Below are 57,671 nucleotides of genomic sequence, written 5' to 3' on the forward strand. Positions count from 1 at the left end.
GTCGCGGCGGGCCTCGAGGAAACGGAAAGTAGATTCCTCGGTCGCGCACCGGGTTCTGCGGTCGGGGCAAGGTGCCGGGTGTGCGCTCCCTCGGAATGACAGATCGGGTGTGCGGGAGTGAGTTCCCGGGTTCAGCGGTGCTCCGCGCACCCTGCTGGACGAAGACAAGGCTGTCATTCCGAGGCCCGGCCACGCTGCAATCGGACGCTCGCGCCGCAGGTTGCAGGGCCGAAGAATCTACCGTCGGCCTATGGGAGGCCGGATGCGGCAGCCCGCGTCATACGTGCGGTGGCGCAACAGCCGGACAGGGCCGGTAGGGGGTGTCGCGGCGGGCCTCGAGGAAACGGAAAGTAGATTCCTCGGTCGCGCACCGGGTTCTGCGGTCGGGGCAAGGTGCCGGGTGTGCGCTCCCTCGGAATGACAGATCGGGTGTGCGGGAGTGACTTCCTGGGTTCAGCGCCGCTCCGCGCATCTGGACGCAAACGAGGCTGTCATTCCGAGGCCCGGCCACGCTGCAATCGGACGCTCGCGACACAGGTTGCAGGGCCGAGGAATCTACCGTCGGCCCATGCGAGGCCGGACGCGGCAGCCCCGCGCAATACGTGCGGTGGCGAAACAGCCGGACAGGGCCGGCCCGGGGCGTCGCGGCGGGCTACCAGGAAACGGAAAGTAGATTCCTCGGTCGCGCACCGGCTTTGGGATTGGCCAGGTGCCGGGTGTGCGCTCCCTCGGAATGACAGATTGGGTGGGCGGGAGGTGACTTCCGGTCCACCGGTGCTCCGCGCACCCTGCTGGACGCAAACAAGGCTGTCATTCCGAGGCCCGGCCGCGCTGCAATCGGACGCTCGCCCCGCAGGTTGCAGGGCCGAGGAATCTACCGTCGGCCCATGCGAGGCCGGACGCGGCAGCCCGCGCAATACGTGCGGTGGCGAAACAGCCGGACAGGGCCGGCCCGGGGTGTCGTGGCGGGCCACCCGGAAACGGAAAGTAGATTCCTCGGTCGCGCACCGGCTTTGGGATCGGGGCAAGGTGCCGGGTGTGCGCTCCCTCGGAATGACAGATCGGGTGTGCGGCCAAGGGCTTCCTGTGCAAGCGGCGCGTTGCGCCGCTTGCTGAACCCAACAGCACTGTCATTCCGAGGCCCGGCCACACTGCCATCGGGACGCTCGCTCTGCAGGTTGCAGGGCCGAGGAATCTACCGTCGGCCCATGGGAGGCCGGACGCGGCAGCCCGCGCAATGCGTGCGGTGGCGAAACAGCCGGACAGGGCCGGTCCGGGGCGTCGCGGCGGGCCGCCAGGTGCGGCGCCTCCCCCAGGACGTCAAACGCGGACAGAGGTTTAGCAGGGCAGGGCATGCGTTGCCTCCGGGATTCCCCGGAGGCGGGCCGGACACCCAGGGCTGTACCCATCCATCCCATGACCTTTTCAGCCGAGTCTGCCGGGCTTTCCCGCAGCGAAAAGCAGGCGCTTCTGCGAAAGGTTCTCGCCGAGCGGCTCAACCGCACGCGCACGGCGCCCGCCGCCTTTGCCCAGGAGCGGCTCTGGTTCCTGGACCGGATGGACCCCGGCGGCACCGTCTACAACCTCCCCGCCGCCCTCCGCCTCACGGGCGTGCTGGACGTGGCGGCTCTGGAGCGGGGGCTGGGCGAGATCGTCCGCCGCCACGAGGCCCTGCGCACCACCTTCGCCGAGTCGGACGGCCGCCCGGTGCAGGTGATCGCGCCGTTCGCCGGCTTCGCGCTGCCGGTGGAGGACCTCTCGGGGCGGGAGGATGCGGAGCGCGAGGCGGAGGTGCGGCGGCGCGCGGCGGCGGACGCGGCGCGGCCCTTCGACCTGGCGGCAGGCCCGCTTTTCCGCGCGTCGCTGCTGCGCCTGGCGGACGGCGAGCACGTGCTGCTGCTCTGCATTCACCACGCGGTCAGCGACGGGTGGAGCATGGGCGTGCTCTTTCGCGAGCTGTCGGCGCTGTACGCGGCGTTCCGCGACGGGGCGCCGTCGCCGCTGGCGGAGCCGCCGCTGCAGTACGCGGACTACGCCGCGGGGCAGCGGGAGCGGCTGCGGGGGGACGCGCTGGACCGGCAGCTGGCGTACTGGCGCCGGCGGCTGGCCGGCGCCCCCGCGCTGCTGGAGCTGCCCACGGACCGCCCGCGCCCGGCCGTGCAGTCGTACCGCGGCGCCACGGAGCGCATCGCCCTGGGCGCCGACCTGGCGCAGGCGCTGGAGGCGGTGGCGCGTCGCGAAGGCGCCACGCTGTACATGGTGCTGCTGGCCGCCTTCTCGGTGCTGCTGTCGAAGTACGCGGGGACGGAGGACGTGGTGGTCGGCAGCCCGGCCGCGGGGCGGACGAGCCGCGACGTGGAGGGGTTGATCGGCTTTTTCGTCAACACGCTGGTGATGCGGACGGGCCTGGGCGGCGATCCGTCGTTCCGCGAGCTGCTGGGGCGCGTCCGCGAGGGGACGCTGGGCGCGTTCGAGCACCAGGAGGTGCCCTTCGAGCGGCTGGTGGAGGAGCTTGCGCCCGAGCGCAGCCTGGGCCACGCGCCGCTGGTGCAGGCGATGTTCACACTCAACGAGGCCGCCGGCTTCCGCGGGAGCCTTCCCGGGCTGGAGGTGGCGGATCTCGACATCGACCTGGCGACCACCAAGTTCGACCTGGCGCTGTCGCTGGGCGCGGACGGGGACGGGCTGCGCGGCACGCTGGCGTATGCCACGGACCTCTTCGACCGCGCCACCATCCGGCGCATGGCCGCCCACCTGTCGCGCGTGCTGGGGCAGGCCGCGGCGGAGCCCGGCGTCCGCCTTTCCCATCTCACCCTGCTGGACGAGGCGGAGCGCGCGCAGGTGGTGGATGGATGGAACCGGACGGACGCGGAGTATCCGTCCCGCCGTCCCATCCACCAGCTGTTCCAGGAGCAGGCGGCGCGCACGCCGGACGCCGTCGCGGCCACCTCCGGGGACCGGTCCCTCACCTACGGCGCATTGAACGAGCGGGCCAACCGGCTGGCGCATCACCTGGTCCGCCTGGGCGTCGGTCCGGAGACGCGCGTGGGGCTGTGCGTGGAGCGCGGGCTGGAGATGGTCGTCTCCATCCTCGCCATCTTGAAGGCCGGCGGCGCGTACGTTCCGCTGGATGCGTCGTATCCCGCCGGGCGGCTGGCGCAGATGCTGGCGGACGCGGAGGTGCGCGTGCTGGTGGCGCAGGAATCCACCCGCGCGGCCGTGCCGGTGCCGCAGGGCGTCGCCGTGGCCAGCGTGGACGGCGACGCGCGGCGGATCGCGGACCAGCCGGCGGAGAACCCGGCCGCCGGCGTGGGCGCGCGCGGGCTGGCGTACGTGATGTACACCTCCGGGAGCACGGGCACGCCCAAGGGCGTGGGCGTGGAGCACCGCGGCGTGGTGCGGCTGGTGCGCGGCGCCGACTACGCCGACTTCGGCCCGGACCAGGTGGTGCTGCAGGCGGCGCCGGTCTCGTTCGATGCGTCCACGCTGGAGCTGTGGGCCCCGCTGCTCAACGGCGGCCGGGTGGTGCTGATGCCCGGCGAAACGCCCTCGCTGGAGGAGCTGGGGCGCGCGGTGATGGAGTACGGCGTCACCACGCTCTGGCTGACGGCCGGGCTCTTTCAGGTGATGGTGGAGCAGCGGCTGGATGACCTGCGCGGCGTGCGGCAGCTGCTGGCCGGCGGCGACGTGCTGCCGGTGGAGGCGGTGCGCCGGGTGCGCGAGCGATTCCCGGCGATGCGGATCATCAACGGCTACGGGCCCACGGAAAACACCACCTTCACCTGCTGCCACACGGTCCCGGCCGGGTGGAGCGGCGGGCCGGTCCCCATCGGCCGCCCCGTCTCCGGCACGCGCGTCTACGTGCTCGACGCGGCGCTGCGGCCGGTGCCCGCGGGCGTGCCGGGCGAGCTGTACGCGGGCGGCCACGGCGTGGCGCGCGGCTACCTGGGGCGGCCGGGGATGACGGCGGAGCGCTTCGTCCCCGATCCCTTCGGCGCGGAGCCGGGGGCGCGGCTGTACCGCACGGGCGACCGCGCGCGCTGGCGGCCGGACGGCACGGTGGAGTTCCTGGGCCGCGTGGACACGCAGGTAAAGATCCGCGGCTTCCGCATCGAGCCGGGCGAGATCGAGGCGGCGCTCCGCCGGCATCCCTCCGTCGTGGAGTGCGCCGTCGTGGTGCGCCAGGACGGGGCGCGCGCGGGCGTGCCGGGCGAAAAGCGGCTGGTGGCCTACGTCGTGGGGGGTGCGGACGCGGACGCGCTGCGCGGCCACCTGCGCGCGAGCCTGCCGGACTACATGGTCCCCGCCGCGTACGTCGCGCTGGACGCGCTGCCGCTGAACGCCAACGGCAAGGTGGATCGCCGTGCGCTGCCGGCGCCGGACTTCAGCGCGGCGGACGCGTTCGTGGCGCCGCGCACGCCGGTGGAGGAGGTGCTGGCGGGGATCTGGGCCCAGGTGCTGGGCCGCGAGCGGGTGGGCGCGGCGGACAACTTCTTTGCCATCGGCGGGCACTCGCTGCTGGCCACCCGCGTGGTCTCCCGCGTGCGCGAGGTGTTCGGGGTCGAGGTGCCGCTGCGCGCCGTATTCGAGTGCCCCACCGTGGCCCGGCTGGCGGAGCGGGTGGAGGCGCTGCGCCGCGCCGGCATCCCGCCGCTGCCGCCGGTCGTGCCGGTGAGGCGGACGGACGCGCCGCCGCTCTCGTTCGCGCAGGAGCGGCTCTGGTTCCTGGACCGCCTGCAGCCGGGCAGCGCCAGCTACAACGTCCCCGCGGCGCTGCGGCTGCGCGGGGCGCTGGACGTCCGCGCGCTGGAACGCTCGCTGTCCGCCATCGTCCAGCGGCACGAGACGCTGCGCACGGTCTTCGCGCAGGGGCCGGCGGGTCCCGTGCAGGTGATCGACCGCTTCGGCGTGTTCGCGCTCCCGCTGTCGGACCTGTCGGCCCTGGAGGACGCGGAGCGCGAGGCGGAGGTGCGCCGGCGCGCCGCGGCGGATGCGGCGCGCCCGTTCGACCTCTCCGCCGGCCCGCTGATCCGCGCGTCGCTGCTGCGGCTTGGGGATGACGATCACGTGCTGCTGCTCTGCCTGCACCACGTCGTCAGCGACGGGTGGAGCCTGGGCGTGCTCTTCCGCGAGCTGTCCATCCTGTACGAAACGCATCGGGAGGGCAGGGAATCGCCGCTCCCCGGTCTGCCGGTGCAGTACGCGGACTACGCCGTCTGGCAGCGCGAGCAGCTGCAGGGCGAGGTGCTGGACCGGCAGCTGGCGTACTGGCGGGATCGTCTCGCCGGCGCGCCCGCGCTGCTGGAGCTGCCCACGGACCGTCCGCGCCCCGCCGAGCAGTCGCATCGCGGCGCCGCCGTCCCGGTGCAGCTGCCGCGCGAGCTGGCGGAGCGGCTGGCCGCGCTGGCGCGGCGCGAGGGCGCCACGCTGTACATGGTGCTGCTGTCCGCCTTTTCGGTGCTGCTGTCGAAGTACGCGGGCGCGGACGACGTGGTGGTCGGCGGCACGGTCGCGGGGCGCACCCGGCGCGAGGTGGAGGAGCTGATCGGCTTTTTCGTCAACACGCTGGTGCTGCGGACGGACCTCTCCGGCGATCCCACTTTCCGCGACCTGCTGCGGCGCGTGCGGCAGGGAACGCTGGGCGCGTACGAGAACCAGGAGGTGCCCTTCGAGCGGCTGGTGGAGGCGCTGGCGCCGGAGCGCAGCATGGGCTACTCGCCCCTGTTCCAGGTGATGTTCACGCTCGATGAGGCCTCCGGGCTCCGCGGCGGCTTTCCGGGGGTGGAGGTGGCGGGGGTGGACGTGGAGGTGGCGAGCGCCAAGTTCGACCTCACACTCGGCCTGGCGGCGGACGAGGAGGGCATCCGCGGCACCCTGTCGTACGCCACGGACCTGTTCGACCGCGCCACCATCGAGCGGATGGTGGGCCACCTGTCGCGCGTGCTGCGGCAGGTCGCGGAGGACGCGGAGCTGCGCCTGTCGCGGCTGGATCTGCTGGATGAGGCAGAGCGGCAGCTGCTGGGCACGTGGAGCGGGACGGATGCCCCGTATCCCGCGGACTGTTGCATCCACCAGCTGTTCGAGGCGCAGGCCGCGCGCACGCCGGACGCCGTCGCCGCCCTCCACGAGCACGATTCGCTGACCTACGCGGCGCTGAACGAGCGTGCCAACCGCCTTGCGCACCACCTGCGCGGGCTGGGCGTGGGGCCGGAGGTGCGCGTGGGCATCTGCCTGCGGCGCGGGCTGGACCTGCTGGTGTCGATGCTGGCGGTGCTGAAGGCCGGCGGCGCCTACGTGCCGCTGGATCCCAACTATCCGGTCGAGCGGCTGGAGAACACGCTGGCGGACGCGGAAGCGCCCGTCCTGGTGACGCAGCAGGCGCTGCGCGGCATCCTCCCCGACCAGCCCGGCGTGGCCGTCGTGGTGCTGGAGCGGGACGCGGACGCCATCGCCGGCGCGCCGGCGGAGAATCCGCGGAGCGGGGTGGAGGCGCGGAATCTCGCCTACCTCATCTACACCTCCGGGAGCACGGGGCGTCCCAAGGGCGTCGCCATCCAGCACGAGAGCGTGGTGGTCATGCTCTCGTGGGGGTGGAACACCTATTCGGCGGACGACCTCGCCGGGATGCTGGCGTCGACGTCCATCAGCTTCGACATGTCGGTGTTCGAGATGTTCACGCCGCTGGCCCGCGGCGGCCGCGTGATCATCGTCGAGAACGCGCTGGCCCTGCCGGCGAGTGCCGCCGCGGACCATGTGCGGCTGCTGGACACCGTCCCCTCCGCCGCCGCCGCGCTGCTGAAGACGGACGGGATCCCCGCCTCGGTCCGCACGGTGAACCTGGGCGGCGAGGCACTCTCCGCGGAACTGGTGGATGCGCTGTACGCGCGCGGCGTGGAGCGCGTCTACGATCTCTACGGACCTTCGGAAGACACCACGTTCAGCACCTTCGCCCTGCGGAAGCCGGCCGGGCCGGTGACCATCGGGCGCATCCTGAGCAACTCGCGGGCGTACGTGCTGGACGCGGGGCTGCATCCCGTCCCCGTGGGCGTGCCGGGCGAGCTGTACCTGGGCGGCAGGGGCGTCACGCGCGGCTACCTGGGCCGGCCGTCGCTCACGGCGGAGAAGTACGTCCCGGACCACCTCGGCGGCACTCCCGGCGCGCGGCTGTACCGCACCGGCGACCGCGTCCGCTGGCAGGCGGACGGGACGCTGGAGTACCTGGGCCGGCTGGACCAGCAGGTAAAGATCCGCGGCTTTCGCGTGGAGCCGGGGGAGATCGAGTCCGTGCTCCGCCGCCATCCCGCCGTCGCCGACTGCGCCGTGGTGGCGCGCGCGGACGGCTCCGGCGACCGGCGGCTGGCGGCGTACGTGGTGGGCGACGCGGATGCGGAAGCGCTGCGTGCGCACCTGCGGGAGCGGCTGCCGGAGTACATGGTGCCGGGCGTGTTCGTGCGGATGGAGACGCTTCCGCACACCCCCAGCGGCAAGCTGGACCGCAAGGCGCTCCCCGCGCCCACCGTGGCGCCGGACGCGGAGGCGTACGTAGCGCCGCGGACGCCGGTGGAGGCGGGGCTGGCCGCGATCTGGGCGGACGTGCTGCACGTGGAGCGGGTGGGCGCGCGCGACCACTTCTTTCAGCTGGGCGGGCACTCGCTGCTGGCCACCCGCGTCGTGGCCCGCGTGCGCGACGCGTTCGAGGTGGACCTGCCGCTGCGCGCCCTCTTCGACGCGCCCACCGTGGCCGAGCTGGCGGCGCGCGTGGAAACCATTCGCGGCGCGGGCAGGCGGCCGCTGCCCCCGGTTCGCCGCGCGCCGCGCGCGTCCGCGGCGGTGCGGGTGAAGCACGAGGCGCCGGCCGGGCTCCCGGCGCCGCCGCCGATCGTGCCCGCCGAGCGGACGGGGGCCGTACCGCTTTCCTTTGCGCAGGAGCGGCTCTGGTTCCTGGACCGCCTGCAGCCCGGCAGCGCCATCTACAACGTTCCCTCGGCGCTGCGGCTGCGCGGCGCGCTGGACGTGTCCGCCCTGGAACGCGCGCTCGGCGGCATCGTCCGCCGGCACCAGCCGCTGCGGTCCACGTTCACGGAATCCGCGGGGCGCCCGGTGCAGGTGATCGCGCCGTTCGCCGGCTTCTCGCTGCCCGTCGAAGACCTGTCGGGGCTGGACGACGCGGAGCGCGAGGCGCAGGTGGCGCGGCGGCTGGATGCGGACGTGGCGGCCCCCTTCGACCTGTCGGCGGGTCCGCTTTTCCGCGCGGCGCTGCTGCGGCTGGGGGACGAGGAGCACGTGCTGCTGCTGTGCATGCACCACATCGCCAGCGACGGGTGGAGCCTGGGCGTGCTCTTTCGCGAGCTGTCCGTTCTGTACGATGCGCACCGGCGGGGCGATCCATCGCCCCTCCCCGATCTCCCGGTGCAGTACGCGGACTACGCCGTCTGGCAGCGCGAGCAGCTGCAGGGCGATGCGCTGGACCGGCAGCTGGCGTACTGGCGGGAGCGTCTCGCCGGCGCGCCCGCGCTGCTGGAGCTGCCCACGGACCGTCCCCGCCCGGCCGAGAAGTCGTACCGCGGCGACGGCGTGCCGGTGGAGCTGCCGCCCGAGCTGACGGAGCGGCTGGCCGCGCTGGCGCGGCGCGAGGGCGCCACGCTGTACATGGTGCTGCTGGCCGCCTTTCAGGTGCTGCTGGCGAAGTACGCGGGCACGGACGACGTGTCCGTCGGCAGCCCGGTCGCGGGGCGTACGCGGCGCGAGGTGGAGGGGCTGATCGGCTTCTTCGTCAACACGCTGGTGCTGCGAACGGACCTGTCGGGCGATCCCCCCTTTCGCGACCTGCTGTGGCGCGTGCGGCAGGCGACGCTGGGTGCGTACGAGAACCAGGACGTGCCCTTCGAGCGGCTGGTGGAGGCGCTGGCGCCGGAGCGCAGCATGGGCCACTCGCCGCTGTTCCAGGTGATGTTCACCCTCAACGAGGCGCCCGGGCTCCACGCCGGCCCGCCGGGGCTGCAGGTCGTCCCGCTCGACGTCAACCCGGGCGTGGCCAGGTTCGACCTGATGCTGGCGCTCTCCGCCGGCGCGGAGGGCCTCCGCGGCACCCTGTCGTACGCCACCGACCTGTTCGACCGCGCCACCGTCGAGCGGATGGCGGGCCACCTGTCGCGCGTGCTGCGGCAGGTGGCGGCGGACGGGGAGCTGCCCCTGTCGCGGCTGGAGCTGGCGGGCGGCGAGGAGCGGCGCCTGCTGGCCGCGTGGAACGCGACGGACGCGGCGTATCCGGCCGAGCAGTGCATCCACCACCCCATCGAGGCGCAGGCGGCCCGCACGCCCGACGCGGTGGCCGTCGTCTTCGAGGACCAGACACTCACCTGCGCCGCGTTGAACGCGCGGGCGAACCGGCTGGCGCACCACCTGGTCCGCCTGGGGGTCGGTCCGGAGGTCCGCGTCGGGATCTGCATGGAGCGCGGCCTGGAGATGGTGGTCTCCCTCCTGGCCGTCCTCAAGGCAGGCGGCGCGTACGTGCCGCTGGATCCCGGCCACCCCGCGGAGCGGCTGGCGCGGATGCGGGCGCACGCCGGCGTGCGCGTGGTGCTGGCGCAGCACGCGCTGCGCGGGACCGTCCCCGCGGAGCCCGGCGTGGCGGTGGTGCGCGTGGACGCGGAGTGGGAGCGCATCGCCGCGGAGCCCGCGGACGACCCGCGGCGCACGGCGGGGCCGGGAAGCCTGGCGTACGTCATCTACACCTCCGGCAGCACGGGCACGCCCAAGGGGGTGATGAACGCGCACGGCGGCGTGGTGAACCGCCTGGCCTGGATGCAGGCCCAGTACGGGCTGGCCGCGGGCGACGTGGTCCTGCAGAAGACGCCGTTCTCGTTCGACGTCTCGGTGTGGGAGTTCTTCTGGCCGCTGCGGCAGGGCGCCACGCTGGTGATGGCGCGCCCCGGCGGCCACCGCGATCCCGCGTACCTGCGGGAGGTGATCGAGCGGCGCGGCGTGACCACGCTGCACTTCGTCCCCAGCATGCTGCAGGCGTTCGTGGATGCGGCGGACCCCGCGCGCTGCCGCACCCTGGCCCGCGTCGTCTGCAGCGGCGAGGCGCTCCCCCCGGCGCTGGTGGACCGGTTCCACGCGCGCTTTCCATCATCCACCGCGCTGCACAACCTGTACGGCCCCACCGAAGCGGCCGTGGACGTGAGCTACTGGCCGTGCGCGCGGAGCACGTCCACCCAGGTGGTGCCCATCGGCCGGCCGGTGTGGAACACGCGGCTGCACGTGCTGGATGCCGCGCTGCGCCCGCTGCCGGTGGGCGTGCCGGGCGAGCTGCACATCGCGGGCGTGCAGGTGGCGCGCGGGTACCTGGGCGCCCCCGGCCTCACGGCCGAGCGCTTCATCCCCGATCCCCTGGCCGAGACGCCGGGCGCGCGGATGTACCGCACGGGCGACCGCGCGCGCTGGCGGGCGGACGGCACGCTGGAGTACCTGGGGCGGCTGGACCACCAGGTAAAGCTCCGCGGCTTTCGCATCGAGCTGGGTGAGATCGAATCCGTCCTGCGCCAGCACCCGGGCGTGCGCGAGTGCGCCGTGCTGGTGCGCGAGGACGCGCCGGGCGAACCGCGCATCGCCACCTACGTGGTGGGCGGCGCGGACGCGGAATCCCTGCGCGCGCACCTGCGGACGCGGCTGCCGGAGTACATGGTGCCGGGCGCGTTCGTCTTTCTCGACGGGCTGCCGCTGTCGCCCAACGGCAAGCTGGACCGCGGGGCGCTCCCCGCGCCCGGCGTGGCCCCGGCCGCGGCCGCGTACGAGGCGCCGCGGACGCCCGTGGAGGAAGGGCTGGCGGCGATCTGGGCCGAGGTGCTGCGCCTGGAGCGCGTGGGCATCCACGACCACTTCTTCGAGATGGGCGGCCACTCGCTGCTGGCCACGCGCGTCGCGTCCCGCGTGCGCGACGCGTTCGGGATCGACCTGCCGGTGCGTGCCCTGTTCGACGATCCCACCGTGGCCGCGATGGCGGTGCGCGTGGAGGCGCTTCGCGAAGCCGGGCGCCGCGCGCTCCCCCGCGTTCGCCGCGCCCCGCGCGCGGCCATCCCGGTGCGCTTGGTGGACGGGTCGGAGTCGCGCCTCCCTCATGAAGTCGATCGCGGGGTTTAGCAACACCCTCTCATCCTCTTGTCTTCTCCGTGTCCTCGGTGTGACGCCGAATCCGGGAAAACAACACCTTCATGCGTACAGAGGAACAGAGTCAGACAGAGAAAGCGAGCTGAAATATCGGCTTGGTTCCTCTGTCTGACTCTGTTCCTCTGTACGATCATTCTTTTTCAGGATCTGGATGATGATGAAACGGCCTGTGGAAATGCACAATCGGGCCGAGAATCTGGTATCAGGAACTCAGCGGCCAGGGTGATTCTTGACACCCGCTCAGCGCCTCAGCGTGAGGCCGATCTTTACGCGGATGTCAAAACACTTGTTCTTCTGACCTCGAAAGCAGATCATTCCACCGTGCCCGGCGGTGTGCCGCTTCAGCCATGCCCGGCGTTCTCTTCCCGCCCCAGCCAGCCCCCACCCACCGAACGGCCCTCCCCGCGCGAGCGAACCGCATTCGCTGATCATGCGATGGAACCCTTGATTTGATATGACCTTTGCGTCTCCGGGCGCCGTGCGGGGGATGCGCTCCGCGTTTCCGCCTGCGCAGTTGCTGCTTGCGGGGCTGCTGGCTGCCTGTGCGCAGCCCGTCGCGGCGCCCGCGGGGGTGGACTTCGACGCCCTCTTCCGCCCCGCGACCACGGTCGAGATCCTGGCGGTCGAGGCGGAGTGGCGCGCGCGCGACGTCGCGGCGCGCGGGATCGTCGAAGAAGGCGCGTCCAGCGTCACGGTCCTGGGTGACCTGACCACGGTCCGCGTCTTTTCGCACCTCGTCGGCGAGCATCGGCACTACGGAGCCGTGCTGGTTCCCGCGGGCGCCGCGGCGCGCTCGCTTCCGGTGCTGGTCGTGGCGCACAGCGGCGACGCCGGGACCAGCGTGAGCGAAGTGGCGGCTAGGCTTACGCTGATGGGGCCCCAGGCGCGGGGCTTTGCCGTCGTCGTCCCCTCCTTTCGCTCCGAGTCCATCACCGCGGGCGGCGTTACCTACCGGTCCGGCGGGGAGCCCAGCCTGTGGGACGGCGACGTGGACGACGCGCTCGCGTTCCTGAACGTGGCGCTGCGACGGGTGCCGGAGGCGGACCCGGAGCGCATCGGCGTGCTGGGCACCAGCCGCGGTGCCACGGTCGCGCTGCTGATGGCCATCCGCGACCCGCGCATCGACCTGGTTTCGGAGATGGCGGGACCCACCGACTTCTTCGATCCGTGGGTGCGCGGGCTGATGGAGGAGGCGCTGCGCGAGGGGCCGCGCCCGCTTCTGGGCGTGCGCATGCTGCACGACCGCTTCCTGCGGCCGCTCGCCGACGGCCTCATCACCCCCGCCCGGTTCCGCCGCGAGCTGGTGCGGCGCTCCCCCGTGCTCTGGGCGGCGCGGCTTCCCTCCGTGCAGGTGCATCACGGCTCGCTGGACACCACGGTGCCGCCCGCCCAGGCGCGGGTCCTCGTCGCCGCGCTCCGTCGGCTGGACCGGGCGGCCGCGCGGGACGAATGGCTGGAATATCCCGGGCTGGGGCACAGCACGGCCGCGTTCGACCACGGGCGGACGGTGGCGTTCCTGAACCGGCTGCGGCGGGGCGGGTGAAGGGGTGAAGGGGTGAAGGGGTGAAGGGGTGAAGGGGTGAAGGGGTGAACGGGTGAACGGGTGAACGGGTGAACGGGTGAACGGGTGAACGGGTGAACGGGTGAACGGGTGAACGGGTGAACGGGTGAACGGCGGCGGAAGCGCTTGTCCTGCCGAATCCCGAGGAAAAACCTGTCATTCTGAGGGAGCGCCCACCCCGGAGCTCCGGGAAAACCACATAGCTCGTTGGCGCGACCGAAGAATCTCCCTCCCCTCGCGCGGAGCCCTTTCCCGGGCATCGCCCGGGAACGCTGCGCAGCGGAAAGGTCCTTCCGCCCAGCATGCAGATTCTTCGGCCAGCACCATGGCCTTTTCGTACACGCCGACGAGGAGCGGCCTCGCCCTGCGATTGACTTCCTGAGGGAGGCGCCGCTCCGCGACCTGCGGATACGATGGACTTTGGCGCCGACCGAAGGATCTCGCCAGCAGAACGACGGGGCTGGTCCCGCGGCATGAAGCCGGCCCCGCTTCGCCGGAGAGCAGGTCGTTCGGTTGCGCGCAGGCGGTTGTATGGAATCGGGTTACACGTGGTGCGCTCCCTCAGAGGGTGTTGCCAAACCTCCTGCGTGATTGACTTCCTGAGGGAGGCGCCGCCCCGTACCTCGCTTGTACACTGCACCTTGGCGCCGACCGAAGGACCTCGCCAGCAGAACGACGGGGCTGGTGCCGCGGCATGAAGCCGGCCCCGCCTCGCCGGAGAGCAGGTCCTTCGGTGGCGCGCAGGCGGTTGTGTGGAATCGGGTTACACGTGGTGCGCTCCCTCAGGAAGTCATCGCTTCTTTGTGAGTTTGAGGGTTTAGCAACACCCTCTGAGGGAGGCGTTGCTCCGCAACCTGCGGGGACGATGGACTTTGGCGCCGACCGAAGGACCTCGCTAGCAGAACGATGGGGCTGGTCCCGCGGCATGAAGCCGGCCCCGCTTCGCCGGAGAGTAGGTCCTTCGGTCGCGCGCAACCTGTAGTGTGACTTCTGGTTACACGTGGTGCGCTCCCTCAGAGTGTGTCTAAGAATCTCCCTGCGCTCGCACCAATCTGTCATTTCGAAGGAGGCGCCACACCGCACCATCGGCTCGCACGAAATCCTGCGCGCCGACTGAGAAATCTACTGTCTGCTGCTGGTGCTCCGTCGCACCGCTCGGCACTGGCCCTGTCCGCCCGTGTCGTAGCCGCAAGGTAAGCACGGCTACCGCGTCTGCCCTCCAGCAATCCGACAGTAGATTCCTCGGCCCTGCAGCCTCTGGTGTGAAAGCAAGCTACGGCGCGGCCGGGCCTCGGAATGACAGCGCTGGTGGATCTGCCTGGATGCGCAGCGTCGGATTCTTGAACACCCTCTGAGGGAGGCGCCGCCTCGTACCTCGCGTGTACACTGCACCTTGGCGCCGACCGAAGGACCTCGCCAGCAGAACGACGGGGCTGGTCCCGCGGCATGAAGCCGGCCCCGCTTCGCCGGAGAGCAGGTCCTTCGGTCGCGCGCAATCTGTAGTGTGACTTCTGGTTACACGTGGTGCGCTCCCTCAGGAAGTCATCGCTTCTTTGTGAGTTTGAGGGTTTAGCAACACCCTCTGAGGGAGGCGTTGCTCCGCAACCTGCGGGGACGATGGACTTTGGCGCCGACCGAGGATCTCGCCAGCAGAACGGCGGGGCTGGTTCCGTGCCCTGATCTGGCCCCTGCGCCACCGGGACGAGGTCCTTCGGTCGCGCGCAATCTGTAGTGTGACTTCTGGTTACACGTGGTGCGCTCCCTCATAGTGTGTCTAAGAATCCCCCTGCGCTCGCACCAGTCTGTCATTTCGAAGGAGGCGCCACACCGCACCATCGGCTCGCACGAAATCCTGCGCGCCGACTGAGAAATCTACTGTCTGCTGCTGGTGCCCCGCCGCACCGCTCGGCACTGGCCCTGTCCGCCCGTGTCGTAGCCGCAAGGTAAGCACGGCTACCGCGTCTGCCCTCCAGCAATCCGACAGGGGATTCCTCGGCCCTGCAGCCTCTGGTGTGAAAGCAAGCTACGGCGCGGCCGGGCCTCGGAATGACAGCGCTGGTGGATCTGCCTGGATGCGCAGCGTCGGATTCTTAAAACACGCTCTCAGGAAGTCACCGCTCCGCTGTGAGCTTCAAGGTTTAGCAACACCCTCTCAGGAAGTGGTCACGGGGTGAGGTTTGGCGACACCCTCCGAGGAGTCACGGGCGGGTGACGATTCTTGCGGAGACCCCGCCCGCGGGGGAGATGCCGTTCGCGGTCCTCGGTGACCCGCGGGCGGCATCGCCGTATCTGGCCCCGTCAAGGATCCACGCCACCGCAGCCGGTTGTGAAAGCCATGGCCAACGAAAAGCCGTCCCTGACCCGCGAGCTGTTCCACGGGACCATCGACGATTCCATCCTCTTTCCCTACCCGCGCATCAGCGACCAGGAAGACCGCCTGGTCAGCGAGTTCATCGGCCGGCTGCGCGCGTACTGCGAAGCCAACCTGGACCGCGAGTGGATCGACGAGAACGAGCGCATCCCCGAAGAAGCCATCGAGGAGCTGAAGCGGATGGGGCTGTTCGGCATCTCCATCCCCAAAGAGCACGGGGGGATGGGCCTGTCGCAGAGCGCGTACTGCCGCATCTTCGAGTACGTCACCGGGTTCGATCCCGGGCTGGGGATCATGCTGGGCGTGCACCTGTCCATCGGCATCAAGGGGATCCAGCTGGCCGGAAACGAGGCGCAGAAGGCGCTCTATCTTCCCAAAGCCGCCACGGGGGAGTGGTTCGCGTCGTTCGCGCTTACGGAGCCCGAGGCGGGGAGCGACGCGGCGGGGATCAAGTCGCGCGCGGAGCGGCAGGACGATGGATCGTGGATCCTGAACGGCTCCAAGATCTGGATCGGCAACGGCTCGTTCAGCGAGATCATCGTGGCGTTCGCGCAGACGCCCGTGCAGCGCGACGGCAAGACGGTGGACCGGGTGACGGCCTTCATCCTGCGCCCCGGCATGCCCGGCTTCGAGCGCGGGCCGGCGCTGCGCAAGATGGGCGCGCGGGGCAGCAACCAGGCGGAACTGTACTTCAAGGACGTCCGCGTGCCGGCGGAGAACGTGCTGGGCGAGCCCGGCGAGGGCTTCAAGATCGCCATGCGCGTGCTGAACTCCGGACGGCAGGGGCTGAGCGCCGGCGCGGCGGGCGGGGTAAAGCAGTGCCTGCGCCTGGCCACCGACTGGGCGCGCCGCCGCGAGCAGTTCGGCCAGCCGCTGGTGAGCTACGAGAGCATCCAGGGCAAGCTGGCGGACCTGGCGGCGGACGCGTTCACGGCCGAGAGCGTGGCCTACTTCACCACCGGCCTCAACGACCGAGGCGACGTGGACTACGCGCTGGAAAGCGCTGCCGCGAAGGTGTGGAACAGCGACGCGCTGGACCGCGCCGTGGACGAGGTGGTGCAGATCGCCGGCGGGCGCGGCTTCGTGAAGGGGTATCCGTACGAGCGGATGTACCGCGACGCGCGCATCACCCGCATCTTCGAAGGGACCAACGAGGTGCTGCGGCTGTTCGTGGGATTGTCAGGCCTGCAGGGGCCCGGCGAGGCGCTCAAGGAGGTGGCCGCCGCGCTGCGCGAGCCGGTGAAGCAGATCGGCCTGCTGACGGACTTTGCGGCGGGCCGCGTGCGCCTGGCGCTGGGCGGCGGCGAGCCGGCGCTTGAGGCGGAGCTGAACCCGCGCCTGCAGACGCACTTCGACTACCTGGTGGAGCACACCCGCGACCTGCGCATCGCGGCCGAGCGGGCGCTGCGGCGGCACGGCAAGAAGATCCCCGAGCGGCAGTTCATCGTCACGCGGCTGGGCGACATGGCCATCGAGCTGTACGTGCGCGCCGCCACCCTTTCGCACACGCAGGCGCTGCTGCAGGCGCGCGCCGCGGGCGCCACCGTCGCGCCGCCCTTCACCAGCACCCGCCAGCCGCTGGACGACGATTCCGTGCAGCGCATCCTGCGGCTGTGCGACCTGGCCTGCATGCGCAGCGGCCTGCGCTTTCGCGCCGCGCGCGAGGCCCTGAACGGCTCGCGCGACGACCTGGTGCGCGCCGTCGCCGCCGACGTCATCGCCCAGACCGACGCGCCCACCGACACGCATCCCATGGGCGAGCAGGGCAGGGCCGCCCATCCCACCGCCGCCGGCCCGGCGCGCCCCGGCGAGACGGCGGGCGAGCCGCGGATGGGGATGTAGGCAGCCCGTGGAGCATCGTATCGGCGCATGAAGCGCGGCGGGGGACCGGCATGGTGCCGGTCCCCCGTCGCACATCTACATCCTTCGCCGCGCCTTGGGCGGCTTGCGGCCGGCGGACTACTGCGGACAGACCTGGCCGCAGCTGTCGATCTCCGTGCAGAGGTTGGTGCAGCGGAGCGTGGCGAAGTTCGCGATCAGCGTGCCCTTGTGCGGCTCGGCGGCGCCGGTCGCGAATCCATCGACCCGCAGCTCCTCGACGTTCAGCTTCAGCTTCTTCATGGTAATACTCCATCGTGGGAAGGAAGAATTACATCGCGCACGCACTATGACGTATTGTGTCCTTAAACGCAAGTGCGATGAAGCGGGCACAGATATCCGGCGCGTGGGCCGGTGGCAGAACGCGGCGTCCTCATTCAGGAACCCGATCGCGGTGAGGGATTACTGAAGTTCGGCAGAGCCCAGGGAGCCGGATTTGCGTCCGCCGCAATGCCGTGAGAACTTGCCCGCCGCACCGGATGCTCCCATCGAACCAACGCCCTCGACGCCCGTGAAACGAGTCGAACGCCTGGGTGAAGCCGCCGCGCCGGACGGAACGGTGCTGACGCTGTACCGCCACGACGGCGCGTACAGCATCCGCGCCGGCAGCGAGGAGTTGATGTCCACCCGCCGCCACCACTCCGAAGACGTGCTGGCCGAGCTGGTCTGCGAGCCCCTGCGCGAAGCCGAGGGGGCGCGTGTGCTGATCGGCGGGCTGGGGCTGGGGTTCACGCTGAAGGCGGCGCTGCGCACGCTGGCGGCGGATGCGCAGGTGGTGGTGGCGGAGATCGTGGAGGAGGTGATCCGCTGGAACCAGAACCCCGACTACGCCCTTTCCGCCGAGGCACTGGGCGATCCGCGGGTGGACCTGCGCCACGACGACGTCGCCAACGTCCTGGCCGCGAGCCCCGGCGGCTTTGACGCCATCATGCTGGACGTGGACAATGGCGCCGCCGCCATGACCACGAAGGGCAACGCCGGCCTCTACCGCGCCGAAGGCATCCGCCGCGCCGCCGCCGCGCTGCGCCCCGGCGGCCGGCTGGCGTACTGGTCCGCCGGAGGCGATCCCGCGTTCCAGAAAGCGCTGGAGCGCGCGCGCCTGACGGTGGAGGTGCACCAGGTGCGCGCGCATCCCACGGTGAAGAGCTGGCACACCATCTTCGTCGCCACGCGCACCGAGGCCCGAGTGCGGGCGACCGGGGACTGATACTAGATCCTGAAAAAGAATAGTCGTACAGAGGAACAGAGTCAGACAGAGAAAGCGAGCCGAAAGCTCATCTTGCTTCCTCTGTCTGACTCGGTTCCTCTGTACCCATAAAGGTGTTGTTTCCTGGGATTCGGTATGAGGGGATCACGCGGAGGATGCGGAGGAAAGGTCGAAGACGCGGAAAAGGACATCATCCGCGTCCTCTTTTTGTTCCTGCACGTCCTCCGCGTGATCATAGTCGTCATCTTGAGTGCCGGTTATTATTCGGTATGGATGGCGAGCCTCGGCTGGCTCATCTGCTCTATGGACCCCCGGCCGGACGGCCGATGCATCCGCCCCGTGACCCGCATCCACCTTCCGTGAGCCCCATCGACCAGACGGCGCAGCAGGACGAGTGGCTGTGGGGGTGGGATCCCACGCCCGGCATCGTCTCCGTGTGGGCGGAGGCGGACGGGCGCGCGACCGTGTGGCGCAGGATCGCGGAGACGGGCGCGCTGGTGCGCGAGGACGAGCTGTTCCATCCCTGGATCCTCCTGGACCGCCTGGACGACCTGCGCCACCTGGGCCCGCGCCTGGCGCCGGAGGGCGAGCCCGGCGAGGTCTGGTACCGGGAGCTGCGGGGGGATGGCGCGCTGCGCTTCCTGGTCTCGGCGGAGCACGGCGGGGCGCTGGCGGCGGCGACCCTGCAGGGGGCGTCGTGGCGGCTGGGGCGGCGCGTCCCGCACCTGCGCGAGCTGGGCGCGGAATCCGTGCTGGTGCTGCCGCCCGAGGAGCAGTACCTGGTGGCCACCGGGCGCACCTACTTTCGCGGCCTTGCCTTCGACCAGCTGCGCCGCCTGCAGTTCGACCTGGAGACGACGGGGCTGGATGCCACCCGCGACCGCATCTTCATGGTCGCCGTGCGCCATCCGGACGGCGCGCTGCAGGTGCTGGAGGTGCAGGGCGGGGGAGACGCCGCCGAGGCGGACCTCATCCGCCGGCTGATGGAGGTGATCCAGGCGGCCGACCCCGACGTCATCGAGAACCACAACCTGCACGGCTTCGACATCCCCTTCCTGGCCCAGCGGGCGCGCCGCGTGGGCGTGCCGCTGGTCCTGGGCCGCATCCCGAAGCTGGGGATGCGCGAGCGGGCGGCCATGCGCGGCGTGGCCAGCGAGGGCGACGGGGCCCGGCGGGTGCGGTTCGTGGCGCCGGGGCGCGAGCTGATCGACACCATGGACGCCGTGGCCCGCTACGACTTCGCCACGCGCGAGCTGCCGGGCCACGGCCTCAAGGCCGTCGCGCGGCACCTGGGCGTGGCCGCGCCGGACCGCGAGTACGTCCCCGGCGCGCAGATCTTCACCACCTGGCGCCGCGATCCCGACCGCGTGCGGCGCTACGCCGAGGACGACGTGGAGGAGGTGGCCGCCATCGCCCGGCTGCTGGGGGGCGCGGCGTTCGCGCTGGCGCGCATGGCCCCGCGCCGGTACGAGCGGCTGGCGGACGCCGGGCCGGCCACGGGCGTCATCGACCCGCTGCTGGTGCGGGCGTACCTGCGCGCCGGCGCCGCCCTCCCCGCGCACCAGGCCGGCGACGGCACCCCGCACGCCGGCGCCGCGCTGCACCTGTTCGCCACCGGCGTGGCGTGGCGCGTGGTCAAGGCCGACGTCGCCAGCCTGTACCCGTCGCTCATGCGGGCCTTTCGCATCGGCCCGGCGCGCGACCACCTGGGCGCGCTGCTGGCGCTGGTGGACCGGCTGGTGGTGCAGCGGCTGGCCGCCAAGGCCGCCGGCCGCGAGGCGCCCCCCGGCTCCGCCGAGCGCCACACGCACGAGGCCACGTCCGCCGCCATGAAGCTGCTGGTGAACTCCGCGTACGGCTATCTTGCCGCGGGGGGCGGGCTTACGCGCTTTGCCGACGTGCACGCCGCCAACGAGGTCACGCGCCGCGGCCGCGAGACGCTGGGGCTGATGTGCCGCGAGCTGGCCGCGCGCGGCGTGACGCTGCTTGAGGCGGATACGGACGGCGTGTACTTCGCCGTGCCCGAGGGATGGGACGAGGCCGACGAGCGGCGGGTGGTGGAGGAGGTGAACGGCCTGCTGCCGCCGCTGGTGCAGCTGGAGTTCGAGGGTCGCTACGCGGCCATGCTCTCGCACGAGCCCAAGAACTATGCGCTGCTGGGATACGACGGTGCGCTGATGCTCAAGGGCGTCGCCTTTCGCTCCAGCCGCGCGGAGCCGTTCGGCGAAGCTTTTCTGCGCGCCGCGCTCGTCCGCCTGTTCGCCGCCGACGTCAGCGGCGTCCGCGAGGTCTACCTGGCCACGCTGGATGCGCTGCGCAGCCGCGCGCTCCCCACGTACGACGTGTCGTCGCGCGTGCGCCTCACCAAGTCGCCCGAGAAATACGCCGAGACGCGCGAGTCGCGGCGCGAGCTGGCGTACGAGGCGCTGCTGGCCGGCGGACGCACCGCGTGGCGCGTGGGCGAGCGGGTGCGCGTCTACCGCACGCAGGCCGGCGGCGCCGCCGTGGTCCCCTCGTCCGACGATGACGCCGCCGGCCGCGCCGCCGACCCGCGCGACTACGACGTGGACCACTACGCCCGCGTCCTTCGCGACACCTGCGCCGCGCGCCTGGCCCGCGCGCTCACCCCCGGCGACTTCGCCGCCGTCTTCGCCGACCCCGACCAGCTCTCCCTCTTCGCCCCGTCGACGGCGGCGATGCGGCCCATCCTGGATACGCGCCCCGGCCCGCTGGTGAGCAGCGTCGAGACGATCGGCGACCCCGTCTCCCTCGCCGCGGGGATGCTGGACGACGGAATGGGTGACGCGGACTGAAAGCGTTTGCCGATGTACGTTCTGCCGGTGTTTTCCCAGCTAAGCGTCGGAAGAGCGCTGAACGAAGCTTCGCAGGTGTGCGGTTTACGGCTTTCGCCGGGCGAACACACGCGCAGACGGTGCCCAGGCGAGGTCGCGGACGTGGGCGAACACGGTGCGCTCGCTGATTCGCTCCAGCGCCTCTTCGGTCCAGATGTTTATCGCCCGGTCGCCCCACCAGTACTCGGGGTGCTCGACGACCCGTTCCGGGAGGACGGAACGCCAGAGCAGCTCGTCATTGGGCTCGGCGACGGGTGCCGCAAAGCTCCGCTCCATCCGCTCCGCCCACGCAGAGCTGGCGTAGTAGACCCCGCAGTTCACCGTTGCCCAGTAGTTCGGGATCCGGATGAACTTGGGCGTGCCGGCCGATCGGCAGAACGACCAGAACTCCTGGTCCGGCTCCCGCAGGGCCACGGTATCCCAGTCCACCCACAGGAACTCGCCGAACGTCCGGAGCGCCCACAGGCACATCCAGTGCTTCATCCGGTGTGCGGCGTCGTAGTGGATCTCTGGCGGTGCGTCCGAAAACACACGGTGCACGCGAACGCCCAGTCCGGCAAGCAGTGATGCGGCCTCTTCGTCTCCGGCCAGGAACAGGACCCGGTCGCGGTACCAGGGATTCGTCTCCAGGCTCAGCGGGATTTCGCTGAGCGTTGCCTGCGGGAACTGCCGGACTCCGCCGCGCACGTGGAAGTAGAGCCCGGTGATGATGGGAGCCGGCGGTGCGTCCGTCATTCCGATCCGCTCCGGCGCCGCGCCTCGTCCAGGATTCTCTCGTCCCCTGGGCAAACGCGCAGGTATCGCGCGATCATGTGGTTCTGCTCCGCGCGCGTCTGACCGTCGAAAACCCGCCAGGTCGCCTGCTCCGCCTCCCGTGGAACGCCGAACCCGAGTTCTTCGGCATACCGCCGCAGCCGCTCCAGGGTGGCGAGCGCGTACTTCCAGTTGACGAGCGGTGTCAGCAGCAGCACCTCGCGCCTGCGGATGGATTCGATGGCTTGGGGATGAATGGCGCCCCGCCATCGACCATCCCGATGCTCCACCCCGATCGCGGACAGCGCGAGATCACACCGCTGCAGCCAATCCGCCAGGCCGGCAACCGAGGTGTCGTGAGCAAGCTCCACGAGCTGTCCCGGAAACGTGTAAGAGGTCTGGTACGGAGGATGGTCCTTCAAAAGAAGCGCACCCCGTCGGACGAGCTGCGCCGCCAGCCGCTCGCGGTCCGCGGGCGTTGACGGCCAGAGGTCCAGGTCGCGTGGGGGCCGGCCATGCAGGAGCGACTTGAACGTTCCACCCGCAAGCAGGAAGCACCCTTCCGGGGATTCGCCCAGAACGGGTTCAAGGCACCTTCGCGCAAAGCTGACCAGCGCCGCTTCATCCATCGGCGGGCAGCGTAGACGTGTGGGGCGATTCGGGACGGAGGTGGCATATCGTCATCCCTCGCTCGTCGATCACCTCCAGCCCGCCATCCTCCCGTTCCACTCTCGCCTGCCCATTGTAGAACGGCTCCACCGCCGCAAACCGCCGTGTATACAGCGCGCGGCCATCCTGGTCTACGTGGTGCCACCCGCTCTCGTCGCGTGCCCGCGCAAACCCCTTGTGGAAGACGTCGAGGTCCAGGAAACCGCGCCCGTTCAGCGGGCTCCCGTCGGCAAGAATGTGGACGTGGAAGCCCGTACGCTCCTGCACCACCGCGATCCCGTCGCGAAAATCCCCCGCGTAGGCAAACCGCTCGCGGTAGGCGGGGCAGCCCGTGCGGTCCAGGTGGAAGTATGCGCCCCCCGCCGCCCGTACGGCGCAGCGGCCGCCCTGATAGTTGCCGCACCAGGCGTATCGCTCAGGGCTGAGCTCCGTTCCGTCCGGAAGGATGTGAAACGCGCCGTCGGCGTCTTCCACCGCCGCGCGGCCATCGTAGAAGCCGAAGGTGCGGAAGAACCGCCGCACGTAGGCGGGCATCCCAGAAGGGAGAATGTGGTGGCCGCCGGAACCGTCCCGCGCGGCCGCAAGTCCCGGCGCGTGGAACGACAGCACCTCCATGAACCGGGCCTCGTAGAGGGGAGTCCCGGCGGCGGACAGGTGGTGCGTGCGCGAGGGCGCCACCCGCGTCTCGTCCCAGCGGATCACGACGCGTTCTCCACCGGCTGCCTCATGTTGCAGCCGCGACAGAGCGGGTGGCTGGTATACGTATCCTGCAGCCGCCGGTAGGGCTCTCCGTTCCACACATCGTGGATTCCGACGAAGTTCAGGTCGCCGAACTCGCCGAGGGTGCGCCTCTGTGTGTCGGGCGCGCAGCAGGGATCGAAGCGTCCTTCCGCGCTCACCCACGCCTCCCGTCCCAGAAACGGGCACCGTGCGCCCTGCGCCATGTCGGCGACCGCACCCGGATCGAGGAGGTGGAAGTTTTCCAGCAGCACGCGGCGTCCGTCGGGGAGGGGGTGGTCGTCCGCGGCGCGGCGGGCCTCGTGCACGGCCTGGTTCCAGCGGCCGATGGACTCGGCGCTGCGGCGCATGGACAGCGGGCGGATGGCCTTGAAGTGGGCCCACAGGTGGTGCCCCTTCACCCGGTCCACCCCCAGGCTGCTTGCCAGTCTGACGATGTCGGCAAGCTCGGCCACGTTGGTCTGCAGAAAGGTGAGCTGAAGCGTCACGCGCGCCCGGTGCCCTCCGGCCCTCGCCTGCGCATCACGCTCGCCCACGAACACCCGCAGGTTGTCCAGCACGCGGTCCCAGCGCGTGCCCAGCATGATGGCCTCGTGCGTCTGCCGCGTGGCTCCGTTCCACGAGATCTTTACGTCCGAGAGGATGGGGACCAGACGCCGCGCCCACTCCTGCGCGCCACGGCGCGGAAAGGTGCCGTTGGTGGTCAGGTTCATCAGCAGCCCGTGCTCCGCGCACAGGTCCACCACGTCGTCGAAGTGGCGATAGACCAGGGGCTCGCCCATGGTGGAGGGGATGATCTCGCGGAGGGGTGTGTCGCGAGAGTCCTCCAGCACCCGGCGCAGAAGTTCCAGCGGCATCCTGCGCCGGGGGCGGCCGGCGGCCTCCCTCTCCTGCTGCCGTGTGCTGTGGGGAGAATGCTCTTCGCACATGATGCAGCGCAGGTTGCACTCGTCCGGATTGGTGTCGAAGGTAATGCGCCAGGGACCCGGCCGGGTGGGCGGACGGGCCGTGCGCTTCTCGCGGATCACCCGTGCGTACAGCGCCTCCATCTCGCGGACGTGCTCACGGATGTCGATCACGTCGCCGCTTTCCGACTGCAGGTAGCCCCGGGAGCCCAGCCTGGCGGCGAGTCCCGGCTCGTCCACAAGCCGCTGCATGGCGCTCCGGAGCGACGCCGGGTCGCGGTGCGTAAAGAGCAGCCCGTTCTCCCCGTCCGCTACCAGCTCGCGCATCCCGCCCGCGTCGGCGGTCACCACCGGCACCCGCGCCTGAAGCGCCTCGTGGATCACCAGCGGAGAGTTCTCCATCCACACCGAAGGCACCACGATGGCGTCCACGTGGTTGAAGACCTCGCGGACGATGTCGGCGTTGCGGTATTCCGGCCGCCACTCCACCCGGTCCGCCGCGCCCCCGGGGAGTTCGGCGGCCAGCGCCCTGAGTGCCTCGGTGTCCGCGCCACGCGGCCGTCCCCAGATGCGCAGCCTGGCGGGCCCCTGCACCCCTCCGAACGCTTCGACGAGGTGGTGGATGCCCTTGGCGGGGATGTGCGTGCCGATGTACCCGAACACGAATTCGCGCTCGGGCTGGCGATCGCGTCCCCGCAGCGAGGCCACGTCGAACCCGTAGTCACGGTGGACGATGCGTTCCGCGGGCACTCCGAATTCGTCGCGAAAACGCTCCATCAGTGCCTGTGACGGCGCTACGAAGCGGTCCACGAGCCCCGCGGCGCGACGAACGTGGCTCATGCGGCGGCGCACCCACCCGGTCCAGTGGGCGACGTCTTCCTCACGTTCTTCGGCGGCGCCTGAAAAGTACCGGGCGTAGCACCGCTGCGCGCAGGTGCCGTCGTCCTGCCCGGCGCACACGGCCCACAGATCGGCCGGGTTTTCGGGGTGCATCTGCATGAACTGGCCGCGCGGGCACATCAGCCAGTAGTCGTGGAGGGTGAACACGACGGGAATGCCGCGGGCCGACACCACGTCCAGAAGCGAAGTGGAAAGGTGGTTCAGGTGGCCCACGTGCACCACGTGCGGCTGAAACTCGTCGAGCACCTCTGCCAGGCGCTCATCGACGCCCTCCCGGCGGTAGCGGTCGCGCCCGTCAGGAACGTTCACGAGGTGCAGGAGAATGCGCGGATCGTCGGGGTCGGTTTCGCGGCGGACGTCGAACTCCGGTGAAAACGGGTCTTCCCGGCGCGTAAAGACCTGCACCGTGTGCCGCTCGGCGAGCCCCTGCGCAAGGGCCTGCGTGTAGACCTCTGAACCGGCGTTGAAGCGCATGGGATAACCATGGATGATCTGCAGGATACGCATGAAGGTGGAGTGAAAGAGGGATTGTTGTGCGAAGGCGGACCGGGGGTTCGGCTGGCTCTTCCGCGGATTGCGTGTTCCAGGCGGATGGGGGTGGCTGGAGCCCCCAATCGTGCATTTTTTAGCCCCGTAACGCAAGCTTGATGTTGTCTGCTGATGTTCGCCACGCCTGGCGCTTCTTGCCACGTCACCGGATGTCTCCATGCATCCGGGCCGATGTAACGAGCGATCGTGCGCCGCCAGGGTTTGGTGCGCGTAGAAACGGCGGAGGGGAGAGCGGCGCGCGCTCTCCCCTCCGTTCGCGGTGCCGGTCCGCGGACCGCCGGCGTCAGCGGTCGTCCGGAACGCCGGCCAGGCGCTGGCTTTCGTCCAGCAGGCGCACGAACTCGGCGCGGTAGCCGTGCTCGTCGTGGCCCAGCGCGCCGCGGGCCAGCTCGGCCGCGCCGGCCCAGGTGGCGTTGCCCCGGAACTGCGAGTCGCGCAGCAGCATGCCCCACTGCGCCACCGCGGCCGCAAAGCGGAAGTCGTCGCTGGTGCGGGCCAGCTCCACCCCCCGGTCGCGCACGGGCTGCTCAATCAGCCAGCTGGCCTCGCCCTCGGGCGCCTTGTAGCGCAGCTTTACCGTCAGCAGCTCGTTGGGGGCCGCGCCGGGGCGGGGGCGCACCTCCTGGTAGCGCAGCGGGTCCGTGCCCGACACCGGCGTCCCGGCGCCCGCGGGGACGATCTCGTACAGCGCCGTGACGGAGTGGCCGGCGCCCAGCTCGCCGCCGTCCTTGCGGTCGTCGTTGAACGCCTCGGCGCCCATCACCCGGTTCTCGTAGCCGATCAGCCGGTACGCGCGCACCAGCGCCGGGTTGAACTCCACCTGCACCTTCACGTCCTTGGCGATGGTCACCAGGGTGCCGCCCATCTCCCGCACCAGCACCTTGCGCGCCTCGGCCTCGTCGTCCACGTAGGCGTAGTTGCCGTTGCCGTGGTCGGCCAGCTGCTCCATCCGCGCGTCGGCGTAGTTGCCGGTGCCAAAGCCCAGAACCGTCAGAAAGATCCCCTGCCCGCGCCGCTCCTCGATCAGCCGCACCAGCTCGGCCTCGCTGCTGGCGCCCACGTTGAAGTCGCCGTCGGTGGCCAGGATCACGCGGTTGTTGCCGCCCTCGATCATCGACTGCCGCGCCGTCTCGTACGCCAGCACGATCCCCTGTCCGCCCGCGGTCGATCCGCCCGCCTCAAGCCGCTCGATGGCGTCCATGATGCGGTCGCGCTCGTTCCCCGGCGTGCTGGGCAGCACCAGCCCGGCCGCGCCGGCGTACACCACGATGGAAACGCGGTCCTGCGGGCGCAGCTGGCCCACCAGCAGGCGCAGGCTCTCCTTGACCAGCGGCAGCTTGGCGGGCTGCGCCATGGAGCCCGACACGTCGATCAGGAACACCAGGTTGCCGGGCGGCAGCTCGGTGCGCCGCATCCGCTGGCCCTGCAGCCCCACGTGCACCAGCCGGTGCGCCGGGTTCCACGGCGCCGCCGACACCTCGGTGGTGATGGAGAACGGGTGCTCGCCCGTGGGATCGGCGTAGTCGTAGTCGAAGTAGTTGATCAATTCCTCGATGCGCACGGCGTCGCGCGGCGGCATGCGCCGCTCGCGCAGAAACCGGCGCACGTTGCTGTACGAGGCCGCGTCCACGTCGATGGCAAAGGTGGAGAGCGGGGCCTCGGTGACGATGCGGAACGGGTTCTCCTCGATCAGCCGGTACTCTTCGGTGTTGAAGCGCGCCGTGTCGCCCGGCGCGGCGCGGCCGGCCACCGGCTGCGGCGCCTGGGGCGCCACCATCCCGGCCGGGACCGGTGAGGTCGGGGGCGGCGGCGGTGGCGGGGCAGGGGGTGGAGGCGGCGGCGGCGGAGGGGGAGGCGGCGGCACGGTGGCGCAGGCGTGCAGCACGGCCAGCGTCGCAACGAGGATGAGCCGGGTAAAGGGGCGGCGGGTCCGCATCATGGCGTCTCTGCTCCGGGGTGGGTCCGGTGGCGTCCGGGGGCGGGCGTCGGGCAGGGGATGCCCGACGCTGCACCAGGGCCTGCGAAGGAACTGCTGCAGCGCTGATACGAAGGAGAGCGTAACGCGGCACCGGAGGGGCGTCAACCCGCTCGATAGACGGTGCCGAACGCTGTAAGTCACGCAGAACCGAGTCTCCAAAGAGCGCGGCGCGTGCATCCAGGAGCCCCGCAACCGATAGCGCGGCTCGGCCGGCGCGGCGGCAGACGGGAGCGAATGGACGTTCGCGGATGATGCGCCGCCCCGGATGCGCTGGTCCGGCGGCTTGCCCGCTTCTTGCCTCGCGGCGCGCTTCTGTCGGCTCCATCGCCGCGAGCCGCCGTTCCGCGCCTCCGCCGGCGGGCGGATCAGAACCAGCATCAAGACGGACCGTGGACATCGACCTGATCGGGGTACCGCTGGATTTTGGACAGGGGCGGCGCGGGGTCGACATGGGGCCCAGCGCCATCCGCTACGCCGACCTGCAGCTGGCGCTGGAGGCGCTGGGGCACCACGTGGCGGACCAGGGCAACGTCGCCGTTCCCGTGCGCGAAAGCTGTCCGCCGGGCGACCCGGCGCTCAAGTACCTGGACGCCATCGTCGAGGTGCAGGCGCGCCTGGCGGACCGGGTGGCCGCCAGCGTGGAGCGGGGGCACTTTCCGCTGGTGCTGGGCGGCGACCACAGCCTGGCGGCGGGGTCGGTGATGGGGGCGCTTCGGCACCGCCGGCTGGGGCTCATCTGGCTCGACGCGCACGGCGACTTCAACACGCACGAGACGTCGCTCTCCGGCAACATCCACGGCATGCCGCTGGCGGCGCTCTGCGGGCGCGGCGCCGAGCCGCTGGTCACGCTGGCCGGCCGCGAGGCGCTGGGCCCCAAGATCCAGCCGCGCAACGTGGCCGTGGTGGGCGTGCGGGACCTGGACACCGAGGAGCGCACGCTGATGCGCGCGTCGGGGGTCAACGTGTACTCCATCGAGGCCATCGACCGGCTGGGGATTCGCGAGGTGATGCGGATGGCCATCGAAGCCGCGTGCGAGGGGACGGACGGCATCTACCTGAGCCTCGACCTGGACGTCGTCGATCCCACCTTTGCGCCGGGCGTGGGCACGCCGGTGATGGGCGGGATCACCTACCGCGAGGCGCACCTGGCCGTGGAGCTGGTCGGCGAGACGGGGCGGCTGGCGGGGATGGACCTGGTGGAGGTGAACCCCATCCTGGACCGCGAGAACATGACCGGCAAGCTGGCCGTGGAGCTGGCCGCCTCCGCCCTCGGCAAGCGCATATGGGAGGCGCAGCCCTGACGTCGCTGGCGCCGGTGTGTTGCGGATGATGCCCATTGCGAGCGGATCGGGTCACGTGCCGTCCGCCCGCGGGAGCGAATGAATTCGCCGCTGGAACGTCGCAAAGTCCGCCTGCGCGGACTCGGCGGCCCGGCGATATACGGCGTCCCAAGCACCTGCGCGTCCGCAGCCGCGAGTGACGTCCCGAATCCAGTGGCCCTCCCGCACCTGCTGGATGAAGCACACGCTGTCATTCCGAGGCCCGGCCACGCCGCAATCGGACGACCACGCCGCAGGTTGCAGGGCCGAGGAATCTACTGTCGGCTCGCGCGAGGGCGGACGCGGCAGCCCGCGCCATCGCGGCGGCGGAGAAACGGCCAGTCAGGGCCGGTATGGGGCGTCGCGGCAGGCCACGACGGAACGGAAAGTAGATCCTTCGGTCGCGCGCAGACGATCGTGTGGATTCCGGTTACACGTGTTGCGCTCCCTCAGAGGGTTGTTGCCAAACCTCGCCCCGCGATTGACTTCCTGAGGGAGGCGCTGCTCCGCAACCTGCGGGTACGATGGACTTTGGCGCCGACCGAAGGACCTCGCCAGCAGAACGACGGGGCTGGTTCCGTGCCCTGATCTGGCCCCTGCGCCACCGAGACGAGGTCCTTCGGTCGCGCGCAATCTGTAGTGTGACTTCTGGTTAGGCGTGGTGCGCTCCCTCAGGAAGTCACCGCTTCGTTATGGATGTGAGGTTTAGCAACAGCCTCTGAGGGAGGCGCCGTTCATCGATCTGCAGGTACGAAAACGCCACGGCGGCGGCCGAAGGACCTCGCCGGCAGAACGACGGGGCTGGTTCCGCGGCATGGAGCCGGCCCCGCCTCGCCGGAGAGCAGGTCCTTCGGTCGCGCGCAGGCGGTTGTGTGGAATCGGGTTACGCGTGGTGCGCTCCCTCAGGAAGTCACCGCTTCGTTGCGAGCTTGTTGCGAGCTTGAAGGTTTGGCAACACCCTCTCAGGAAGTCATCGTTTCCTTGTGAGTTTGGGGGGGGCAGCAACCCTCTCAGGAAGTCAGGCTCTCGTGTGACTATCGGTGGTTGGGGGGGCAGGCGCTCTTGCGTGACGTTCAGCGGCTGGCAATATCCTCTCGGGATTATGCCCGCTGCGGATCTGATTCGGTGATCGCCGGGTTGCGGACGCGCAGGTGCTTGGGGCGCCGCATGCAGCCGGGCCGCCGAGTCCGCGAAGGCGGACTTTGCGATTTTCCCGCGGCGAATTCATTCGCTCCAGCGGACGGCACGTTGCCGGGATCGGAATCGCAACGAGCACAATCCCGGCTTTCCACAATCCTCCGACGAACCCTCTCCCGCTCGACTGCCGTGAACCACTCCATCTGCGTCACCTGCGGCACGCAGTTCTCCGCCTCCGACGATCCGCCGGCCGCGTGCCCCATCTGCGAGGACGAGCGGCAGTACGTGCCGGGGGCGCAGCGCTGGACCACGCTGCAGGCCATGCGGCGCACGCACCGCAACGTCGTCCAGCGCATCGAGCCGCACCTGTACGGAATTGGCACGGAGCCGCGCTTCGCCATCGGCCAGCGGGCGCTGCTGGTGCGCACCCCCGGGGGCAACGTGCTGTGGGACTGCATCGCCCTGCTGGACGACGGCACCGCGGACGTGGTGCGCGCGCTGGGCGGCCTGCGCGCCATCGCCATCTCGCACCCCCACTACTACACCACCATGGTGGAGTGGGCGCACGAATTCGGCTGCCCCGTGCTGCTGCACGAGGCGGATCGGGAGTGGGTGATGCGCCCGGACCCGTCCATCCGGTTCTGGAGCGGCGAGACGCGGGGGCTGGACGACGTGGGGATCGATGGGCTTGCGCTGGTGCGCTGCGGCGGGCACTTCGCGGGCGGCACGGTGCTCCACTGGCCGGCGGGCGCGGACGGGCACGGCGCGCTGCTCACGGGCGACATCATCCAGGTGGTCCCGGACCGGCGATACGTGAGCTTCATGCGCAGCTATCCCAACCTGGTTCCGCTGGACGCCGCGTCCGTCACGCGCATCGTCGCCGCCGTGGAGCCGTTGGCGTACGACCGCGTCTACGGCGCCTGGTGGGACCTGCACGTGGAGGAGGATGCAAAGGCCGCCGTGGCGCGTTCCGCCTCGCGCTACCTGGCCGCCATCGCCGGCCCGCCCGCGTGACCGACCGCGACGCGCTGGACCTGCTGCGTGCGGCCGTCCCCGTGGCGGACGCCGAGGTGTGGGCGGACCTGGGGGCGGGGAGCGGCGTCTTTACCCGCGCGTTGGCCACGCTGGTGGGCCCCGCCGGCCACGTCTTCGCGGTGGATGAGGACGATCGCGCGCTCGCCGCCGTCCGCGCGTGGGCCGCGTCGCTCGCCGCGGGGCCGCACATTGACATCCTCCGCGCAGACGTGACCGGTCCGCTCGCCTTGCCGCCGCTGGACGGGATCGTGATGGCCAACGTGCTGCATTTCGTCGCGGATGCGGAGTCCGTGCTGCCGCGCATCGTCTCGCTGCTGCGCCCCGGCGGCCGGTTCGTGCTGATGGAGTACGAGGGGCGACGCCCCGGCCCGTGGACGCCGTATCCCGTCTCCGCCGCGCGCTTCCGCGACCTTGCCGCGTCCGCCGGCCTGGACACGCCCCACGTGGCCGCCGCGCGCCCCTCCCGCTACGGCGGCCAGATCTACGCCGCCGTCGCCACCCGCGCACCGTAGCCCGCCCACATCGGCGCCGAGCCGCCACGGAGCGTTTCCAGCCGTGACCGAGTAGTACGTCGAGCGTCGTGGGTCCTTGAAAGATTGCCGATCGGTTTTGGCGCAGAAAACACCTGGGATGGTGTCGCTCTCTTTGCGCAGTTACATTCTGCCAGGTCCCTCGTGCCACCGGGGGAGGGTGCGCGATGTCGGCATCTCCGGTATACGATCCGGAGCAGGCCGGGGTGATGGGATGTCCTCCCGGCGGTGGTGGCGGAACGGGAAGTGGGGAGGGCGGCGGGGGCGGTGCGGGCACTGGAACCATTGCCCCACCCGCCGCGACGCCTTTCGACGCGGGGCCCTTTCTGTGGGCTGCGTGTGTGCTGGGGATTGTCGGAGGAACGTTCTCCGTAGAGGTCGTCGGCGACAAGTTCGTGGCGTGGTACGACGCCCACCAGGCACTCGTCCCTGCCAGGCGCGCACTGAATGCAACCCTCCAGCTGCGGCGGAGCGGCTACTGGATCAATCCCGATGCGGTTGCACTCCTGGAGCTGCGCGTCGAGATTGCCACGGAGCGACGGGACGATGCGGTCGGCGCAGTGGAGGAGGCGACGGGCGTGAGCATCCTGACTCTGATCGGAGCTGGGCTTGCCTGCGGAGCCGCCGCGGCCGCCCCGACGCCGTGAGAAGCGCGATGACCCGCGGCAATGCCATCCCGCCCACCCGCTTCGGCGCCGCGTACCGCGTACTTCTCATCGTCGGCGGATTGTGCGCCGTCGTCGGGATCGCGGACGCCGGCAGGGCGCTGTTCTGGCTGGTCCTGAACGGAACGACAGGCTCGCCGTCGCCGCTGATGGACGTCGTGAACGTGGGGCTGCGAGCGGCCGCATGGGGCTTCGTGGCGGTCGCCGCCTGCACCGGCTGGCGCCGGGACGCGTTCCCGGCCACGTGGATTCTGGTCGGTATCACCATTCTTGCCTGGGCACTGCTGCTGGCGCAGCGATATACCTGACCCGATTGGAACACCGTGGATTCACCCTTCCGGGAGCGGCGTCCGACGCCGGCCTCCCCTGGCGGAGCACGGTTGCCCGCCCCCGGTTTTCCTCGTCGCTCGTCGCCTTCCTCAGCGCCCCTGCCTCTCATCCCTCCGTGCGTCGCCCTGCGCATCCGTAAAACCAGAACGGCCAAAGTGCGTATCTGGCGGAAAATGCTTCTTGCGAACGAGTTATGGCGGACGCATCGTGTGGCGCTTGGCGAACAACGGCGCCGCGGCGGGGGTAGCATGCGCCCGGACCACCCGGGAAAGCAGGATATGACGATGTCAGGATGGAAGAAGGCCGCGCGGATGCTCGCCGTTCTGCTGGCCTCGGCACCCGCGGCGGCGGGCGCGCAGCAGCACACGGACGCCGACGCCCGGTTCATGCAGGGGATGATCGTCCACCACGCGCAGGCGCTGGAGATGACGGCCCTGGTGCCCGACCGCGCCAGCAGCGAGGGCGTGCGGCTGATGGCCGAGCGCATCAACGTCTCGCAGCAGGACGAGATCGCCCTGATGCGCCGCTGGCTGCGCGCCCGCGGTGCCGACACGGTGGCGCTGGGCGGCCACGACGCGCACCACGGCCACCACGCCCCCGCCGCGGCCGATTCGGCCGGCGCGGGGCACGCGGGGATGCCGGGGATGGCCACGCCGGAGGAGATGGCGCGGCTGGCGTCGCTGGCGGGCGCGGAGTTCGACCGGCTGTTCCTGGAGCTGATGATTCGCCACCACGAGGGCGCGCTGGTGATGGTGGCGGAGCTGTTCGGAACGCAGGGCGCGGGACAGGCGTCGTCGGTCTACCAGATCGCGTCGGAGGTGGACGCCGACCAGCGGATGGAGATCGAACGCATGCGCAGGATGCTCGCGGGATCCCTTTCCGGGCCCGCGTCTCAGTAACGCGCTTTCGCCAATGGAAGCGCGGGCAGGATCACATTCAGCGGAAAACAGGATGAATACGGAAACGAGGGCTGGACGGCCGCGTGACCGATGGACGGCGGGGCGGGGCGTGATCCTTGGCGCGGCGCTGCTGGCCGCGGCGGCGCCGGCGGGCGCGCAGGACGCCCGCGACCCGCGCATCGGGCTGCGGGCGGGGTGGTCCGACGCGGGCGTGGCGGTGCGGGGGATGGAGCTGGTGTCGCACACCGACCGGCCGGAGGGCTTCTTCAACCCGGCGGAGCAGGGCGACTTCGACTTCGCCAACACCGACATGGCGTTCAGCGGCAGCCGCCTGTTCGTGGGGAGCTACAACGGGTTCCAGGTGTGGGACATCAGCAACCCGGCCCGCCCGCGCCTTACCAGCTCGCTGGTGTGCCCCGGCGGCCAGGGCGACGTGTCGGTGCACGGCAACCTGCTGTTCATGTCGGTGGAAGAAACCCGCGGCCGCACCGACTGCGGCACGCAGGGCGTGCGCGACACGGTGAGCTCGGACCGCTTTCGCGGCGTGCGCATCTTCGACATCAGCAACGTGAACCGCCCCCGGCAGGTGGCGGCGGTGCAGACCTGCCGCGGCAGCCACACCCACACGCTGGTCCCCGACGCGCGCGACGCCGGCAAGGTGTACGTGTACGTGCAGGGCACCAGCGGCGTGCGCCCCGCGGCGGAGCTGTCCGGGTGCTCGGCGCGCAACTCCACCGAGGACCCCAACACCTCGTACTTCCGCATCGAGGTCATCGAGGTGCCGCTGGCCCGGCCGCAGGACGCGCGGATCGTGAACACGCCGCGCATCTTCGCCAACGCGCAGACGGGCGCCATCAACGGCCTCAACCAGGGCGGCCGGCAGACCGCGGACGCGCAGCAGACGGCGCAGACCAACCAGTGCCACGACATCACCGCCTACCCCGCCATCGGCCTGGCGGCGGGGGCGTGCGCGGGGAACGGGATCCTGCTCGACATCCGCAACCCGGCCAACCCGGTGCGCGTGGACGAGGTCATGGACCCCAACTTCGCCTACTGGCACTCGGCCACATTCAACAACGACGGCAGCAAGGTGCTGTTCACCGACGAGTGGGGCGGCGGCAGCGCCCCCCGCTGCCGCGCGACCGACCGCCCCACCTGGGGCGCGGACGCCATCTTTACCCTGAGCGGGCACGAGCTGCGGCACGCGGGCTACTTCAAGATGCCGGCGGCGCAGACGGCGCAGGAGAACTGCGTGGCGCACAACGGCACGCTGGTGCCGGTGCCCGGGCGCGACATCATGGTGCAGTCGTGGTACCAGGGCGGCATCTCGGTGTTCGACTTTACCGACCCCGCCAACCCGGTGGAGATCGCCTTCTTCGACCGCGGCCCGTACAGCGCCACGGAGTCGATCCTGGGCGGCTTCTGGTCGTCGTACTGGTACAACGGCCGCATCTACGGCACCGAGATCGGCCGCGGGCTCGACGTGTTCCGCCTGCTGCCCAGCGAGCACCTGTCGCAGAACGAGATCGACGCGGCCAACCTGGTGCGCGTGCGCGAGCTGAACCCGCAGAACCAGCAGCGCATCGTGTGGCCGGCGCACTTCTCGGTGGCCAAGGCGTACGCGGACCAGCTGGCCCGCGGCGGCGGGCTGCCCGGCACGCGCACCGTGCGCCTGCAGCGCGACATCGAGGCGGCCGAGCGCATGCGCGGCGCCGCCCGCCGTGCCGCCCTCACCCGCCTCGCCACGCAGCTGGACGGCGAGGCGGCGGGCGCGCGCGACGGGGCCAGGGTCCGCGCGCTGGCCGGCGTGCTCCGGGATCTCGCCCGCTGACCCTTCCCGGGGCTCGCACGGAGAGCCACTGAAGGGGATTGGCTCACCCAGAGGCCGCAGAGGCCACAGAGGACCGGATTTCCTCTGTGGCCTCTGTCTCCTCTGAGTGAGCCGATCTTTTTTGGGGCGGGGGCAGCGAAATCGGGCGATTTGCATTATCTTACGGGATGATCTCCGTATCCAACCTTTCGAAAGAGTTCGGCGACCGCGTGCTGTTCGCGGATGCCGCCTTCCAGCTGAACCCGGGCGAGCGCTACGGCATCGTGGGCGCCAACGGGTCCGGCAAGACCACCCTGCTCAACATCCTCAGCGGCGACACCGAGCCCTCGAAGGGCGTCGTCTCCATCCCCAAGTCGTTACGGCTGGGGGTGCTGCGCCAGGACCAGTTCCTGTACGAGGAGCAGGAGGTGCTGCAGGTGGCGCTGATGGGCCACGGCGAGCTGTGGGACGCCATGGTGGCCAAGGAGGCGCTGCTGGCCCGCGCCCACGAGCACTTCGACGCCGACCGCTTCAACGTGCTCGAAGAAACGGTGCAGCGGCTGGACGGCTACACCGCCGAGGCCCGCGCCGCCACCATCCTGGAGGGGCTGGGCCTTCCGGCCGAGGTGCACCGGCAGCCGCTGTCGACGCTCTCCGGCGGCTTCAAGCTGCGCGTCCTTCTCGCGCAGGTGCTGGCCGGCGCGCCCGACGTGCTGCTGCTGGACGAGCCGACGAACCACCTGGACATCCTTTCCATCCGCTGGCTCGAGAAGTTTTTGCAGGACTTCGCGGGCCCGGTCGCCGTCGTCTCGCACGACCACCGCTTCCTGGACAACATCTCCACGGGCATCCTGGACGTGGACTACCAGACGGTGACGCTGTACTACGGCAACTACACCGACTTCCTCGAGCAGAAGGTGGAGAACCGCGAGCGCAAGGAAAAGGAGATCGAGGGGCGGCAGAAGGAGATCGCGCACCACCAGAAGTTCGTCGACAAGTTCAAGGCCAAGGCGAGCAAGGCCCGGCAGGCGCAGAGCAAGGTCAAGATGATCGAGCGCAAGGTGGAAGAGATGGAAGAGCTTCCCGGCAGCTCGCGCCGCTACCCCAAGTTCAAGTTTGCCCAGAAGCGCCCCAGCGGTAAGGAGGTGCTCAAGGTCTCCGGCGTCCGCAAGGCGTTCGGCGACAAGGAGGTGCTTCCCGGGGTGACCCTGCAGGTGAACCGCGGGGACCGCCTGGTCATCATGGGGCCCAACGGCATCGGCAAGAGCACGCTGCTCAAGATCCTGGTGGGCGACCTGCCGGCCGACCAGGGCGGGGTGGAGTGGGGATACGAGGCCAAGCCCGGCTACTTTGCGCAGGACCACCACGAGCAGCTGGACGGCAACGACCGCACGGCCGAGCAGTGGCTGTGGGACTTTTGCCCCGGCGCCAACCGCGGCTTCGTGCGCGGGCACCTGGGGATGATGCTGTTCTCCGGCAGCGACGGCGAAAAGCGCCTATCCGCCCTGTCCGGCGGCGAGGCGGCGCGGCTGGTGTTCAGCCGGCTGGCGCTGGAGCAGCCCAACGTGCTGGTGCTCGACGAGCCCACCAACCACCTGGACCTGGAGAGCATCGAGGCGCTGGTGGCCGGGCTGCAGAACTACGACGGCACGCTGATCCTGGTGTCGCACGACCGCTGGTTCGTGGGGCAGCTGGCCACGCGCATCGTGGAGATCAGCCCCGCCGGCATCCGCGACTTCCTTGGCAGCTACGAGGAGTACGTGCACGCCTGCGGCGACGACCACCTCGACGCCGACACCGTGGTCCTCAAGGCCAAGCGCGAAGACAAGAAGCTCCGCAAGAAAGAGCTGGTGGGATAGCGGCATCCGCTGGAAGCACGCCTCATCGAAAACGGAGGCGCGGAGAGAAACTTTCTCCGCGCTTCCGCGTTTTCTTTGCCGCGTTCTGGCGGATGAAAACATGGGCCTCACACGGAGTCAACGGAGTTAACGGAGTTCGGGCTCCTTCGGCTCCGCTGGGTTTGTGGGACCGTCTGGGGATCGAATGAAAGGGCCCATTCCTGTCGCCGTGCTCTTGCGCCGGGCGGGGCGGGGCGGGCAGAATCCGAACGGACAATGAACCCCTGGGAATGATGGCGACGAAGACGCCGTTCGGGCGGATGTTTGCCTGGCTGCAGGAGGAGGTGCCCGCGACGCTGCTGGAGGCGTACCGGCGGGCCAGCCTGCCCGTGTACGAGGTGATGGACGCGGCCGAGGCGCGGCGGCTGGAGTGCGCCACCGAAGGGCTGAACCCGTGGACGGTGCCGCCGGCCGTCCGCGCGGAGTTCCTGTGCGCATGGAACGCCTTCGTGCTGCAGACGCTGGGCAACGAGATCATCGACGCCGACTACAAGGCCAGCCCGGCCACGGTGGGGTTCGTTCCGTCGCTCACCGCCCAGCAGGTGCTCGCCTTCTACTCGCAGGTGGAAGAGTGGCTTACCCGCGCCCGGCAGGCGCACGCCAACCCCGACTTCCGGCTGGACGTACAGGTGCCGGCCAGCCTGCCGGGGTGGAAGACCAGCACCCTGGAGCCTTGGTCCCCCGCGCTGGTGGACGGGCTTCTGCGTGCCATGAACTCCGTGGGAGACCACGCCGCCGCCGCCATGGCGTTTCTTCCCGACGCCGCCGCGGAGCCAGCGCGGCAGGCGCAGCTCAACAAGATTCGCCAGATCCATGCATCGGCGGAGAGCAAGGCGCGGTATGCGTCGGACCTGCACGGCAACAGGTCCTCGCGCGAGGTGCACTCCAGGGTGCAGCCGTACATACGGGAGGCCATCGAGCTCCTCTACCAGCTGGGGCAGCTGATCTCCGACCCGTCGCTGGTGCCCGGCCCGGCGCCATCCCTGCCTCCCGCGCCGCTCCCGGATGAGGCCAGGCCTTCCACCGCCGCCACGCGCCCGCCAAAGGCCGGCTCGCCGTCCGCGCCCGCCAGGCCCGGGGAGCCGGGGTTCGACCTGTGGTGCCTTACCGATCCAGAGGCACGAGACCAGCTGCGGAATGACCCCCAGGCAGTGCGTGCGTTGCGGAAGATGTGGGACGACGACCCGGATCCCCAGGAAACGCTGGCGCTTTACGCCGAGATCCAGTCGGCCATGAAGCGAGGAAAGATCGCGTACGCCTACGACGGCAACCAGCGGCTGGGCTACTTTCACTGTTGTCCCTGGAGTTCCATCTACGTCGTCAGCCATCCCGTGACGTTCAGCGGAAAGCGGCTGAAGCCGATGCAGCGCTTTGTGTACGACGTGGGGGCGCGGAAGGGTCCGCACTCGTTCCGACGCCATGTCCTCACCGGAAACTTCCGGGAGACGGGGGCTCTGGGGTACGGGCCGCACCCGGGAAAGGCGCCGTTGAGATGACGCGAAGGCAACTGGATCGTCTATCCGGTGCTGGGCGCGCCCCGCGGAAAGCCCTGGCATGATCCTGGCTGCCTTAACGGGGAAGCGCTGGAAACGCAATCGGTTGCAACACGGGAGAAGGTGCGGATGCGGAACAGATGGTTGATGGCGGCGGTCCTGCTTGCGGCCGCGCCGGGGGCGCTGCACGCCCAGCCGGCGCGGCACACGGCGCCGCGCGACACGGGGCTCATCCTGGGGTCCATCGAGGCCGCGATCACGCAGCCGCTGCGGCGCATCGAGAACATGGCGCTGATCGTGGACCTGTCGGACCGGCGGCTGTACGTGACCAGCGGCGACCGCGTGGTCAAGACGTACATGGTGTCGGTGGGCGAAGAGGCGTACGGAACGCCGTCCGGGCAGTTCCGCATTCAGCGGATGATCTGGAACCCCGGATGGCGTCCGCCCCCGTCGGCGTGGGCGCGCGACAAGAAGCCCGAGGCGCCGGGCTCCCCGGGGAACCCCATGGGGCGGGTGAAGATGTTCTTTCGCGACCCCGACTACTACATCCACGGCACGGGCCTTACCAGCTCGCTGGGGAACGCGCGGTCGCACGGGTGCATCCGCATGCGCAACATCGACGCGGTGGAGCTTGCGCGCATCCTGATGATGAACGGCGGCGCCGACCGTCCCGGCGAGTGGTACCAGGAAACCCTCGCCAACGCCACCACCTCGCGCGAGGTCACCCTTCCGCGGCCGGTCACGGTGCGCGTCCGGGCGTAGCGGGCCTCACGCGGAGGAAAAGAGAGAGGGCGCGGATGAAGCCATCATCCGCGTCCTCTTTTTTCATCCCGAATCACTGAATCCCAAAAGGTTGGGGTACAGAGGAACCGAGGAACAGAGGGAGATGGTGTTTCTCTGTCTGCTCTGTTTCTCTGTACCCAATGGTTTTTTCCCTCACTCCGGGCGCAGGCGGCGGCTCTGGGGATAGGGAAAGAAGTCGGGAATCTCGCCGGTCTGCTGGCGGCGCTGGATGCCGCTCCAGAAATCCACCGTCAGCAGGTCGCCGTGCTCGCGAAGAAAGACCTCGCGCAGCGGGCCGGCGGGGACCAGGAACGGGAGCCACTGCTCCGGGAAGACGTCCTTTTCATCCACCGAAAAGAAGGGCTCGGCGCTCATCTCCTCGTCGTCGTTGCGCGCCTTGGGCAGGGCGCGAAAGCGGACGTCGCTCAGCAGCGCCAGCTCGTCGTAGTCGTAAAAGATCACCCGCCCGTGGCGCGACACGCCGAAGTTCTTCAGCAGCAGGTCGCCGGGAAAGATGCTGGCGCAGGCCAGGTCGCGGATGGAGTTGCCGTACTCGATGACCGCCGCCTCGGCCGCCTCGGCCGGGGCCTCGCGCAGGTACAGGTCCAGCGGGCGCAGGCGGCGCTCGGTGTACAGGTGGCGGATGACGATGCGGTCGCCGTCCTCGACAACGCTGGAGCGCGCCTGCGTCAGCAGCTCGTCCAGCAGGTCGGGATCGAAGCGGTCGCGGGGAAACCGCAGGTGCTCGAACTCCTGCGCGTCCGCCAGCCGCCCCACGCGGTCGCGCGCAAAGACCAGGCGGTACTTTTCCATCACCGTGTCGCGGTCGCCGTCCTTGGGCGCGCCAAAGCGGTCGCGGATCACCTTGAAGACCACGTTGTAGCCGGGAAGGGTGAAGACGATCATCACCAGCCCCCGGATCCCCTCCGCCCGCACGAAGCGCGCGTCCGGCGCCGCCAGCAGGCCGGTGAGCTCGCGGTACAGCTCGGTCTTGCCGTGCCGGTTGTGGCCAATGGCGGTGTACAGCTCGTGCACGGGCTTGGCCGGCATCAGCGTGCGCAGAAAGGCCACGGTGTCGCGCGGACGGGCCGTGTCGGCGTGAAAGTACGACCGCGCAAAGCTGAACACGCGGTGCACCTCGTCCGGGTCCGTCAGCACGGCGTCCGGCCGCACCCCCTCCGGCGGATGCATCAGCGGCACGACGAGCGGCCGCACGTCGCCTTCCGCAAGCCGCGCCCGCGCCACGACGTACGCGGCCTTGTTGCGGTAGAACAGGAAGGGCAGGGTCTCCGCCGCGCGTACCCCCTCCGCCTCCGCCCCCAGCTGCTCGCGCGCGGCCCCGGCGCAGCGCTCCGCATCCGCCCCCAATTCGGCGAATGCGTCCTCCATCCCCGTTGCGCGGAAGAGGGATGCGAAGAGCGCGGCGTTCAGCCCCTCCGCGCTGATCACGCGGTGCAGCGGTCCGTCGCGGCCCTCGCGGCGCGGGTCGATGGCCTCGGCGGTGAACTCCGTGCGCGCGTCCACCCCGTGCGTCCCCAGCACCCGCCGCACGACGGAGTTGAAGAAGGTTCCCGCCACCTCCGCGTCCCCGCGCCCCAGCACCAGCCGCTGAAAGCGCGTCTTGAACTCCGCGTCGTCCTCCCCTTCCGGCCGCCGCAGCCGTCCGCGCAGGTCCTCGACGGCGCGATCCACCGCCGCGGCGTAGAGCGTCAGCCGCTCCGCCGCGTCGCGCTGTCCATCCGCCCACTCGCGCCGCAGAAAGCGCCCGCCCGCGCGCCGCGTCACCGCCAGGAAGGCGTCCAGGTAGGCGACGTACGCGTCCAGGATCGCCTGCGCGGGATCGGCGGAGGCGCCGGGCGGCGGTGGATCGGCGTCACGGGACGGTTCTGCGGCGGCGGTCTGCATCGGGCACGGGCAATGGGGATGGATGATGATGATCTGCCGGGGCCAAAGCAGGATCGGCGCCATACCGGATGAGGGAATGACGGAAGGCGCGGCTGGCCGAACCGGCAGTCGACGGAGTTCCGCCACGCCCACCCTATTCCGAAGCTGCCTCCAGGGCCGCCTGTCCGCGAAGGCGGACGTCGTGTGCTTGTTGCAGCGAATTCATTCGCCCTTGCGGCCCCGAGGCGCTTCTTTCGTAACACCCATCGATTTCTCATCATCCGGGCATCGCGGGGCGGGGAAGGGGCAGGTTAGAATGTGCGGCGAACCGAACCGCCCGCATCCCGATCATGACCCGGAAAGACGCGCTTGAGCTCGCACATCGAACCGCTCCCGGCACCGCACGAACCGCTCGCCGCATCCGCCCCCGCCGCGCCGCGTGCCGGCGGGGCGCTGCTGGCCGCGTACACGGCGGCGGTGTTCCTGAGCGCGTTTCTGCTGTTCCTGGTACAGCCGCTGTTCGGCAAGATGGTGCTGCCGCTGCTGGGCGGCTCGCCGGCGGTATGGAACACCTGCATGCTTTTTTTCCAGGCGGCGCTGCTGGGCGGCTACCTGTACGCCCACCTCACCTCGTCGCGGCTGACGGTGCGGCGGCAGGCGGCGGTGCACCTGGCCCTGTTGGCGCTGGCGGCGCTGGCGCTGCCGGTGGGGCTGCGCGGCGCGGCGCCGGAGGGGGGCGCGGCGCCCATCCCCTGGCTGCTGGGGCTGATGGCGGTGACGGTGGGCGCACCCTTCCTGGTGCTGAGCGGCACCGGGCCCATCCTGCAGCGCTGGTTTTCGCGCAGCGGCCACGCGCACGCGGCGGATCCGTATCCCCTGTACGCCGCCAGCAACCTGGGAAGCGCGCTGGCGCTGATCGCCTATCCGCTGCTGATGGAGCCGCGGATGCGCCTGGGCCACCAGAGCGGCGCCTGGACCGCCGGCTACGCCGCGCTGGCCCTGCTGATCGCGGGGTGCGCGGCGCTGGTGTGGCGCACGCGCGGCGCGTCCGCGCCGGCACGGGCGGAGGCGGCGGACGGCGTGGGGGAAGACGCCGAGGTGACGCGGATCACCCTCCGCGAGCGGCTGGTGTGGACGGGGCTGGCGTTCGTCCCCAGCAGCCTGCTGCTGGGGGTGACGACGTTTTTGACCACGGACCTGAGTCCTGCGCCGCTGCTGTGGGTGCTGCCGCTGACGCTGTACCTGCTGACCTTTACGCTGGTGTTCGCGCGGCGGCCGCCCATCCCCCACGCCTGGATCGTCTCCGTGCACCCCAGCGCCATCGCGGTGGCGGTGCTGCTGCTGGCGGCGGGGTACGTGGAGAACCCCGCCGTGGCCGTGCCGCTGCACCTGCTGTCGCTGTTCCTGATCGCCATGACCGCGCACGGCGAGCTGGCGCGGCGCCGGCCGCACGTGCGGCACCTGACGGAGTTCTACCTGTGGATCTCCGTGGGCGGCGTGCTGGGCGGCGTGTTCAACGCGCTGGTGGCGCCCGTGGTGTTCTCGCAGATCTGGGAGTATCCCCTGGTGCTGGTGCTGGCCTGCCTGGCCCGGCCGTGGCCCGAGGAGCGGCAGGGGTGGAAGGCGCACCTGAACTTTGGGCTGCGGGCGGCGGCGTGCGGCTGGGGGCTGCTGTACCTGGCCGATACTCCGGACTTGGCGCCCGTGGCGTTCCTGGGGCTGGCCGCGGTGCTGCTGGCCCTGCTGAGCGTGGGGATGGGGCGGGCGCCGCTGTGGCTGGCGGCGTGCATCGGCGCGGTGCTGCTGTGGCGGTCGGTCGAGGTGGCGCGCGAGCCCGGCGTGCTGCTGGCGGAGCGCACCTTCTTTGGGCGCTACAAGGTGGTGGCGCACGAGGGAAGCGGGGGATTTCACGTGCTGCGGCACGGATCCACGCTGCACGGCGCGCAGAGCCTGGAGCCGTGGCGCCGCCGCGAGCCGCTGACGTACTACGTGATGCACGGCCCGCTGGGCAAGGTGTTCGCCGCCACCATCGACCGCGCGGGGCGGCGGCGGGTGGCCGTGGTGGGGCTGGGGACGGGGACCACCGCCGCCTACGCGCGCCGCGGCGAAGACTGGACCTTCTACGAGATCGACCCGGGGATCGAGCGGATCGCGCGCGACACGGCGTACTTCACCTTTCTCTCCGACTCGCCGGCGCGCACGCGGGTGGTGCTGGGCGACGCGCGGCTGTCGCTGGCGCGCGAGACCGACCGCCAGTACGACATCATCCTGCTGGACGCGTTCAGCAGCGACGCCATTCCCGTGCACCTGATGACGCGCGAGGCGCTGGATACCTACCTGGCGCGCCTGGCGCCCCGCGGGCTCATCGTGTTTCACGTGAGCAACCGCTACCTGGACCTGGAGCCGGTGGTGGCCGCGCTGGCAAGGGACCGCGGGCTGGTGGCGCGCGCCGGCGTGGGCCCCCGCGACCGGCGCACGTACGAAAGCACCAGCACCTGGATCGCCCTCGCCCGCACCGAGGCGGACCTGGGGCCGCTGGTGGCCGACGCCTACTGGTGGCGCCCCCGCCCGCGCGAAGAGGTAAAGCCCTGGACCGACGACTACTCCAGCCTGCTGACCGTGTTCGACTGGTAGGCTTCGCGGAGCGTCCGCCGCGTGCCGGGAACACGAAAGCCCCATCCGCTGCGGCGCGGGTGGGGCTTCTGGTCAGATCCGCCGCCTGGAGCGTGTCCCCTCCTCCTGGCGGGGTGCTCAGACTCTGATCATTCACACAGGCGTCTGACTTCCTGAGGGAGCGCACTACGTGTAATCAGAAGCTACACCGTCACCTGCGCGCAGCCGAAGGACCTGCTCCCGGCTTCCGGGGGACTGGCTCCCAGGCGTAGAGCCAGCCCCTCGGTTCTGCCGGCGAGATCCTTCGGCCGCGCGCCAGAGCACATCGTACGTGAAGGTGCGGTGCGGCGCCTCCCTCAGAGGGTGTTCAAGAATCCCTGCGCTCGCGCCCGTATGTCATTTCGAAGGAGGCGCCACACCGCACCATCGGCTCGCACGAAATCCGGCGCGCCAACTGAGAAATCTACTGTCTGCTGCTGGTGCCCCGCCGCACCGCTCCGGCACTGGCCCCGTCCGCCCGTGTCGTAGCCGCAAGGTAAGGACGGGCTACCGCGTCTGCCCTCCAGCAAACCGACAGGGGATTCCTCGGCCCTGCAACCTCTGGTGTGAAAGCAGGCTACGGCGTGGCCGGGCCTCGGAATGACAGCGCTGGTAGATCTGCCTGGATGCGCAGCGTCGAATTCTTGAACACGCTCCGAGGCCGCCTCCCCGCCGGATCGTGAGCGTCCCCGCGTCGCGGCGACGCTTCGCCGGGCGGTGCAGCGCCAAGCCCGGACCGGATCTCCGGGACCGCACGGATGGATGAACCCGGGGACAGGCCACGCCGACGCGCGGTGGGTCGTGCACCGGGGCCACGATCAGCTTATGTTTGTGTCGTGAAGTGGGGGACTATAACCCGGCCCGGGACGGACGTCAACCATCGGTGCCTCGCTCCGATCCGGAGAGCGGGGCCGCCCACGACGCGTCCCGCACCGGAACGTCCGCGCTCCGGGCATGGGTGTCCGGAGGCGCGAGGGGGGGATGGCCTTCGGCCGCCATCCGCCTTCTCCGCGGGCACGCCGCCCTTCGTGCGGCGGCCGCCGTGAGCCGGCGAAAGCACGACGAGCGCCGTCCGGACCTCGGACCGGAACCCGGTTCCGTAGCCGCGGCGCCGCCGCGCCGCGCACGGAACCTGCCTCCCCCGCGGAGCCGTTCCGCGAGGCGCGTCAAGCCGGGCGTTCGCGGATGCCCGACGGCGGATCCATCCGCCTCGCGGCCGGCCCGTCGGACCCGTTCGCTCCGGGTGCGGGGTTCGCCTGGATGCGCGGGTCCGCGCCCCGCGGGAAATCCCCCCGCGCGTGAACCACCCCGCGCGGCCGCGCCGGCGTTCTTTCGCCGCGTCCGCCATCCATCCAACCGCCCCTCGCCGGCACCAGCCAAAATGGTTTACGCACCGCGACCCGAAGCGAGCGCCCCGTACGCGCGTCTCAAGACAGAGATGCGCGAGCTGGCTGTCCTGGGCTCCATCCATCTCACCCTGACGTGGGACCAGGAGGTGATGATGCCGCCCGCCGCCGCCGGGCTGCGGAGCGAGCAGGCGGCGATCCTGTCGACGGTACTGCACGAGCGGCGCACCTCGGCGCACGTGGGCGAGCTGATCGCCGCCTGCGAGGCCGACGCGGAGGTGATGGCGGACCCGGACGCCGCCGCCAACCTGCGCACCCTGCGCCGCGACTTCGACCGCGCGGCGCGGCTGCCCATGGAGCTGGTGCGCGAGACCGCGGCGGTGAGCACGCTGGCCATGCACCGCTGGCGCGCGGCGCGCGAGGCCGATGACTTTCCCGCGTTCGCGCCCTGGCTGGAGCGGCTGGTCCGGCTCAACCGTGACACGGCCGACGCGCGAGGCGTTCCCGAGGGCGGCGAGGCGTACGATGCGCTGCTGGAGAACCTGGAGCCGGGAATGCGCGCGGCGGAGCTGGATCGCGTGTTCGGCGAGCTGCGGACCGGGCTGGTGCCGCTGATCCGCGAGCTGCGCGAGAACGGCACCGGGCCGGACACGGGATGGATGCGCATTCCGCTGGCGACGGAGGCGCAGGTGGCGTTCAACCGCGGTGTGGTGGAGCGGATGGGCTTCGACTTCGACGGCGGACGCCTGGACGCATCCACCCATCCCTTCTGCGTGGGCGCGGGGCCGGGTGACACCCGGTTGACCGCGCGCTACGATGGCGGGCTGCTGCTGAGCGCGCTGCACGGTGCCATGCACGAGACGGGACACGGGCTCTACGAGCAGGGGCTGCCCAAGGCCGGGCGCTTTGGCCTGCCGCTGGCGCAGGCGGCCAGCCGGGCCATCCACGAGAGCCAGGCGCGGATGTGGGAGAACTTCGTGGGCCGCGGCCGGCCGTTCTGGGAGTGGGCACTCCCCGAGCTGCAGCGACAGGTATCCAACCCCGCCGTCGCGCGGCTGGACGTGGACACCGTCTTTCGCGGGCTGAACGAGGTGGAGCCCAGCCTGATCCGCGTCTCGAGCGACGAGGCCACGTACAACCTGCACATCATGCTGCGCTTCGACCTGGAGCGGGCGATGCTGCGCGGCGACCTGCCGGTGGCGGAGCTGCCGGGTGCGTGGAACGACCGGATGCGCTCCGACCTGGGGCTGGAGGTCCCCACCGACCGTGAGGGTGTGCTGCAGGACATCCACTGGTCCATGGGCGCCATCGGCTCCTTTCCCACCTACACGCTGGGGAACCTGTACGCGGCGCAGCTGTGGGACGCGCTCGGTGCCGAGCTGCCGGACCTGGACGACCAGCTGCGCCGGGGCGAGTTCGGCGGGGTGCTGGGGTGGCTGCGGACGAACGTGCACGCCCACGGCCGCCGCTACACCGCCCCCGAGCTCTGCGAGCGCGCCACCGGCCGGCCGCTGGGCCACGAGCCCCTGCTGCGGTACCTGGAGGGGAAGCTGCGGCCGGTCTACGGGCTGTAGTCCGGGGTGATGCGCATCCTCCGCCGTCGCCACCTGCGGACGCGCACCGCCCGGGCCCCGTCGTAAGAGGCCCGGGCGGCGGATCGGCTGCGCCCGCGCCGCTACGGGACGAAGCGGATGTGGTCCACGTGGAAGGTGGGCTGCGCGGCGCCCGTGCCGTCCGTGATGGCCAGCCGCGCGATGGGGTTGGTGGTCACCCCGAACACCGACAGCGGGATGGTGACCTTGCGCCAGGCGCCGGCCGCCACCGATCCACCCTCGATGTAGTTCGTCACCCGCACCCTGGTGGCCAGCCAGCCGCCCGGCTCGCCGATCTGCACCCGCAGGTCCTGCCCGCCGGCCGTGCCGCCGTGGACGTAGAGCTCCAGCTTCGTGAGCCCGGTGGGGCCCACCCCGCTGCCGTGGCGCAGGTAGATGCCGCCCCACGCGGCCGTGTACGTGGCCGAGACCGCCTTGCTCCCCAGGTGCACGGGCGAGGTGCTGGCGAAGTTCAGCGTGACGTCCCACGACTGGCTGGCCCACCCCGGGACCAGCGCGTCGTCGTACACCACCCGGGTGTAGTCGTACGGCGGGACGGGAGAGTTCATGGCGGTGTGGATCGCCTCCAGCAGGCTGATGGCGGCGAGGGTGGTGTCCTGCGTGAGCTCCCAGATCCCCACCCCGCTGCCCCGCTGCAGGCTCAGGGTGGTCTTCTTCTTCATCGTCTCCAGGCCGTTGTAGTGAAAGCCGCCGCTGAGGTCGGCGTACGGGGCCTGCGCGTCGTCGCGGACGATGGTGCGGTACGCCTTGTACCCGCTCCCCGAGTCGCGCCCGTAGAAGGGCACGCCCAGCACGGCCTTGGAGGCCGGCAGCCCCCGGCCCAGCCAGTAGTCCAGCGAGGCGTCGGCGTACGCGTAGGTGGAGTGCGGGGTGCCGCCGTCGTAGGCCATGAGCACCATGAAGTCCACGTAGCCGAACACCTGCGAAAGGATGCCGTTGCCGTAGTAGCCGCCGGCCGCCACGGCCGCGGTGAGCAGCTTGCCCTGGGCGTCCAGCGCCGTGTTCAGCTCGCTCATCATCGTGGCATAGCTGGTGGCCTCGGCGGTGCCGGCGTCGGGGTACTCCCAGTCGATGTCCACGCCGTCGAGCCCGTAGTTGCCCACGAAGGCGACCACGTTGCTCACGAACGCCGCCCGGGCGGTGCTGCTGGCGGACATCTGCACGAAGCCGGAGTCGTCGCCGCCGCTCCATCCGCCGATGGAGATGAGCACCTTGACCCCGGCGGCGTGCGCCTTCTGCACCAGGCTGGTGAGGCGCGCGTCGCCGCTCATCGGCAGCCCGGCAAGGCCTCCGCTGGGGGTGGGGTCGATGAAGGCGTAGTTGATGTGCGTCAGCCTGGCGTAGCGGATGGAGTCCAGCGACCCCGCGTACCACGTGGGCAGGTAGGCGACGACCCGGGAGGTGGTGGCGTTCATGGCCGGGGCGGGCTGCACCCGCGGCCCCGCCTCGCGCGCGGACGGGCCCGTGGGCTCGTCCGCGCACGCGGCGAGGGTGGCGAAAAGCGCCGCGACAAAGAATGGCCCGCTGCTCCGCATATGACCTCCAGCATGCAAAGAGTACCCGCCGCCGCGGACGCATCCTGCCGTCCGGGCGTGGGGGCGCGCTGGGCAACATCCGTGCTGGAAGAATGATCCTAAATCAAGCCATGGCAATCGCTTACACAAAGGTTCCACACCTCGCGCGAGAAGGGGGACGGCGGAGGCGTAGGCCCGCTCCCGGGGAAAACGTGCGGGGGGAGCGCCGCCCGGACCCGCCGCGGGGTTCGGAGGGCCGGAAACGTGAACGCCGCCGAAAGGGCTCCAAACGAAGAATCCCGCGACGGCTGCAGGGGCAGCAATCGCGGGAATCGAGTTCGTCTACCCGCCAGGCTGGACTCGAACCAGCGAACCGCGGCGTGTACCGGATCCGGGAAACAACAGGTTCACGAGTACGGAGGAACCGGGTCGGACAGGCGAACCAGGATGATGCCTCAGCTCACTTTCTCTGTCTGACTCTGTTCCTCTGTACGATCATTCTTTTCCAGGATCTGGTATTAGGATAAGGCGTCGCCGGCCGGGGCCTGTCGCGGTTCCTGCCCGGGCTTCGACCCGGTGGGGCTTCGTCGAAACGCGGGCGGGTGGCGAAGACGGCGCCTTGCCCCGTGGCGCCGGCGGTCAGGACGCGGGAGCCGCGGCGCCGTCCAGGGCGCGGCGGACGGTGCGGGCGAACTCGTCCATGTCGAAGGGCTTGGGGATGAACTCGGTGCCGTCCAGCGGCTCGCGCATGCTCCGCTCGTCCTGCGAGTAGCCGGACATGAACACGATGGGCAGCTCCGGCCGCACCTCGCGGATGCGGCGCGCCATCTCGCGCCCGCCCATCAGCGGCATCACCGCGTCGGTGACCACCAGCGCCACCCGTGCCCGGTGCTCGCGCCACACGCGCACCCCCTCCTCGCCATCGGCCGCCTCCAGGACCGTGTACCCCTGCCGCGACAGGATGCGCCGGATGAGCGTGCGCACCGGCGCCTCGTCCTCCACCAGCAGCACCGTCTCGGTGCCCCGCGGCGGGGGCGTGGTGGCGGCGGGCGGCTCCGGCTCGGGGGCGGCGGCCACGCGGGGAAGAAAGATCTGGAAGGTGGTGCCGTGGCCGGGCTCGGTGTGCACCAGCACGTGCCCGCCGCTCTGCTGCACGATGCCGTACACCGTCGCCAGCCCCAGCCCCGTTCCCTTGCCCTGCGGCTTGGTGGTGAAGAACGGCTCGAAGATGCGGGCGCGCGTCTCGTCGTCCATCCCCGTGCCGTTGTCGCTCACCGCCAGCATGACGTGCGCGCCGGCGGGAACGCCCGGCCAGTCGGGCGAGCCGCCCTCCGGGACCGCGACCTCCCGCGTCTGCACCAGCAGCCGGCCGCCGGAGAGCATGGCGTCGCGGGCGTTGAGCGCCAGGTTGCTCAGCACCTGCTCCACCTGCACGGGATCCACCCGCACGCACCCGGCGCCGGGAGAAAGCACCGTCACCAGCTCCACGTCCTCGCCGATCACCCGGCGCAGCATGCGGTCCGTTCCCGCCACCACCGTGTTCAGGTCCAGCACCCGCGGCTGCAGCACCTGCTTGCGGCTGAACGCCAGCAGCTGCCGGGTGAGCGAGGCGGCGCGCTCGCTGGCGCCGCGGATGTCCAGCAGGTCGGCGCGCAGGGGGCTGCCCTCCGGCAGGTCGTCCAGCAGCACCGCCGCCGTGCCCCCGATGGCGGTGAGCAGGTTGTTGAAGTCGTGCGCCACGCCCCCCGCCAGCCGCCCCACCACCTCCAGCTTCTGCGCCTGCCGGTACTGCTCCTCCAGCCGCTTGCGCTCCGTCATGTCGCGTGCGATCAGGGAGGCGAACCGCACCCCGCCGGCCGCGTCGCGTACGGGGGAGAGGGAAAGGGAGACGGAGATGCGGCGGCCGTCGCGGCACAGCTGCACCGTCTCGGACGCCTCCACCCGCTCGCCGGCCAGCGCGGTGCGCAGCGCCCCCCCCAGCTCCTCGGCGGCCTCGGGCGGGGCCAGCCGCAGCACCGGCTGGCCCACCATCTCGGCCGCGCCGTAGCCGTAGATGCGCTCGGCCGCCGGGTTCCACGTCTCGACGATCCCGTCGCGCCCCACCGTGTAGATGGCGTCGCTGGACGACTCCACCACCGCCGCCAGCCGTGCCGCCGCCTGGCCCGCCTCGTGGCGCTGGGCGGCGTGGCGCAGGGTGCGCCCCAGCATCGGCGCGTCCAGCTGTCCCTTGACCAGGTAGTCGGTGGCGCCGCTGCGCATGGCCTGCTGGTCCAGCGCGCGGTCGCCCAGCCCGGTGAGCACCACCACCGGCGTGGTGCAGTGCCGGCGGCGCGCCTCGAGGATGAAGTCCAGCCCGGTGTGCTCTCCCAGGCCGTAGTCCACCAGCAGCACGTCGTACTCCGTCTGCCCGATGGCGTCCAGCGCCGCCCGAAAGGTGGGCGCCCACGCCAGGTCCACCCGCTCGTCGGGGATGGCCTCGACCAGCTTGCGGGTCAGCAGCAGGTCGTCGGGGTCGTCCTCCACCAGCAGGACGCGCAGCGGGGGGCTCATGGACGGGGGGGACGGGGAGGAAGGGAGACCGTGCGCAGCCAGTACAGGTTCAGGCTGCGCATCACCTGCACCAGGCTTTCGAAGGTGACCGGCTTGGTGACGAAGGAGTTGGCCCCCAGGTCGTAGCTGCGGTAGATCTCCTCCTCGGACCGCGAGGTGGTGAGCACCACCACGGGAATCTGCCGCAGCGCGGGGTCGGCCTTGAGCTCCTGCAGCGCCTCGCGGCCGTCCTTGCGGGGCATGTTCAGGTCCAGCAGGATCAGGTGCGGCCTGGGCGAAGCGGCCGGGTCGGCCCAGGGGCCGCGCCGCCGCAGGTAGTCCATCAGCTCCTCGCCGTCGCCCACCGTGCGCAGGGTGCCGTGCAGCCCCTCGCGCTCCAGCGCCAGGCGCGCCAGCAGGCAGTCGTCGGGGTCGTCGTCGGCCATCAGGATCGTCAGCGGCTCGCCGGCGGAGTCCGTCATGTCGTCGTCTCTTCGGGGTGCGTGGGAAGGTCCACCGTGAAGGTGCTGCCCTGGCCGGGAGCGCTGCGGGCGGTGATGGCGCCGCCGTGGCGCTCGGCGATCTTGCGGCAGATGGCCAGCCCCATCCCCGTCCCCTCGTACTCCGTGCGGCCGTGCAGGCGCTGAAAGGGGCTGAAGATGCGGTCCAGGTACCGCTCGTCGAAGCCGATCCCGTTGTCCTCCACCCGCAGCCGCCACCCGGACCCGCCGTCCGCCGGCTCGGCCCCCACCCGCACGTGCGGAGGGACGCCGGGGCGGTGGAACTTGAGGGCGTTGGCGATCAGGTTCTGCAGCAGCTGCCGCATCTGCGTGGGGTCGGCGCGGACGGTGGGAAGGGGGCCGATCTCCACCCGGCCCTCCGTGGCCGCCATCCGCCCCTCCAGGTCCGAGAGCACCTCGCGGGCGACCCGGCCCAGGTCCACCGGCGCCGGCTCCTCGCCCCGGCGCGAGACGCGGGAGTAGGCGAGCAGGTCCTGGATCAGGGCCTGCATCCGCAGCGCCGCCGCGCGCATGCGCACCACGTAGTCGCGCCCGCTCTCGCCCAGCCCGTCGCCCGCCTCGCTCAGCAGCAGGTTGCCGAAGGCCTGGATCTTTCGCAGCGGCTCCTGCAGGTCGTGGCTGGCCACGTACGCGAACTGCTCCAGCTCGAGGTTGGAGCGCTCCAGCTCGGCGGCCTGCGCGGCCAGCTCCCGCTCCGCCCGCTCGCGCACCGCCGCCGCCTCGCGCAGCCGCGCGCTGGTGGCCGCGGCCTCGGCCTCGCGCAGCCTCGCCCGGTGAAACTGGGCCAGCGCCCAGGCGAGCAGCGCGGTCATGGCCGTTCCCAGCAGCAGCGCCAGCGCGGGCCCCCGCGACCGCATGCGGGCCAGGGTGGCCGCCTCGGGCCAGGCGCGCACCCGCCACGTCACCCCGTACATCGGCACCTGCACCTCGTGCGACCACGGACCGGCGCTGGCGGGGCCGTACAGCCGCCGGTCCCCCTCCCACACGGCGGCCCGGTACCCCGGCGCCGCGCCCGCGGCGAGCACGGTGCCGATGAGCGACTCGGCGCGGAACAGCCCCACCACCGCGCCGTCGGGTCCGGCGGGGGCGCGCGCCGGGGCCACCATCAGGAACCCGGTGCCGCCCACCACCAGGTCCACCGCCCGGGACAGGCGGGGCTGGCCGGCGGCGAGCGCGCCGTCGAAGGCGGCGCGGCGGCTGGCCTCGCGCCGCAGGTTGAAGTCCATCGTGCGCTCGTTTCCCCGCAGCGGCACCACCCAGCGCACGGTGCCGGTCGAGTCGGCCCACTCGATGGCGCGGTAGCCGGGAAAGTGCGCCAGGTTCAGCGCGGCCTGGTGCTCCCACTCGTCGCGCAGCGGGCGGCCGCGGACCTCCCAGCGCCCGGCCATCCGCACCAGCGCCAGCATGCGCTGCTGCACCTGCGCCGACAGGTCGCCAGCCACGCCGCGGGTGCTCTGCTGCACGGCCGCGCGGATGTAGCGGTGCTCCTGGTCGGTCAGCGCGTTCCACAGCCCCAGGGTCACCACGCCGCCGGCCAGCGCCGCCAGCCAGGAAAGCTCGCCCGTGACGGGGTGCCCGCGCTCCGCCTGCCCGGCCAGCGCCAGGGCGGCCGTCCCGCCGCCCAGCAGCAGCAGGCCGGCGCCGGTGTGCACCGCCATCTGCGTCAGGCGGCCCCACGCGTAGGCGGCGGTGGTGCCGCTGGCGTAGCCCAGCAGGGCGATCAGGGCGATTCCCGCGCACAGGGCGCCCAGGGCCGAGGCGGCGCGCGAGGGGCCGGCGGCGCGCGGCCTGGCGCGGAGCAGGACCACCGCCAGGCCGGCCAGCACGAACGAGACGGCGGTGTTCGGCGCCATCCGTCCCGGCGCCGCCACCTGCGTGGTGGCGTACTCCGCCATGCCGCGGCTCACCCCGGCGGCCCACGCCAGGCGGTCGATCCACAGGTCCAGCCCGGTGGCGTACTCCGCCAGCGTCACCGCCCCCAGCAGGACGGCGGCGCCGCCGCAGCCGGCGGCCAGCCGGTCGCGTCCCCTCGCGGCGGCGACCGCGCCGGCGCCGCCCAGCAGCAGTCCCAGCGCGGTGTTGAACTGCATGGCCACGGCGCCCGGCACCAGCCGGAGCACCGCGGGCGCCCCCGCGTACCACCCCGCCAGCACCATGGCGCCGATGGCCGCGGCGCCCGCGCAGCACGCCTCCGCCGCCCGCCTTGACCCGCGCAGCGGTCCGGTCGCCATTCTTGTGGGCATGTAGAGCACGGGAAGGGAAAGCCGGAGGCGGCGGCCCGGGGCGGCGGCCGAACGGTTCGGCGGGGGGGAGCGGTGTGGCGGCAGAGGCGTTACAGAAGGGCCAATCTAATGACCGCGAGCCGTTTTGCGCAACGAGACGAGATGCACACCGCCCCCGGCGCCACGGGCGGGTGCGGAAAGGCCCCGACACCCACCGCGGGCTCGACACCGCGGGCTCGGCACCACGGGTTGCGACCGCCGCCTGCACCCCGGGTTGAAACCCGGGGCTGGAACGGCCATAAGCCCCGTCTCGGCTCGCTGGCGCTCGCCGAACGGGGCTTCACCTGCTCGCGCAGGGCGCCATCGTGATCGGACGATCACGCGTTTGGGCTCGCCCGTGCACGAAGTTGAAGCCCCGTCTGGCGAGCGTTAGCGAGCCAGGACGGGGCTTTTGGCATTTTCAGCCCCGGGCTTTAGCCCGGGCTGGGAAGGACGGGCGGGAACGGGGAGCGCTCACGCCGTCCGGCGGGCGCCCCGGCTCTCCACATGGCGCCGGCCCCGTGCCTGCCTGGCGAGCGCGCCGACGCCCTCCACGGCGCGCACGCCCTCGATCACGTACCGCTCCACCTCGTCCAGGTCCATGGGCCAGCGCGGCCCGCGGCGCCGCTCGAACACCTTCGTGCCGGCCGTGGACGTGGCGTAGAACGCCGTGTCGCGCAGCAGCACCCGCTCGATGGGGGACGCCGTCGCTTCGTCGAACTCGGCGAACGCGCGAAAGGTGACGCTGGTGAGCTCCAGGTGCTTCAGGATCAGCTCCGTCAGCCCCTGCACGCGCACGTTCTGGCCGGCGGTGCAGTGGTACACGCCCTCCCGCACCCCGTCGCGGTACAGCGACGCGATGTCGTGGCAGACGAAATCCACCGGCACCAGGTTCATCTCGGACTCGGTGCTCCCGTACAGCGAAAGCGCCGCGTCCGTGTGCCGGAGCTGCCGCTTGAGCCGGTGCAGCTCACGGATGAAGCCGTACAGCCCGGTGCGGCTGCCGCCCGTCCCGTGCGTGGACGAAGGGCCCACGACGATGGACGGCCGCACGATGACCAGCGAGATCCCGCGCTCCCGGCAGAGCTCCGTGATCAGGTGCTCGGCCTGGCACTTGGTTTCTTCGTAGTAGTTGTTGAAGCGCGCGTTGCGGTGCAGCGCCTCCGGCACCGGCCCCTCGTGCACGCCCACGGTGAACGCGGTAGAGACGTAGTAGAAGACGCCGCACCCCAGCGCGGCCGCCACGTCCACCGCGTGCCGCAGCCCGCCGATGTTGTGGTCGTGGATGACCCGCCGGTCCTTTTCCTGGTACTGCAGCGACGACGCGAAGTGAAAGAAGGTCGCGTCCGCGCGCCCCGCCCGGTCCGCGAAGAACGCCTCCCCCAGCCCGAACGCCGGCAGCGTGATGTCGGAGGGGATGGCCGTCAGCGCGTCCAGCCCCCACAGGCGGCGGTCCGGGTAGCTGGCGTCCGCCGCGCGCAGCGTCTCGTGCAGGCGCAGCGCGCACGCCTCGGGACTGGCCCCGCGGACGAAGCACTGCACGTCATAGGGCCCGCCCAGCAGGTAGCTGCGGATGAAGTGGCTGCCCAGAAAGCCGGTTCCGCCCGTCAGGTAGACTGTCCTCATCACACGATTCGCGAGGGGCGATCCACGGTCTCTCATCCAGCACGGGTGCCGCGGCGCGCTCGGCCGGACACCGGAAACAGAAAAGCCCCCACCGCACGTCTGGTGAGGGCTCAACTTCAGCGTACGCGCCAGGCTGGACCTTGAAGGCCTGGAAGGCCGTGTCCATCGTCCCGACGCGTTATCGAGCTACTCGAAAACCCGGCGATTCTACTAGGCTTCTGTCACCGCGCGTCTCCCGGCAGCACGCGATGACCGTGAAAGAATCTGTGAAAGAAACCCTGATCGCGCAAGTGGTCGGGCGAGGGCAAATCTGGTGTACGGTGCATCCCGATTCTCCCGTCGCCACGTCACCTGCTCCTGTTTGTTCCCGGGTAGTCTCCTCGACGTTTCATCATGACGTCGACAGCTCGGGTGTTACGCGTCGAACGCGAGCGAGGTCGAGAGCTGCCGGTTGGACTCGATGTCCGCCTGCAGGTCGGCGATCTTCTGCTCGGCGGTGCTGATGGCGTCGGCGCCCGCGAGAAAGCGGCGCGGCGGCGGCTGCTGGCTCGCGATGGTGAGCAGCGCCTGCGCGAGCTTCGCCGGGTCGCCGGCCTGCTGCCCGTGCGTCGCCGTCCACGCGGCCATCAACGGCCCGCGGCGCGCGTCGTAGTCCGCCACGGACGGCTCGGCGTAGCGCGTCGACTGTTCCGACAGGAGCTCCGTGCGAAAGAAGCCCGGATTGACCACGGTGGTGTGGATGCCGAACGGCGCGACCTCGACGCGGAGCGCCTCCATCCATCCCTCGAGGCCGAACTTGGACGCGGCGTAGGCGCTCGTGAACTCGACGCCCGAGGCGAGCCCCGCGGTCGACGAGATCGTGACGACGTGCCCGGCGCCCTGCGCGCGCATCAGTGGCAGCACGGCCCGCGTGACGTCCATCTGGCCGACGAGGTTCGCGGCGAGCGTCCGCTCGATCTGCTCCGGCGTCAGCTCCTCGAAGAAGCCGGCTTCGAAGATCGCCGCGTTGTTGACCAGCACGTCGATCCGCCCGAACCGCTCGACGGCGGCCTTCACCGCCGCCTCTGCGTCGCCACGCTGCGTGACGTCGAGCTTTACGGCGAACAGGCCGTCGCCGACGGCCTTCGCGACGGCCTCGGGGTTGCGGCCGGTGGCCACGACGTCGTGGCCAGCCGCCAGCGCCGCCCTGGCGAACTCCACGCCCATGCCACGTCCCGCGCCGGTGATGAGCCAGGTCTTCTTGCTGTTCATGTTATCCCTTCTTCCGGTACATCTGCGTTCGTGAAGCAGCCTGGGGGCTCATTCTTCCTGTCCCCTCTTGACGGCCGCTGATCCCGGGCCTCTCCCACGGCGAGAAATGTAGCCGCATTCGCTTCTCCTCACCGTGCCTGATCGTGGACGATGCTTGCCTATTCCTCCACGACGCTGGAACCGAAGCGGGCGCGGGTGTATCGTCGGGCGTCCGGGAGAGAGGGTCTACCCAGCAGGGAGGGCGAAGTCATGGCACCGCACGCCGGAAAATCGGCTCAGCCCGCGGACGCGGGTTCGGAGGACATCCGCGCGGAAGCGCTCCGGAGTGAGCTCGCGTGGCTTCTCGATCGTCGAACTGGCCAGGACGGGATGCATGCGACCGCCATCCCGGCCTTGAAGCTCTACCGGTTCTCGCATCCGACGGAGCCGGCGCACGTGCTTCAGGACCCCGCGGTGTACGTGGTGGTCCAGGGGCGGAAGCAGGTGACGCTCGGTGATACCACCTACGTGTATGACCGCTCCCGGTACCTGGCGGTTTCGATGGAGCTGCCGGTCGTCAGCCACGTTCTGGAAGCCAGCCCGGAGGAGCCCTACCTCTGCATGACGCTCACCGTAGACCCGCGCGAGCTCGCGGGCTTGATCGTGGAGACGCGTCGGCAGGTTCCGCGCGACGATCACGACGGGCGGGCGCTCTACGTGAGCCCCCTGCGGGCGTCCCTCCTGGAAGGGTTTCTCCGACTGGTGCGGCTCCTTGATACGCCGGAAGACATCCCGGTGGTGGCGCCGCTTGTCCTGCGCGAGATCGATTATCGGCTTCTGCAGAGCGAGCAGTTCGGGCGCCTGGCCCAGATGGCGATCGGAGACGGTCGCCTGCGGCGCGTCTCGGGGGCGATCGCCTGGATCAGGGAGCACTTCGCGGAACCACTGCAGGTCGAGGCGCTCGCCAATCAGGTCCACATGAGCCCTTCGGCGCTGCACCAACACTTCAAGGCGGCGACGGCGATGAGCCCGCTCCAGTACCAGAAGCGGCTGCGGCTGCAGGAGG

Annotated in this window: 31 protein-coding genes (1 of these 31 running past the window's edge); 18 read left to right on the forward strand and 13 right to left on the reverse strand. The window is 70.9% G+C overall.

What is annotated here, in order from left to right; translation table 11 throughout:
* The first annotated feature begins 1,416 nt into the window (after positions 1-1,416).
* The 3 genes from VGC13_RS03100 (at position 1,417) to VGC13_RS03110 (ending at position 16,943) form a co-directional block, all read left to right on the forward strand.
* On the forward strand, positions 1,417-11,142 hold the full coding sequence (locus VGC13_RS03100; protein ID WP_331123739.1) for an amino acid adenylation domain-containing protein: 9,726 nt from the start codon (positions 1,417-1,419) through the stop codon (positions 11,140-11,142).
* Positions 11,143-11,623: 481 nt separating this feature from the next.
* The gene (locus tag VGC13_RS03105; protein WP_331123740.1) at positions 11,624-12,712 is read left to right on the forward strand and encodes an alpha/beta hydrolase family protein; all 1,089 of its coding nucleotides are present in this window, start codon (positions 11,624-11,626) and stop codon (positions 12,710-12,712) included.
* A gap of 2,353 nt (positions 12,713-15,065) precedes the next feature.
* Positions 15,066-16,943, forward strand: a complete 1,878-nt coding sequence (locus VGC13_RS03110; protein ID WP_331123741.1) for an acyl-CoA dehydrogenase family protein — start codon at positions 15,066-15,068, stop codon at positions 16,941-16,943.
* A gap of 117 nt (positions 16,944-17,060) precedes the next feature.
* Here the strand turns inward: VGC13_RS03110 and VGC13_RS03115 are convergent, their stop codons facing one another.
* Entirely contained in the window at positions 17,061-17,222 is a 162-nt protein-coding gene (locus tag VGC13_RS03115; RefSeq protein WP_331123742.1) for a hypothetical protein, read from the reverse strand.
* Between the two features lie 268 nt (positions 17,223-17,490).
* Between VGC13_RS03115 and VGC13_RS03120 the strand changes: the two genes are divergently transcribed.
* Together VGC13_RS03120 and VGC13_RS03125 are read left to right on the forward strand one after the other, a co-directional pair.
* Positions 17,491-18,186 (forward strand): hypothetical protein, encoded by a 696-nt coding sequence (locus VGC13_RS03120; RefSeq protein WP_331123743.1) that lies wholly within the window; start codon positions 17,491-17,493, stop codon positions 18,184-18,186.
* Between the two features lie 326 nt (positions 18,187-18,512).
* Complete coding sequence (locus tag VGC13_RS03125; protein ID WP_349264176.1) at positions 18,513-20,999, forward strand: ribonuclease H-like domain-containing protein; 2,487 nt, start codon at positions 18,513-18,515, stop codon at positions 20,997-20,999.
* 84 nt (positions 21,000-21,083) lie between these two features.
* Here VGC13_RS03125 and VGC13_RS03130 read toward each other — a convergent pair whose 3' ends face one another.
* From VGC13_RS03130 to VGC13_RS03150, 5 genes are all read right to left on the reverse strand, one after another.
* Positions 21,084-21,773 carry a hypothetical protein gene (locus tag VGC13_RS03130; RefSeq protein ID WP_331123745.1) on the reverse strand — a complete coding sequence of 230 codons (690 nt, stop codon included), beginning with the start codon at positions 21,771-21,773 and terminating at the stop codon, positions 21,084-21,086.
* Positions 21,770-22,420: a hypothetical protein gene (locus VGC13_RS03135; protein WP_331123746.1), complete on the reverse strand. Its 651-nt coding sequence runs from the start codon at positions 22,418-22,420 to the stop codon at positions 21,770-21,772. Before VGC13_RS03135 ends, VGC13_RS03130 begins: the two co-directional genes overlap by 4 nt.
* Positions 22,413-23,162 carry a hypothetical protein gene (locus VGC13_RS03140; RefSeq protein WP_331123747.1) on the reverse strand — a complete coding sequence of 250 codons (750 nt, stop codon included), beginning with the start codon at positions 23,160-23,162 and terminating at the stop codon, positions 22,413-22,415. The genes VGC13_RS03135 and VGC13_RS03140 overlap by 8 nt, the downstream gene beginning before the upstream one ends.
* The gene (locus tag VGC13_RS03145; protein WP_331123748.1) at positions 23,159-25,510 is read right to left on the reverse strand and encodes a glycosyltransferase; all 2,352 of its coding nucleotides are present in this window, start codon (positions 25,508-25,510) and stop codon (positions 23,159-23,161) included. The genes VGC13_RS03140 and VGC13_RS03145 overlap by 4 nt, the downstream gene beginning before the upstream one ends.
* Before the next feature lie 325 nt (positions 25,511-25,835).
* Positions 25,836-27,488: a vWA domain-containing protein gene (locus VGC13_RS03150; protein ID WP_414682976.1), complete on the reverse strand. Its 1,653-nt coding sequence runs from the start codon at positions 27,486-27,488 to the stop codon at positions 25,836-25,838.
* A 431-nt stretch (positions 27,489-27,919) separates the two neighbouring features.
* Between VGC13_RS03150 and rocF the strand changes: the two genes are divergently transcribed.
* The 10 genes from rocF (at position 27,920) to VGC13_RS03200 (ending at position 39,408) form a co-directional block, all read left to right on the forward strand.
* A complete protein-coding gene (gene rocF / locus VGC13_RS03155; protein ID WP_331123750.1) occupies positions 27,920-28,831 on the forward strand; it encodes an arginase in 912 nt (303 codons plus the stop codon).
* 1,344 nt (positions 28,832-30,175) lie between these two features.
* Positions 30,176-31,000, forward strand: coding sequence for a hypothetical protein (locus tag VGC13_RS03160; RefSeq protein WP_331123751.1), 825 nt, complete (start codon positions 30,176-30,178; stop codon positions 30,998-31,000).
* Positions 30,997-31,533, forward strand: coding sequence for a class I SAM-dependent methyltransferase (locus VGC13_RS03165; protein ID WP_331123752.1), 537 nt, complete (start codon positions 30,997-30,999; stop codon positions 31,531-31,533). The genes VGC13_RS03160 and VGC13_RS03165 overlap by 4 nt, the downstream gene beginning before the upstream one ends.
* A 359-nt stretch (positions 31,534-31,892) precedes the next feature.
* Complete coding sequence (locus VGC13_RS03170; protein ID WP_331123753.1) at positions 31,893-32,198, forward strand: hypothetical protein; 306 nt, start codon at positions 31,893-31,895, stop codon at positions 32,196-32,198.
* 8 nt (positions 32,199-32,206) lie between these two features.
* Positions 32,207-32,524: a hypothetical protein gene (locus tag VGC13_RS03175; protein ID WP_331123754.1), complete on the forward strand. Its 318-nt coding sequence runs from the start codon at positions 32,207-32,209 to the stop codon at positions 32,522-32,524.
* Positions 32,525-32,824: 300 nt separating this feature from the next.
* Positions 32,825-33,445 carry a DUF305 domain-containing protein gene (locus VGC13_RS03180; protein WP_331123755.1) on the forward strand — a complete coding sequence of 207 codons (621 nt, stop codon included), beginning with the start codon at positions 32,825-32,827 and terminating at the stop codon, positions 33,443-33,445.
* Positions 33,446-33,497: 52 nt separating this feature from the next.
* Entirely contained in the window at positions 33,498-35,276 is a 1,779-nt protein-coding gene (locus VGC13_RS03185) for a hypothetical protein (RefSeq protein ID WP_331123756.1), read from the forward strand.
* Between the two features lie 167 nt (positions 35,277-35,443).
* Positions 35,444-37,114 carry a ribosomal protection-like ABC-F family protein gene (gene abc-f, locus VGC13_RS03190; RefSeq protein ID WP_331123757.1) on the forward strand — a complete coding sequence of 557 codons (1,671 nt, stop codon included), beginning with the start codon at positions 35,444-35,446 and terminating at the stop codon, positions 37,112-37,114.
* Between the two features lie 272 nt (positions 37,115-37,386).
* Positions 37,387-38,649: a hypothetical protein gene (locus VGC13_RS03195; protein ID WP_331123758.1), complete on the forward strand. Its 1,263-nt coding sequence runs from the start codon at positions 37,387-37,389 to the stop codon at positions 38,647-38,649.
* 144 nt (positions 38,650-38,793) lie between these two features.
* Positions 38,794-39,408, forward strand: a complete 615-nt coding sequence (locus VGC13_RS03200) for a L,D-transpeptidase family protein (RefSeq protein ID WP_331123759.1) — start codon at positions 38,794-38,796, stop codon at positions 39,406-39,408.
* A 174-nt stretch (positions 39,409-39,582) separates the two neighbouring features.
* Here the strand turns inward: VGC13_RS03200 and aceK are convergent, their stop codons facing one another.
* Positions 39,583-41,334, reverse strand: a complete 1,752-nt coding sequence (aceK, locus tag VGC13_RS03205; protein WP_331123760.1) for a bifunctional isocitrate dehydrogenase kinase/phosphatase — start codon at positions 41,332-41,334, stop codon at positions 39,583-39,585.
* Positions 41,335-41,682: 348 nt separating this feature from the next.
* On the opposite strand from aceK, the gene VGC13_RS03210 reads away from it, so the two are divergent.
* Both VGC13_RS03210 and VGC13_RS03215 read left to right on the forward strand, forming a co-directional pair.
* A complete protein-coding gene (locus VGC13_RS03210) occupies positions 41,683-43,947 on the forward strand; it encodes a fused MFS/spermidine synthase (RefSeq protein WP_331123761.1) in 2,265 nt (754 codons plus the stop codon).
* 1,456 nt (positions 43,948-45,403) lie between these two features.
* Positions 45,404-46,885, forward strand: coding sequence for a carboxypeptidase M32 (locus VGC13_RS03215; RefSeq protein WP_331123762.1), 1,482 nt, complete (start codon positions 45,404-45,406; stop codon positions 46,883-46,885).
* Positions 46,886-46,986: 101 nt separating this feature from the next.
* On the opposite strand, the gene VGC13_RS03220 is transcribed toward VGC13_RS03215, so the two are convergent.
* From VGC13_RS03220 to VGC13_RS03245, 6 genes are all read right to left on the reverse strand, one after another.
* Positions 46,987-48,459 (reverse strand): glycosyl hydrolase family 18 protein, encoded by a 1,473-nt coding sequence (locus VGC13_RS03220; RefSeq protein WP_331123763.1) that lies wholly within the window; start codon positions 48,457-48,459, stop codon positions 46,987-46,989.
* A 618-nt stretch (positions 48,460-49,077) separates the two neighbouring features.
* Positions 49,078-50,988: a response regulator gene (locus VGC13_RS03225; protein ID WP_331123764.1), complete on the reverse strand. Its 1,911-nt coding sequence runs from the start codon at positions 50,986-50,988 to the stop codon at positions 49,078-49,080.
* Positions 50,985-51,449: a response regulator gene (locus VGC13_RS03230; RefSeq protein ID WP_331123765.1), complete on the reverse strand. Its 465-nt coding sequence runs from the start codon at positions 51,447-51,449 to the stop codon at positions 50,985-50,987. Before VGC13_RS03230 ends, VGC13_RS03225 begins: the two co-directional genes overlap by 4 nt.
* Entirely contained in the window at positions 51,446-53,719 is a 2,274-nt protein-coding gene (locus VGC13_RS03235) for a sensor histidine kinase (RefSeq protein ID WP_331123766.1), read from the reverse strand. Before VGC13_RS03235 ends, VGC13_RS03230 begins: the two co-directional genes overlap by 4 nt.
* Before the next feature lie 504 nt (positions 53,720-54,223).
* Complete coding sequence (locus tag VGC13_RS03240; protein ID WP_331123767.1) at positions 54,224-55,375, reverse strand: SDR family oxidoreductase; 1,152 nt, start codon at positions 55,373-55,375, stop codon at positions 54,224-54,226.
* Between the two features lie 414 nt (positions 55,376-55,789).
* The gene (locus VGC13_RS03245) at positions 55,790-56,626 is read right to left on the reverse strand and encodes an SDR family NAD(P)-dependent oxidoreductase (protein WP_331123768.1); all 837 of its coding nucleotides are present in this window, start codon (positions 56,624-56,626) and stop codon (positions 55,790-55,792) included.
* A gap of 249 nt (positions 56,627-56,875) precedes the next feature.
* On the opposite strand from VGC13_RS03245, the gene VGC13_RS03250 reads away from it, so the two are divergent.
* A protein-coding gene (locus VGC13_RS03250; protein ID WP_331123769.1) for an AraC family transcriptional regulator crosses the window boundary here: on the forward strand, positions 56,876-57,671 show its 5' portion. It continues 173 nt past the right edge of the window; the window shows 796 of its 969 coding nt (coding positions 1-796); the start codon lies at positions 56,876-56,878; the stop codon falls past the right edge of the window.

Source organism: Longimicrobium sp., from assembly GCF_036399255.1.
Taxonomy (GTDB): domain Bacteria; phylum Gemmatimonadota; class Gemmatimonadetes; order Longimicrobiales; family Longimicrobiaceae; genus Longimicrobium.

Coding starts and splice junctions, on each gene's coding strand:
- VGC13_RS03100 (WP_331123739.1), top strand. CDS start 1,417: ATGACCTTTTCAGCCGAGTCTGCCGGGCTTTCCCGCAGCGAAAAGCAG.
- VGC13_RS03105 (WP_331123740.1), top strand. CDS start 11,624: ATGACCTTTGCGTCTCCGGGCGCCGTGCGGGGGATGCGCTCCGCGTTT.
- VGC13_RS03110 (WP_331123741.1), top strand. CDS start 15,066: ATGGCCAACGAAAAGCCGTCCCTGACCCGCGAGCTGTTCCACGGGACC.
- VGC13_RS03115 (WP_331123742.1), bottom strand. CDS start 17,222: ATGAAGAAGCTGAAGCTGAACGTCGAGGAGCTGCGGGTCGATGGATTC.
- VGC13_RS03125 (WP_349264176.1), top strand. CDS start 18,513: ATGCATCCGCCCCGTGACCCGCATCCACCTTCCGTGAGCCCCATCGAC.
- VGC13_RS03130 (WP_331123745.1), bottom strand. CDS start 21,773: ATGACGGACGCACCGCCGGCTCCCATCATCACCGGGCTCTACTTCCAC.
- VGC13_RS03135 (WP_331123746.1), bottom strand. CDS start 22,420: ATGGATGAAGCGGCGCTGGTCAGCTTTGCGCGAAGGTGCCTTGAACCC.
- VGC13_RS03145 (WP_331123748.1), bottom strand. CDS start 25,510: ATGCGTATCCTGCAGATCATCCATGGTTATCCCATGCGCTTCAACGCC.
- VGC13_RS03150 (WP_414682976.1), bottom strand. CDS start 27,488: ATGCGGACCCGCCGCCCCTTTACCCGGCTCATCCTCGTTGCGACGCTG.
- VGC13_RS03175 (WP_331123754.1), top strand. CDS start 32,207: ATGACCCGCGGCAATGCCATCCCGCCCACCCGCTTCGGCGCCGCGTAC.
- VGC13_RS03180 (WP_331123755.1), top strand. CDS start 32,825: ATGACGATGTCAGGATGGAAGAAGGCCGCGCGGATGCTCGCCGTTCTG.
- VGC13_RS03185 (WP_331123756.1), top strand. CDS start 33,498: ATGAATACGGAAACGAGGGCTGGACGGCCGCGTGACCGATGGACGGCG.
- abc-f (WP_331123757.1), top strand. CDS start 35,444: ATGATCTCCGTATCCAACCTTTCGAAAGAGTTCGGCGACCGCGTGCTG.
- VGC13_RS03195 (WP_331123758.1), top strand. CDS start 37,387: ATGGCGACGAAGACGCCGTTCGGGCGGATGTTTGCCTGGCTGCAGGAG.
- VGC13_RS03200 (WP_331123759.1), top strand. CDS start 38,794: ATGGCGGCGGTCCTGCTTGCGGCCGCGCCGGGGGCGCTGCACGCCCAG.
- aceK (WP_331123760.1), bottom strand. CDS start 41,334: ATGCAGACCGCCGCCGCAGAACCGTCCCGTGACGCCGATCCACCGCCG.
- VGC13_RS03215 (WP_331123762.1), top strand. CDS start 45,404: ATGCGCGAGCTGGCTGTCCTGGGCTCCATCCATCTCACCCTGACGTGG.
- VGC13_RS03220 (WP_331123763.1), bottom strand. CDS start 48,459: ATGCGGAGCAGCGGGCCATTCTTTGTCGCGGCGCTTTTCGCCACCCTC.
- VGC13_RS03225 (WP_331123764.1), bottom strand. CDS start 50,988: ATGAGCCCCCCGCTGCGCGTCCTGCTGGTGGAGGACGACCCCGACGAC.
- VGC13_RS03230 (WP_331123765.1), bottom strand. CDS start 51,449: ATGACGGACTCCGCCGGCGAGCCGCTGACGATCCTGATGGCCGACGAC.
- VGC13_RS03235 (WP_331123766.1), bottom strand. CDS start 53,719: ATGGCGACCGGACCGCTGCGCGGGTCAAGGCGGGCGGCGGAGGCGTGC.
- VGC13_RS03240 (WP_331123767.1), bottom strand. CDS start 55,375: ATGAGGACAGTCTACCTGACGGGCGGAACCGGCTTTCTGGGCAGCCAC.
- VGC13_RS03245 (WP_331123768.1), bottom strand. CDS start 56,626: ATGAACAGCAAGAAGACCTGGCTCATCACCGGCGCGGGACGTGGCATG.